This is a genomic window from Streptomyces rubellomurinus (assembly GCF_000961885.1).
In the GTDB taxonomy this organism is placed as follows: Bacteria; Actinomycetota; Actinomycetes; order Streptomycetales; family Streptomycetaceae; genus Kitasatospora; species Kitasatospora rubellomurina.
Genome location: NZ_JZKH01000004.1, coordinates 112,369 through 167,541, shown reverse-complemented (window position 1 = coordinate 167,541; position 55,173 = coordinate 112,369). Strand labels below are relative to the sequence as shown.

Sequence of the window (55,173 nt, the reverse complement as noted above, 5' to 3'; positions counted from 1 at the left end):
CGGGCGGGCATCACCGACATCACCGTCACCCCTGGTGGCCTGCCGCCCGACCTCACCGACCTGGCCGGCTGGGTCGCCTGCCTCGCCGACGCCCGCCCGCTGGAGCAGTACGCGGAACTCCTCGCGGCGGCGGGACTGAGAACCGGGCTGGCCGAACGGCACGACGACGCGCTGCGGCGCATGGTCGAGCAGATCGACGCCCGCCTGCGCGTCCACCGGATGACCACCGCCGGCAAGGCCGGCTCGCCGTTGACCGGGGCGGACATCCACCGGGCCCTGGCCCTGACCGCCCAGGCCCAACGCGCGGTCGCGGCCGGCGCCGCCGGTTACGCCCTGCTCATCGCCGACAAGCCGAAGGAGGCACCGGCACCATGACCACCTCCGGGATCGTGCTCTACTGGCGGCCCGGCTGCCCCTACTGCACCTGGCTGCGGCGCGGCCTGCGCGCCAAGCACCTGACCTTCACCGAGACCGACATCTGGTCGAGCCCCGAGGCCGCGGCCTTCGTACGCTCCGTCGCCGACGGCAACGAAACCGTCCCGACCGTGACCGTCAACCGACACGCGATGGTCAACCCCAGCGCCACCGAAGTACTCTCCGCGGTCGCCGAACACGCACCAGCACTGCTGCCCGCCCCGCGCCCCAAGTCCTGGTGGCGCCGCCTGCGGCGCTCGCGCACCAGCCGGCCCGAGGACGGGCAGCATCAGCCGTGACCTGGGATGACTATCTGGACAGCTTCCACCGGCTCCGTCCCGGCATCACCGAATCCGTTCTCCACCGCGCCCGCGACGCCGAAGGGGCGAACCCGTACCAGTGGCTGGCCGCCGTCACGCCCACCGGCGGCCGGATCCTCGACCTCGCCTGCGGCAGCGCGCCCACGCACGCCTTCCTCCCGTCAGCTGCCAAGTGCATCAGCCTGGACCGCTCCACCGCGGAACTGGCCGCAGCCCACGCTGCCGGTGTCGCGCCTGTGGTCCGTGCGGACGCGACCGCCCTGCCGCTGGCCACAGACAGCATCGACACGGTCATCTGCTCGATGGCTCTGATGCTCCTCACCCCACTGCACCGAGCACTCGCCGAGATCCACCGGGTCCTGCGGCCCGGCGGCCTGCTCATCGCCACCCTCCCCACCACCGGCCCGCTGCGTCTGCGTGACCTCGCCACGGCCGGTCCCCTACTCCTGGCCCTTGGGCAGCGACTGCGCTACCCGAACGACCAGGCCCTGGCGCACCTGCCTGCCGTCCTCGCCTCGGCGGGATTCGACCTACGCTCCGACGAACGCAGACGTTTCACCTTCACACTGGCGTCGCCGTCTGACGCGCGGCTGCTCCTGGACTCGCTCTACCTGCCTGGGCTCACCCCCGCCGCCCACCACCGCGCACTGTCCGTCCTGCGGGCCGCGGCAGCCGTCGACACCCCTTTCCCGATCCCGCTGAGGCGGATCACCGCCCGGGCCCGGTGACCTCACTGGCTAGCCAGGATGCGGCAGATGTCGTCCTCAGTGCAGGTACCCGGGTCGGTCGCCGCTGCCGTCTCGGCGAGCCGCAGCAGCTCGGCCCTGGTACGGGTCAGCTCCGCGATGCGCTCCTCCACCGCCCGCAGATGTTCCGCGATCAGCACGGCCACGTGCTCGCACGGCGCCTGGCCCTCGTCGCGGACCCGCAGCACCTCCCGGATCTCGCCCAGCGTCAGCCCGGCCGCCTGAGCATCGCGAACGAAGGCCAGCCGGTCGGCGGCCCGGGGCGGGTAGTCACGGTAGCCAGCGGAGGTGCGCGGCGGGGCAGACAGCAGGCCGACCTGCTCGTAGAACCGGACCGCCTTCGTCGACACCCCGGCACCAGCGGCGAGCACCCCGATGCGCACACCTCCACCCTACGACTTGACCTTCCAGTGCGATGGAAGGTCTACCGTCCGAAAGAAGACCAACGACCAAGAAGGAGGCGGACGCCATGGAGCTCACCATCCTCGCTGTCCCCGACTGCCCGAACGCCCCGCTCCTGCGCGAGCGCCTCGCCGAGGCACTCGCCAGGCAGCACGCCCCCGCCGTCACCTCCCATGTGGTGACCGACGCCGAACAGGCCGAGCGCCTGGGCATGCACGGCTCACCGACTCTCCTGATCAACGGGTCCGACCCCTTCACCGAGCCCGGCCAGCCCGCCAGCCTGTCGTGCCGGCTGTTCCGGGACATGGACGGCGCGGTCTCCGGAGCACCCTCGGTCGACCAGCTGCGGCGAGCTTTGAGCGGCGGATGACGGTACGTCAGGGTCGCAGTGCGCGCCTGACGGCGAGGAGCGCCTGCAGAGCCGCTGCCGGGCGCAGAGCCGCCGGACGGGGCCGGTCGAACATGCGTCCATGGGCCAGGCTCCCAGCCGCGACGACGGCGACCGGGGCCGCCCAGGCCCCCATTGCCGCCACCGAGACCGCGCGGCTCGGCTCGCTGCGAACCGTCAGCCAGGTCCAGAAGGCCGCGTCGGCCAACGAGTCGGCGTAGTCCCCGAACGGCGTGACTGTGCCGAGGCGTCTGGCCACAGCGCCGTCCGCCAGATCACTGGCGGCGGCGACCAGCCCGATCCACCGGCCCAGCGCGGCGCCGACCACCGGAAGGTTGGCGCGTACGAGTGTGAGGGCATTCGCTGCCCCCAACGACCGGCGGTCCTCCAGCAGACCAAGGTGGCTCGCAGCCAGGGCCCAACTCGTAGCCACCCACCAGCGGCCCCGGCCCCGGCCGGCAGCGAGCAGAGCACCGTGCAGCAGCGAGATCTCCGCCAACGCCCTCGGCCGCCGGGCGGCCTCCTGCCACGACCGCTCCGCGGCCAGCACGAGAAACCGCGTCCAAGCGGCCGGACGCCAGCCGCCGCCGCGCAACAGCGCCAGCAGCGCGTCTGTGGCAGCCCTGCTCCCGGCCGCCTCCAGGACCGCCCTGCGGTCCGCAACCTGTGGCTCCACGCCCTACTCCTCAGCGGCGACAGCGGGTGCGCCGTCCTCCAAGCGCCGGCAGATGCTCGCGTACCTCTCGGGCCCCCACTCGGGCGAAGCGGCCAGTTCGGCCTCCACCCAAGCGTAGATACTCCTACCCAGTTCCTCATCGTACGTGTCCATGCGACTACCCCCTGGCAATAGACCAGGTCAGGACTACCTGGTTGTGTTAAGTCATTGGCACCACCCGATGGGGCGTCAGAAGCGGAATCCACAGCAGGTCGCCAGCTGCCTCGAAAGGGGAGGCCCTGGTCCTCTCCGCGCAGGCGCGCGGGCTCCGAGCGCAACCCGGACGGGTGATCCGATCCCTTCCTTTTGGTAATCACGCTGCTACTGTGCGCAGTCGCGTGCGGGAAGTGGGTCCCAGGGGCAACCGCGGCGACGCGGTCGTGGACCCCCGCGTGCGCCGTGCCCTGGTCGAAGCGCTGGCTTGCCGGACTCCCCGGCCCGACCGGGAGCTGCCTCGGCCCGTGCGCGTCGGCAGCGTCGGCCTGGATCTGGATTTCGGCGGCGTCACGGCTCTACGAAAGGCACCTGACGGCAGTTTCGTGGTGGAGGCCGATGGCGAACTGAGCGGCTTCTCGTTGCGGATGAAGCCTGTGAAACCGACTGTCGAACAGTTCGTCAACCCGACTCGCGTCGGCCCGTTGTCCACCTACTGCGTGCCGCGCATGGACGTGGCGGGAACGTTCCGCAGCGGCGGGACATCCGTTGCCGTCCGGGGGCAAGGCTGGTACGAGCGGGCGTTCGGCGACGTGCAGGTGGGCACATCGGCGCCTGCGTGCGGAGCCGACCTTCGCCGGACTCACCTCGGGCTGACGCTGGACAACGGCTGGGACATCGCGACCGACTGCTTCACCGAGACCGACCTCACCAGCGGGCGATCGGCCCTCAGCCATCAAGCCCTGATGCTGTGTTCACCGAGCGGCGAACGCTTCGAAGCCCCTTTCGACCTGCGGGGCACTGACCCCTGGACGTCGTTGGCCACGCTCAACACCTACGACACCGCCTACGATCTGGACATCCCCGAGTACGACACCCACCTGCGGGTCAGAGCGTGGTTCCCCGAGCAGGAGATCAGGTCGCTGATCTTCGTCTCCGGGATTCTGCAGGCACAGGTGAGCGTTGACGGCACCATGGCCGGACGCCCGGTGCGCGGTCACGGGATCGCCGAGGTGCTCCCCGCGAACCGGATCGGCGACTTCGAGCGGTACGTCACCCGCGTCCGGAACGTCACCCGCACGGAGATCGACCGGCTCTACCCCAGCAGGCCCCTCCGCAGTGACCTCGTCTCCCTGGCCGGGTCCGAGGACCGGCCCGAGCGGCTCGACGAACTCGTGACCGACGACCTGCACGCGTGCCTGGTGGAGCCGATCCGCCACGCCACGGCGGGCCTCGGCAGGAGCTGGCGGTCGTACGTGGCGGCCGCAGCGATCGAACTGTTCGGCGTCAGCAGTGAACCCTACCGATCCCTACTCGGCGCCGTGGAGATCCTGCACACCGGAAACCTGGTCATCGACGACGTCGAGGACCGCTCCGCAGTCCGCCGGGGGCGGCCCGCCGTCCACACCGTGTTCGGCGAGCCGGTTGCCGTCAACGCCGGAACCAGCGCCTACTTCGTCCTCCACCGCGTACTGCGCGAAATCCTGCCGGACGACGACCGGCTGCGGCTGCGCGTCTACGACCTCTACCTGCAGGTCCTGCGGGCAGGCCACGCCGGCCAAGCCATCGACATCGCCGGCCACCGCACAGCCATGGACCATGCCGTGGCCAGCGGCGACGCCGAGCCGCTGCTGCGCCGGATCCGAACCGCCCACCGCCTCAAGACCGGCGTGCCCGTACGGGGACTGGGCCAGATCGGCGCGGTGATCGCGCGGGCCGACGAGCATCAGATCAGCGCTCTGGGGGACTACTGCGAGGCGATCGGCCTCGCCTACCAGATCAGCGACGACGTGATGGACCTGCAAGGCGTGACGGCGCCGAACGACGCGGAGGGACGCACGCCGACCAAGCACACGGCCGAAGACCTCCGGGCAGGGAAAGCCACGATGCCGCTCGCCCACGCCGTCGGGCTGCTGCCCAGGGCCCGCATGCGCGACCTGTGGCACACGGTGCGCGACGGCGGAGTCGACGCTGCCACCGCCCGCCGGATCGCCCACACCCTCAAGGACTGCGGAGCCGTCCACGCATGCGTCGAAGAGGCCCGCCAGGAGATCGACACGGCCTGGAAACCCCTCCAGGACCTCGTGCCGTGCAGCTACCACTCGATCATGTTCGCGGCCCTCGGCTCCTACGCCGCTCGTCGCGAACACGAATGACACACCGCCCACCGACAAGCACCTCGCCCCCTCCCATCCCCGGAACCCTTGATGCCCGCACCAGTCCTCCGCGTCACCGACGTCCACAAGTCCTACGGCCGCCACCACGTGCTGCGCGGAGTCGACCTGGCCCTCGCCCCGGGCTGCCTGGCCGGCATCGTCGGCGAGAACGGGGCCGGCAAGTCCACCCTGCTGCGCATCCTCGCCGGTCTGCTCACCCCCGACCGCGGAAGCGTCACCTACCCGGTCGGCCTGGGTTACTGTCCGCAGCACACGGTCCTCAACCCCGCGTTGACGGTCGACCAGCACCTGCGCCTCTTCCAGATCTCCTACGACCTTCCCGATCTGGCGCAGGCCCACGAACTGCTGGACATCCTGAACTTCTCCGACTACCGCCGACACCGCGTGGCCACTCTCAGCGGCGGCACACAACAGAAACTCAACCTCACCCTCGCGCTCATGCACGACCCCCCGCTGCTCCTGCTCGACGAGCCGTACCAGGGCTTCGACTGGGAGACCTACGAGCGCTTCTGGGACCTTGCGGCGATTCTGCGCGACCGAGGGCGCTCCGTCCTCGTGGTCTCCCACCTGGCCTTCGACATCGCCCGTTTCGACCGGCTCTGGCACCTGGAGGCAGGCCAACTCTCCCACCGCGCGGGGCAACCGGTCATCGCGGGCTCCGGCACCACGGCGGCGGGCTGACATGCGGAGCGCCTGGACCCGCTACCGCATCGCCACCGGCTACGCCCTCGTCGAACACCTGCGCAACCGGCTCGCACTGGCCCTGGTCGTGTTCTTCATCCCGATCTGGATCACCCTGGTCTACCTGGTCATCACCAACGCCCCGGTCCCGTTCCTGCTGCGGGCCTCCGACCAGGTCATCACCGTCGACGGCAACCACATCAGCAAGATCTCCGGAGCCGTCAACGCGGTCACCCTGATCGTCGGCTTCATGATGTTCATCGCCACCTACCGATCCGCGCACTTCGACCAGCGCGTGGCCATGGCCGGCTACCCGCGCGCCCACGTCCTCGCGGCGAAGCTCAGTTCCCTGCTCCTCGCGGCGGCGCTCATCTGCGCCTACGCCGTCGCCGTCATCTGCTGCTACTGGGTACCCGATCAGCCCGTCATGCTGTGGCTGTCACTGTTCGGGGCGGCCCTCGCCTTCGGCGGGCTCGGCGTGATGCTGGGCGTCGCACTGCGCGGGGAACTGGAGGGCATGTTCCTGATCATCATGCTCAGCCTCATCGACATGGGCCTGCAGAACCCCGTCGCCAACCCGGCCTCCGGCAACGGCATCGTCCGCTTCCTCCCCTCCTACGGTGCCATGCAAGCCGGCGTCACCTCCGGCTTCCTCCCCACCGCACCCGGACTCCACCTGCTCCTGGGCCCGATGTGGCTGCTGGGCAGCGCCCTCGTGGCCTCCGCGACGTTCCGGCTGCGCACACGCGACCGTAGACACACGAGACACACGATCCTTCCGCGGCCGAGCGCTCGGGGCAGCGTTCAGGAGGACGGAGAATCGGCCGGCGCGGGCCCGGAGGAGGCGGCGCGCCGGGGAGGGGGAGGCGGGTCGGGTCAGACGAGGGCGTAGGCCTCGGCCTGGCGGTCGATGAGGTGAGGGGTGATGCCGGCGAGGACCAGTCGCTGGTAGGGCACGCTGTCGCGGTGGGCGGCCAGGGCGTTCTCGTCCTCGTACTCGGCGAAGACGACGAAGGCGCCCTGGTCGCGCAGGGAGCGGACCACCCGGTAGGAGAGCACGCCGGGCTCGGTGAGCGCGGCCTCGGTGACGGCGGGGAGCAGATCGGCGACGTGCTGCTCGGCGCCGGTGTCGGCGAGCCAGTCGGTGATCACGACGAGGGACACGACGGGTCCTTCCGGGTGGTGCGGGACGGTCCTGGAGAGGGGGCGGTTCAGGCGGGGGGTCAGGGGATGGTGACGACGATCTTGCCGCGGGTGTGGCCGGCGGCGTTGAGGCGCTGGGCGTCGGCCGTCTGCTCCAGGGGGAACGTCGCCGCGACCTCGACGGTGAGCAGGCCGCTCTCGGCGAGGTCGGTCAGGGCGGTGAGGTCGGCGGCGTCGGGGCGCACGAAGACGTAGCGACCGCCGAGGCCGAGGACGGCGCCGTCCGCGACGGAGGCGAGGCGGCCGCCTTCCGCGAGCAGGGCCGGCGAGATCCCGAGGGCTTCGCCGCCCACCAGGTCGAGTACGGCGTCGACGCCCTCCGGCGCCAGCGCGCGGACGCGCTCGGCCAGGCCGTCGCCGTAGGCCACCGGCTCGGCGCCGAGACCGCGCAGGTAGTCGTGGTTGCGGTCGCTGGCGGTGCCGATCACCCGGGCGCCGAGGGCGACGGCGATCTGGACGGCGAGCGAGCCGACCCCGCCGGCGGCCGCGTGGACCAGGACCGTCTCGCCCGGCTTGAGCTCCAGGGCGCCGGTCAGCGCCTGGTAGGCGGTGAGGCCCGCCAGCGGCAGGCCGGCGGCCTCGGCGAAGTCGAGGTTGGCGGGCTTGCGGGCGAGGGTGCGCACGGGCGCGGCGACGTACTCGGCGAAGGTGCCGCGGCGGACCATGTCCTCGCGGACGTAGCCGATCACCTCGTCGCCCGGCGTGAACTCGGTCACGCCGACGCCGACCCGCTCCACGACACCGGCGACGTCCCAGCCCGGGATCACGGGGAAGACCACGTCCATCATGCCGTCGAGGTAACCGGCCTGGATCTTCCAGTCGACCGGGTTGACCGACGCCGCCGCCACGCGGACCAGGACGGAGTCCGGGCCGAGCTTGGGCTCGGGCACGTCCCCGTACTCCAGGACGTCCGGTCCGCCGTAGCTGCGGTAGGTGATGGCCTTCATGGGTGGTGCTCCTCGCAAGAAGTGTTGACTCACTCGATGGTTCATCCCATTAAGTAATGCCGAAACGATAGGACTGAACAGTTGAGAGTGTCAAGTAATTCGGCACTCCCCGCAGTGTCCGCACACCGACCCGGCCGTCCTCGTCGTCGGGACGGCGGCAGGAAGGCCGGCTCAGAGGGCTCAGAGGGCGGCGCGAAGCGCGGGCAGCAGGGCGCTCCCGGCCCAGTCGAGGAACGCCGGCTGGCTGTCGCCGCCGACCTGGACGAGCGCCACCTCGTCGAACCCGGCGTCCGCGAAGGGCCGTACCGCCTCGACGAAGTCCTCCACCCGGTCACCGCACGGGATCGCCTCGGCGACGTCATCGGGCCGGACGAATCGGCTGGCAGCGGCGAAGCCGGCGGTCCCGGGCAGCTCGGCGTTGACCTTCCAGCCGCCCCCGAACCAGCGGAACTGCTCGTGGGCCCGGCGTACCGCCGCGTCCCGGTCGGTGTCCCAGCACACCGGCAGCTGGCCCACCGCCGGCTTCCCGGCCCCGCCGTGCTCCGCGAAGCCCGCGATGAGCGCGGGGTCCGGTTCCACGGCGATCACCAGGTCGGCCAGCCGGCCCGCCAGCTCGCACGAGTCCGGCCCCGAGACCGCGATGCCGATCGGTGGCGGCCGGTCCGGCAGGTCCCACAGTCGGGCGCCGTCGACGTCGAAGTAGCGGCCCCGGCGGGTGACGTAGCCGCCGTCGAACAGGGCGCGGATGATCTGCACGGCCTCGGCGAGCATCGCCTGACGGACCGTCACCGCAGGCCAACCCCGGCCGACGACATGCTCGTTGAGGTTCTCGCCGCTGCCGAGCCCGAGCCGGAAACGGCCCTCGGACAGCAGCTGCACCGTCGCGGCCTTCTGCGCCACCACCACCGGGTGGTAGCGGAACGTCGGGCAGGTCACGTAGGTCATCAGCGGGATCCGGGAGGTGGCGTGCGCGGCTGCGCCGAGCACGGCCCAGGCGTACGGGGCGTGGCCCTGCTCGTCCAGCCACGGGAAGGAGTGGTCGGAGATCACCGAGAAGTCGAAACCGGCCTGCTCCGCGAGCACCACGTCCTCGACCAGCCCGCGGGGGTCGCGCTGCTCGGTCATCATCGTGTATCCGATCTTCACCATGCCCCGCGTCTGCCCCGGTCGTGGCGCCCTGCACACCGAGAGGCCCGATTCCCGCGACTGCGCGCGGACCGTGCCGGCCGGGGCGGCGCGGTTTCCGCCCGTGCGCGCGGGACATACGCCCAGCGACAATCGTTGGTCCCGGGAGCACGGTTCCATGACGCACAACGGATTTCCACGCGGTGACGCACGGCTGCGGGGCGACCCCGGCCGGGTCCTCAGATTCGGGGTCGAGGAGGAGTTCCTGCTGGTCGATCCGGCCACCCGGTCCACCGCTGCGCGCGCGCAGCTCGTGGTGCCCCGGGCGGCCCGGACCCTCGGAGACCGGGCGCAGTACGAGTTCCTGGCCACCCAGGTCGAGACGTGCACCCGGCCCGTCACGAGTGCCTCGGCCCTGCACGCGGAGCTGGTCGCCGCACGCCGGACCATGGTGGCGGCGGCCGAGAGCGCCGGGTGCCGCCTGGTCGCCAGCGGCCTCGCCGTCCTGCCCAGCCGCCATCCGCTGCCGGTCACGCCGACCGACCGCTACCGGCGCGTCGCCGCCCACGTGCACCGGACCGCCGACCAGCGCGGCGGTGAGATCTGCGGCTGCCACGTCCACCTCGGCGACCTCGACCGCGTCGAGGCCCTGGCGATCAGCGCGCACCTGAGCCCCTGGCTGCCCGCCCTGCAGGCGCTGTGCGTCAACTCGCCCTTCTGCGAAGGACTGGACCGCGGCGCCGCGAGCCTGCGCGCCGGCCGCTACCTGGCCTGGCCGACCTGCGGACCCGCGCCCGCGCTCGACGCGGAGGGCTACGAGCGAACCGTGAACAGGCTGCTCGCCCAGCGCGTGATCCTCGACCGCAAGATGCTGTACTGGTACGCACGGCCCTCCGAACACCTGCCCACCCTGGAGGTGCGGATCGCCGACACCAACGCGGACGTGAGGACCCCGCTCCTGCTCGCCGTCCTGCTGCGGGCCCTCGCGCACACGTTCCTCGCCGCGCACCACCGTGGCGCACCGCCACCGCGGATGCCTGCCGCCGTCCTGCGCGAAGCCCACCGGCAGGCCGCGCTCGGCGGACTCACCAGCGTCGGCACACACCCGTCCACCGGCCGGCGCCTGCCGATGGCCCTGCTGGTCACCGAGCTGATGGACCTGGCCACGCCCGCCCTGGAACGATCCGGCGACCTCGTCCTCGCGAGCCTGCTTCTCAAGGAGCGGATGACCGCCGGCACGGGCGCCGACCGGCAGCGGGCCGTCCTCGCCCGCCGCCGCTCGCTGGCCGACGTCGTCGACGACCTCGCCCACCTCACCGCCGACGCCGGCACCCTCGCCACCGCGGCCCCCGTCACCGGCGACTTCTCCCGGCCGGCGGGCGCCGCCGTCGCTTCCCCACGAGGCGCGGGCTCGGGCCTGTCCGTGCTCAGCCCCGCGCCACGGGCGGGATGATCCGGTTCACCCGGGCGGCCGGCTGACCGGGCGCGGACGGCGAACGGCGGTGCCGGCGTGTCCGGTACCGCCGTCCTGTTCCGCCGTCCTGTTCCGCCGTCCGGTACCGCCGTCCGGTGCCCCCGTTTCCCGCCACGGGCTGCGGGCAGACGCGCCGGCATGGACCAGTCCCAGGCACCGGTACTCGAAGCCCTCGCGGCCTTCCACGCCAACCCCCTGACCGTGTTCACCCCACCCGGCCACAAGCAGGGCCGCGGCGCCGACCCCCGCGTCATCCAGGCGCTGGGCGCGGACGTCTTCCGCTCCGACGTGCTGGCCACCGGCGGGCTGGACGACCGGACCGACACCCGCGGCATCCTCCGGCACGCCCAGGAACTGATGGCCGAGGCGGTCGGCGCCGATCACACCTTCTTCTCCACCTGCGGCAGCTCCCTGTCCGTCAAGGCCGCGATGCTCGCGGTCGCCGGGCCGCACCAGAAGCTGCTGGTGGGCCGGGACGCGCACAAGTCGGTCATCGCCGGGCTCATCCTGGCCGGCATCCGCCCGGTGTGGGTCGAGCCCCAGTGGGACGCCGACCTGCACCTGGCCCACCCGCCGTCCGCCGAGTCCGTCCGCGCCGCCCTGCACGAGCACCCCGACGCCCGCGGCGCCCTGGTCACCTCCCCCACCCCGTACGGGACGTGCGCCGACCTCGAGGCGATCGCCGAGGCCTGCCACGCCGCCGGAAAGCCCTTGATCGTGGACGAGGCGTGGGGCGCGCACCTGCCCTTCCACCCCCGCCTGCCCCGCTGGGCGATGGACGCCGGCGCCGACGTGTGCGTCACCTCCGTCCACAAGATGGGCTCCGGCCTGGAGCAGAGCTCCGTCTTCCACCTCCAGGGCGACCTCGTCGACCGGACCGCCCTGAAGCAGCGCGAGGACCTGCTCGGCACCACCAGCCCCTCCACCCTGGTCTACGCCGCCCTCGACGGCTGGCGCCGCCAGATGGTCCAGCACGGCCGCGCCCTCTACGACCACGCACTCGACCTCGCCGACACCGTCCGCGAGCGCGTCCAGGAGCTCGACGGACTGCACGTCCACGGCCGCGACGACTTCTGCTCGCCCGGACACGCGGCCGACCTCGACCCGCTCCAGGTCATCGTCGACATCACGGACCTGGGCACCACCGGCTACCGAGCCGGCGACTGGCTGCGCTCCCACCACCATCTCGCCCTCCACCTGTGCGACCACCGCAGGGTCAGCGCCCAACTCACCCACGCCGACGACACGACCACCACCGACGCCCTGCTGAACGGACTGCGGGAGCTGACCGTGATCGCGCCCGATCTGCGGCCGGCGCCCCGCGTCCACCTGCCGAGCCCCGAGCGGCTGCGGCTGGAGCAGGCCCTGCTGCCGCGCGACGCGTTCTTCGGACCCACCGAACAGGTCCCCGTCGAGAAGGCGGCCGGACGGACCGTCGCCGAGATGCTCACCCCCTACCCGCCCGGCATCCCCGCCGCCCTGCCCGGCGAGCGCCTGAACCAGGACGTCCTCGACTACCTGCGCAGCGGCATCGAGGCGGGCATGCTCGTTCCCGACAGCGCCGACCCAGCGCTCGACACGATCCGCGTCAGCGTCGAATAGGGCGAGCGCAGTGTCACACCGGACCAGCCAGGACAAGCGCGGCGAGCAGGCCGCTCCCGCTCGGCGATCCGTTCTGGTCCGGCAGATCACCGCGGCGCTGGCCGCCTCCGGGCACACCGTGGCCGTCGCCGAATCGCTGACCGCCGGGCGTCTCGCGGCGGCCCTGGCAGACGCCCCGGGTGCGGGTGAGACGTTCCTGGGGGGCGTCGTCGCCTACGCCACTGACGTGAAGGCGCGCGTGCTGCACGTCGACGCCGCCCTCCTCGCGCGTGCCGGAGCGGTGGACCCGCAGGTCGCCGCGCAGATGGCCCGGGGAGCTCGCGCCGTCACCGGCGCGACCTACGGCCTGGCCACCACCGGTGTCGCCGGCCCAGCCCCTCAGGACGGGCAACCCGTGGGCACCGTCTACGTCGCCGTCGCCCATCCGCACGGCTGCCGCACGACCGAACCGACAGCCCCCTCCACCCGGCCGGACGACATCCGGGACGCCGCGGTCACGGCCGCGCTGCAGCTCCTCCACGACCAGCTGCGACCAGGCCCGTGACGCAGCTCGTGCGCCGCACCGCCGGCATGCCCGCCTCTCCGGGGCCGCCGCCGCCCGCAGCCACCGCAGGGGCGGCGTGCTCCACCGGCTCACCGTTCTCGGCGAGCGGGCCGCGCACCGCAACAACGAACCGACCGCCCAGTGGCGCTGAGCCCCTTGCCCGGTGCCACGGACCCGGAGGAGGAACGATGAAAGCAGTCACCTGGCAGGGCCGCCGCACAGTCGAGGTACGGAGCGTGCCCGACCCGCGGATCGAGGAACCGACGGACATCCTCGTGGAGATCACCACCACCGGCCTGTGCGGCTCCGACCTGCACCTGTACGAGGTCCTCGGCGCCTTCCTCGACGAAGGCGACATCCTCGGTCACGAGGCCATGGGCATCGTGCGCGAGACCGGACCGGGCGTCCACGCGCTCACGCCCGGCGACCGGGTCATCGTGCCGTTCAACATCTCCTGCGGCACCTGCTTCATGTGCGTCCGAGGGCTGCAGTCCCAATGCGAAACCACCCAGGTCCACGCCTACGGCACCGGCGCGGCCCTGTTCGGCTACACCAAGCTCTACGGACAGGTCCCGGGCGGGCAGGCCGAACTCCTGCGGGTACCCTTCGGCAACACCCTGCCGGTCGCCGTCCCGCACGGGCCCCCCGACGACCGCTTCGTCCTGCTCACCGACGTCCTTCCGACCGCCTGGCAGGCCGTCGAGTACGCCGGCGTCCCGCCGGGCGGCAGCGTGGCGGTGCTCGGCCTCGGCCCCATCGGCGACATGTGCACCCGCATCGCCGCTCACCGGGGCGCCGGCACCGTGATCGGGATCGACCTCGTGCCCGAACGGCTGGACCGTGCGAAGCGGCGCGGGGTCGACGTGCTCGACCTCGGCCGGCTCGGCAGCCGGGTGGTCGAGGCGGCCCGCGAGCTGACCGGCGGCCGGGGCCCGTGCGCGGTGATCGACGCGGTCGGCATGGAGGCCCACGGTTCCCCGGCCGCCACCGCGGCCCAGCGGATGACCTCGCTGCTGCCCGACGCCCTCGCCGCCCGGCTGATGTCCCGGGTCGGCCTGGACCGCCTGCACGCCCTGCACCTGGCCGTCGACATGGTCCGGCGCGGCGGAACGCTGTCCGTCTCGGGCGTGTACGGCGGCATGACCGACCCGCTGCCGCTGCTGACCATGTTCGACAAGCAGCTCACCGTCCGGATGGGCCAGGCCAACGTCCTGCGCTGGATGTCCGACCTGCTGCCGCTGGTCACTGACGGCGACCCGCTCGGCGTCGAGCAGTTCGCCACCCACCACGTCCCACTCGCCGAGGCGCCGGCCGCCTACGAGATGTTCCAGGCCAAGCAGGACGGCGCCGTCAAGGTGCTGTTCCGGCCCTGAATCGTCGCGGTGTTTCCGGGCCCACGCACGCCGGCTGCGCTCACCTCCGCTCGTCGAGCGCGGTGGCCAGATCCGCGCGGCCCCGGATGCCGAGCTTGCGGTAGCAGTGCGTGAGGTGGGTCTCCACCGTGCGCACGGCGATGTGGAGCAGCGCGGCGATCTCCCCGTTGCCGTGCCCGGAAGCAGCCATCCGTGCGACGCGCAGTTCGCCGGCGGTGAGCGCGCCGCCCCCGGTGTGCTCGGGCCGCGGCGGCCTGGCGCCGTATTCGTCCAGGGTCCGGCTCACCGTTGCGCGTGGCCGCGCGGCCCTCAGCCGCTCGGCCGCCTGCGCGGCCTCCCGGAGCACCGTACGGGCACGCTGGTACCGGCCGGCGCCGTGCAGCGCCTTCCCCAGCGAGACGAGCGCGGGGACCAGCTCGGGCAGCGGCTGCGCAGAGCCGCGCAGCACGTCCACCGCCTGCTCGGCGAGTTCCAGACCGCGCCGGCCGCCGAGGGACACCGCCAGGGCCCGCATGGCCCTGCCCGTGGTCCGGGGCGTTCCCCACACCTGGGCGAGTCGAAGTTCCTCCGCCGCGAGCGGCACGGCCAGTTCGGGCGCTCCCAGAGCCACGTGGCAGTCGGCGGCGGCGGACCGCCACGGCGTCACCACCGGGCTCTCCACCTCGCGCGCGGACTGCCGCCGTCCGCACTCCAGGAGGCTGCGCAGGGCTCCGCGCGGATCACCGGAGGCCGCGAGCAGCAGGCCTCGCGCGTAGAGGAATTCGTTCCACTCCCAGGACTCGTACGGTCCGCCGGCTCCGAGCGCATCGGCGAGGCACCGGGCCTCGGTCAACCGCCCGGTTTCGGTCAGGGCGATGAGGGCCTGGGCGTGCAGGTGGACGGTGCCCGGCCGCGGCCGGATGCCGTCCGTCCGGGGTGCCCGCAGCAGTTCGGTGTCCGTGAGCAGCGTGGCGTCCGTGAGCAGCGCGTCGTACCGGCCGCGCAGCACCTGACCGCGTGCCCGGACGTCCGCCAGGCGCTGGTGACCGGGGTGCAGCAGCCGCGGCTGTCCGGCGGCGAGCCCCCGGGCCACCAGCCGGTCGGCCTCCTGCCACTGGTCCGCGCACTGGGCCAGGCCGGCGGCGGACGCCAGCAGGTACGGTTCGAGCAGCGGATCCAGCGGGACGGCCGTCCACGACCGGACCCGTTCCATGACCTGGTCGGCCGACAACAGCCCGGCCGCCGCGGCGTGTTCGGTGAGCAGGGCGTGTACGGTCGGGGCGACGCCGTCCGGCGATCGCTCCTCGGCGCTCTTGAGTTCCGCCACCACCCGCAGCCAACTGTCGCTGTCGTGCGCGGCGATCAGCGCCGTCGCCGCCTGCAGAGCGTGCGCCGGTTCCGTCGAGTCCGCGCAACTGCCCGACAGCTCCCGTAGGACGTCCAGGGCGGCGTGCACCTCGCCACGGCCGGCCAGTGCCGTGCCGAGGGCGGTGGCGACCCGCACCTTCCCTCCGGGACTCCGCTCCAGGCGCAGCGCCTGGGCCAGGTGCCGGGCCCCGCCGGCCCGTCCGGCCCGTGCTTCCAGGCAGCCGAGTTCGCCGAGTACCGCGCTGCGGCGGTCGGCGGGCAGTGGTTCCTCCAGTGCCCGCCGCAGGCAGGCCTCGGCCTCCTCCGGCCGCGCGGCGCGGACGGCGAAGCCGGCCGAGGCGATCAGCGCGTCGGCGGCCCAGGTCGCGCCCACGGCGGGGATCACCAGCAGGTGGCGGGCCACCGCGTCCTCCGGATCGCCGCGGTGGTGCAGGAGTTCCGCGACGCGGCGGCGCACCGCCACGCGCTGGTGCCGGTCGCCGGACGCTCGGACCGCGTCGCGCAGCAGGGGATGGCGGAAGGTCCACCGGCCGTCCGACCCGCCGTCCCCGAGCATGCCCTGGCGGGCCAGCTCGGCGGTCCAGCCGGGGAGCCGAGCGGGGTCCACGCCGGTCGTCTCCGCCACGAGGGCCAAGGCGCCCTCCTCGTCCTGCAGTTCGGCCAGGGCCCGGGCCGCTGCGGCCGTCCGCGGACCGGCGCTCCGCAGCCACCGGGCCACCGCGCCGGTATAGCCACCCGGGTACAAGTCCGTGCACGCCGAGGGCAGTTGGGTGAGGGCGGCACCGGCGGTGGTCTCCCGCAGGTCGGCCAGCAGTGCCCGTAGCAGCAGGGGATTGCCGCCGGTCGCCCGGAAGCAGTCCTGGGCCAGCCCGTGTGCGGCGCCGTCCCCGAGAGCCGCGCGAACCAGCGCGGCGCAGGTCGGCGGACTGAGCGGCCTCAGCGTGCACGTCTCCGCCGCGGACTGCCCGAGGACATCGGCGAAGCCGGGAGCCTGCGGGGAAAGGTCGTACTGCCACCGCTCGGTGACCACCAGCAGGACGGGGAGCCGCTCCAGCCGACGTGCCACCTGGGCGAGCCAGCGGCGGGAGGGCGGGTCCGCGAGGTGGACGTCGTCGACGGCCAGGAGGACCGGTCCGGCCGCGGCCTTCGACCGCAGCAGCCGCCACAGGCGTGAGGGCAGGTCGATGCCGTGCAGCGAGCCGTCCCACTGTTCGATGCCGGTGAGGGGCACGAGTGGCGTCGGCTGCCCCTGGAGCGCGGTCTCGAAGAGCTGGAGCGCCACGCCGAACGGGACGTTCGACTCCTGCTCGGAACTCCGGGCGTTGAGCACGACCGTCCCGTGCGACCGTTCCTCGCGGACCACCGCGTCGAGGAGCGCGGTGCGGCCGGTGCCGGTCCCGCCTCGGATCACCGCCGTTCCGCCGGTGCCCGTGCCGGTCTGGACGAGCAGGTCCCGGAGGAGGGCCAGGGAGTCCTCGCGCTCCCGCAGACCGCCGGAACACCCGGCGCGGGCGAGGGCGAGGTCGTGGACGGTGGCGCTGGTCATCTCGGTTCTCCTGGGCGGTCCGGGTTGTCCTGGGCGGTCCGGGTTGTCCTGGGCGGTCCGGGTTTTGTCCTTGGCCGCGGCGCGTGCGGCACCGGGGCATGCTGGGCGGTGACCCCCGGCCGGGCCACCGCACCACCGTCGCGCCCGCCTCGGACGGTGACAACCGGATCCCCGGCGCGATGTCCCGAATCATGCGATCCCTGGCCGTCCGACCTGCTCGGCTAGGGTGGCGGCCGTGACGACGACTGCCCGCCGCGTGGTGATCATCGGCTATGACCAGGTGGAACTGCTCGACCTCGCCTGTGTCACCGACACCCTGGAGGCCACCAACCGGCTCGCTGCGGAGCCCCTGTACGACGTGACCGTGGCGTCCCTGCACGGCCGGCCCGTGCGCGCGTCGAGCGGGCCCTCGATGATCAGCCAGGCCGCCCTCGAACGTGTTCGGGGCCCGCTGGACACCCTGCTGGTGTCCGGCGGCCACGGCCACGCCCGGGCCGCCGGCGATCCCGAACTCATCGGCCAAATACGGCGGTTGGCAGCCCGCAGTCGCCGGGTCGCCTCGGTGTGCACGGGTGCCACCCTGCTCGCCGCAGCGGGCCTGCTGGACGGGCGCCGGGTGACCACCCACTGGGCCTACGCCGACGAGTTGGCCCACCGGTACCCGGCGGTCACCGTGGACCCGCGTCCGCTCTACATCGTGGACGGCGACGTCTGCACCTCCGCCGGCGTGACCAGCGCCCTCGATCTCACCCTCGCCCTCGTGGAGGCCGACCACGGCCCCGACCTGGCGCGAACGGTGGCCCGCTGGCTGGTCACCTACATGCAACGCCCCGGGAACCAGGCGCAGTTGTCCGTCTACATCAAGGACTCGCCACCCGAGCACCGGGTCCTGCGGCAGATCGTCCTGCACATCACCGGCAACCTCGACTCCGACCTCGGCACCGCCGCCCTCGCCGCGCGGGCCGGCGTCAGCGAGCGCCACCTCTCCCGGCTCTTCCTCACCCGACTCGGCGACTCCCCGGCCCGCTTCGTCCGCACCGCCCGCAGCGAGGCCGCCGCCCGCCTGCTGGAGTCCACCGCCCTTCCGCTGACCGCCGTCGCCCGCCGCTGCGGCTTCGGCTCCACCGAGACCATGCGCCAGGCCTTCCAGGCCCGCTACGGCACCACCCCTTCCGCCCACCGCGCGGCCCTGAACCGGCCGAACGCGGTCATCGAGGCGGCGACCCCCGCCCTGCCGTGACCGCCGACGTCCGTTGATCGGACCGCTGCGGACCGGGCGTGCGGGGGGCCGGTGCCCGGGCGTACGGGGGGGCGGTGCCCGGGCGTGCGGGAGGGTCGGTACCCGGACGGGCGGGGGCCGGTGCCCGGCGGCCGACCGGTGGGGTTCCCGACCGGTCGGCCGCCGGGGAGACGGTCAGAGCGGCAGGCCCTGCCAGCCGCCGAAGCCGGTGGGCGTGGTGCCCGTGCGGCAGTACACTCGGCCGTCCGTCCCGATGGCGAACACGTGCAGGACACCCCCACCGTCGACGAGCGCGGTCGGGTAGTCGAGGACGGTGCCGCCGAGGTCCTGCCAGGGGCCGTAGCCGGAGTTCGGGGCCGTCTGCGCGGTGGTGCTCACGCCGCCGCCGCCGTTGCGCTCGAACAGGACGACCTGTCCGCCGAGGTTGGCCGCCGCCGGCTCGCCCACTCCGGCGTGACCGCCGAGGTTGGCCTGGGACTGGCTCCACGGTCCGCCGAGCCCGCTCTGGTAGCTGACCAGCATCGCGCCGGTGCCGGCCTCGCGGTAGGCGAGTTCGATGCGGCCGTCCTGGTCGAGCACGGCCTTGGGCGGGCTGGCCGGCTGGGCGCCCGGGACCGGGCCGGGGCCGGCGATGGCGCCGTTCGGAGCGGTCTGCCACCAGTTGACGATCCCGGTGCGGGTGCTGGCGAACACCTCGATCCTCCCGGTCCCGTTGCGGATCGCGGTGACCGGGTCCTGGAGGTCGGTGCCGCCGAGGTCCTGCCAGGCGTCCGTCCAGACGCCGCCCGGGGTGGTCTGCCAGATCGTGCTGAGCCCGCCGCCGCCGTTCTTGACGAAGATCTCCAGCCGCCCGTCCTAGGAGGCGGCCACCGCGGGCACGCCGACCTGGTCGGCGTTGCCCAGCCCGGCGTTGGGGTTGCCGTGGTCGGCCCAGCTGTTCCACCACCAGCCGTTGGGCGTGCCCTGCGGCAGGGAGATGATGTGGTGGTCGGTCAGGCGACGGGCGAAGATCTCCATCCGGCCGTCCGCGTTGGTGCCGACGGCTATGCCCGGCGCCAGCCGCCCGCCCGGGTCGGCCATCCGCGCCGGACCGCCCCAGGTGCCGTCCGCCTGGCGCCAGTAGGTGTACAGGGCGCCGGCCCGGACGACGAAGACCTGCGGTCGGCCGTCCTGGTTGAGTCCGGCCCAGGAGGTGCCGCGGGACCAGCGGTAGTACATCCGGGAGTACCAGGCGGTCTCCCAGCCGCCCCCGTGGTCGTGGCTGGCGTACTCGGAGACGAACAGGCCCTTGACGCCGGCCGTCGCCGGGTCGAGGTTCGCCGGGGAGTCGGTGATGTTGTAGTCCCGGTAGTTCACCTGGATCAGCGCACCGCCGTACTGACTCGCCGCCTGGCCGGCGAACTTCGCGGCGGTGACGTGATCCGAGTGGTCGCCCGCGTACCGGCTGTCCGGGAGTTCGTCCTGGGCCCGGAGCACGGTCGGCTGGTACGTCACCATCAACTGCCGCAGCACCTCGACGACGTCCGCGGCCGTGTAGGTCGACGGTCCGGACAGCAGGCTGCCCTTCGGGACGATCGTGGTGCCGGTGCCGCCGTCCAGGAGGCCGGCGAGGCCCATGTCGTGCAGGTTGAGGAAGATCAGGTGCACCGGCCGGTCCTTGAGGACGTACCGTTCGACCTGCTTGCCCGCGACCCAGCACACCTCGGCCGTCCAGTGCCCGACCTCGTCGGTCGACGGGTCGGTGTCGCCGACCCCGGTCATCCGCGAGTAGGCGTTGATGGCGCCCATCTGCCGGTTCCAGGTGCGCACCGAGTCGCCGGCGGGGCCGTCGCAGGAGGACCCGGCGCAGTCGCCGGTGATGTTCCCTGCGGTGACGAACACCGTGACGGACGGAGTGCCGTTGGCGAGCGCGTTGGACAGGTCCGGGTTCATGAACAGGATGTCGTCGTCCTCGTGCGCGACGACCTGCATGAACAGCGGCCCGGAGCCGGCGGCCACGGGCGCACCCACGGCCGCGGACGCGCGGGTCGCGGCCCCCTTGGCCAGCAGAGGTGCGGCGAGGGCTGTGAGTGCGACGGAGGTGAGGAGTTGCCGTCGTCCGATTGCCATGTCATTCCCCCCAAATTCGAGATCGGCGAGCCTGTGATCACGCCAGGCAGGAGATTAGCGCATTAACGGGCAGGCAATGCGCTGGGCCTCACCTTTGCAATCTGCCGGCAGGAAGGCGAATTGACGTGAGGTCAAACAGCTCTGCCCGACTCCTGCTCATCGGCGCGGCCGCGTTCCCGCCGGACTGGACCACTAGGGGTGGCGCCTGCGCCCACTACGTGCCGAATTCAGTCGCGGCATGCTGCCTATCGGGCACCGCGGTGCGGGCACGTGACGGGAAAAAAGTCTCCCTCGGTCGACGGCATTTCTTCGACCCGGGCGACCGGGCCCGATAAGGCAAGATGCCAGCCTGCCCACAGCCCGAAAACGCCGAGGACTCGCACAAGCCACCGTTCGGGGCGCCCATGTCGCATGCGGGCAGCTCACGACCGGCACTCAGGCGCCTCAGGATCTACATTCCACCGCCGCAGCCGCCCCCACAGCCACCGCCCCCGCACCCGCCGCCACCGCACCCAGCCCCTCCACACGCACCGCCCACGCCACCACCGTCGTGGCCCCCCTCGGAAGCGCGGGCGGCGCGACGGGCACGGGCGGCGGCGACCGCCGCTTCGCGCACAGCCTGCGCTCGCGCCTGCGACGCGGCCAGCGCCAGCCGGAGTTCGTGCTCCGGCGGCAGGGCGTTCAGCCCTCCGAACGCCACGCTTCCCCAGGTGTCCCGCCAGCGGGCCTGGGCACGGGCTCGCGCCAGCACCCGGTCGCCGAGCGCGGTGGTGTGGCGGCGGTGCGGCCTGTGCCGGCGTACGAACAGCACGACCGCACAGCACAGAGCTTCGAAGGCCAACGCCGCCGGCAGGCCGTTTCCCCCGTCCGCGACCATCCAGCACACGGCCACCACGCCGGCCGTCATCGACAGCCCCAGCACCAGCCGCAGCCGGGCAGCAGCCGTCGCCGCGCGCAGGTACAGGTTGCCGTCCTGCAGCAGGCCTCGGCGCGTGAGCCGGCACCGCAACGCCGCGACAGCCGAGCCCGCCTCCACCTCAGCCACCACGTGCAGCAGGTCGCGTGTGCGGACCTGCCCCACCGAGGCCACCACCGCAGCCTCGAAGTCGCCCTTCAGCTTCCGGCGGGTGACGGTCACATCACCTGAGCGGGACGCGACCAGGTCACCACGTTCGTGCATCAGCAGGAGCGCGGTCTCACCCACGTGCCGGGCCAGGCACGCCAGTTCGTACAGCCGCTCAACACTCTCCCCTTCTCCCGCCTCCCGCTCCGCCAGGTACAGCTCCCGCACGGCTGCACGATGGCCGAGCCCAGCCACGAGAAGGGCCAGTCCCGATGCGAAGAAGAGCCCCACGAATAGCCCCACCAGACCCCCCTTCGCCGCCGGTCAGGCCAGTGTGGGGCGGGACACCGCACGCAACAACCTTTCTGTTGGTCAAAACAGACGATCAGCCACTTCGAGCCGAACCGACTCCGCCACGACCCGCCGCACCCGGAACCGCAGCAACGCACAGGCGCACCAACCGGCAACCCGCACAACCCTGTTGCCTGTTTCCCCTCCGGGAACTCACGAAAGCGCGACCACGCCCGCCGTGCACGCGATCCCGCCGTTGGGGCGGCGCACCACACCTGGCAGTTGAGGCCCAGTCGCACCGATACGTTCGACTGCCCGTTCGCTCTACGCGCCGCGCCAACCAGGCCCGCGGACCGGCACCGCGCTGTCATCGGGGCCATGCTGGAGGCCGTCGGCGGCGCGCGGAGGAAGGCGGAACGGGCCGGTCCCCGAGAGGTCCGGCCCGTTCCGCATTTTCAGTGCCCCGTGGATCAGAAGTCAGATGGAATGGACCACCGGCCCGAGTGTTCGAAAACCTCACAACCGTCGTGTTCAAATCGAACGGCCCCATCGAACTCGGATTTTCCATTCGCGCAGGCACCGTAGTCGAGCCCAAGCTTGCCGGCCATGGGGAACCAGTAGCGACAAAAGCCGCACTGTTCACCGTACCATTCTGCCCGATATTCCGGTTTACTTGAGTCGCGATTGCGTCGACCAATCCATCGGTCGTGGATCACGTCCAGTTCCTCCGGGTCTTCCGCGGAGCGCTTGTCACTCACTTCCCACCTCCAAGGACTCGAAGGACGCTGTTCAGGCTTCTGGCCTTCCGGTCATTTCCTGTAGGTCGAGTCTTCTAGGGCTGCCCGTAAACAGCGGCACGGCCTCATGTCCGGCGATGCGCCGGCTGTCAGACAAAGAGGAGATCGACCTGGCGATCTGCGCAGAAGTACAGGACGACGCGGAGCCGGCGAGCGTCGTCGAGGTGCTGGTCGGCCAGAGGGTCCCGGTCGTCCTCCTGCCACTGGAGGATGATCTCTTCGAGCCGCGGCAGCATCGCTGCGCACTGGTCAGGCGTGAGATTCGGGCCGCCTGTCTCCGGGTGGCCCAGCAGCGGCGCGAGGGTGGTGGCAGCGGTGCTCCAGGGGGGATCCCCGCCGAAGCCGTGCATCGTCGAGGGATCAATGCCCTCGGTGCGTGCCAGGCGCTCGCGGAAATCAGCGAACCTCGTGTAGGACCAGCAGACGTCCGGGCTGTCGTTGTTGCCGTCGCCTGGGAACAGCACGAGTCCCATGTCCGCCTCCGCTCTCGAGGGCAACAGGATCGGCTGCTCCGGGGGCCTCTGGCAACTGAAATCGTCTTCGCCGTGCCTTGCGTGATCACGGCTTCGGAGCCGTCCTGGATCGCCCACGCGGGCCGGGACGGAGACCCGAATGTTGGTCACGGAAGGCGGACGTTCGGCTGTCCCGGCTGTCGAGGGCGCGCCGGTCGATCGGCCCGACTTCGGCTCGCTTACAGGGAGATGCCGCAGTACAGGCCGCACTGGCCCGCGTCACGGGCGAGGTCGGCCAGGCGCTCCAGGAAGTCGGCTATCAGTTCCGCGTCGTGGCCCGCGCCGTCCTCGGTGAGCGTCCACGCGGACGCGGCCTCCTCCAGCCGGCTGCTGCCGGCCAGCGCGAGCGCGTCACGGAGGGTGTCGGTGAGCGAGACGAGCCAGTGGCCCTCGTGGTGCGGATCGCTCAGCAACTCGCAGAAGCGCGGGGCGGCTTCCACCTGCTCCTCGGGGACTCCCGTCAGGGCTGCCTCGATCGCACCGAGGAGCGCGAAGGGGTCAACGCCCTTGAGGCCGACCGTACCGAACCGGTCGTCGACCCGGCCGTCCTCGAAGATGCCCAGTGCCTGTGCGTCGTCAGCGGCCGCGTAGTAGTCGTAGAGGTTTCCCATGGCTTGATCGTGCCAGTCACCCCTGACAGCCGGTACGAACACGTGAGCTCAACTCAGCCGCGATGGCGTGGTGCCCCTATCAACCGAGGCGTCGGCGGCCTGTCATACAGTCCTCAGCTGTGACGACGACCCTGATGACGTACGCGGGCACCACCGCGCCCACCGCACTGGTCACCCGCACCGGCGGGGTGCCGCTGGCCCCGGCCGGGACTTCGTGGCCTCAGTGCTCCACGTGCGACGGGCCGATGCAGTTCCTGGCGCAGGTGCTCCTCGACGATCTCGGCCGCCACACCGGCCAGGGCGCCGCAGAGGGACGGGACGTGCTCGCCCTGTTCATGTGCCAGAACGACCCGGGCATGTGCGAGGAGTGGGATCCGCAGGCGGGCGGCAACCGCGCACTGCTGTTCCCCACGGCCGCACTCCAGCCGATCCCGGTGCCCACGCTGGACGAGGACGAGGACGAGGACGACGACCGAGAGCCGATCCTGCTCGGCGCGGTGAGCGCCATCGCGTACGAGGAGCCGTCCACGGCAGCGGATTACGGCCAGGCCTGCAAGGACTGGGCGAGCCGGCCGGGCCGGACCCAGCTGGACGTCCTCGGCCAGCTGGGCGGGCGGCCCGCGTGGCTGCAGAACGACGAGACCCCTGCCTGCCCGGCCTGCGCAGGGGAGATGCCGCTCGTCGTCCAACTCGAGGAAGGGCGGGACCACGCCACCGCGATGAACTTCGGCGGTCGCGGCGAGGCCTACGCCTTCGCCTGCGAGCCCTGCGCACAAGCCGTCTTCCTGTGGCAGTGCTGACGGCAGGAACCTGGCCGCGGGCCCTGCCGTTGTCGGCGCTGCCGCCCATGGTTCTCCGGTGGGCTCACGCCGCGATGGGGGCCGGGACGCGGAGGGGTGCCAGGGCGGTGCTCCAGGCGATGACCTGGTCGAGCATCGTGTTCAGGGCGGGCAGGTTGTAGTCACCGGGCTTGAAGACGTGGTAGTTCTCGAACTCGGTGACCAGGGACAGCGCGACCTGTTGGCGCACGTCGGCCATCTGGAGCTCGCCGGCGACCAGGCGCAGTTGTTCGACGGCGCGGACGCCACCGACGCCGCCGTAGGACACGTAGCCGACCGCCTTGTTTCTCCACTCGGCGTAGAGGAAGTCAAGCGCGTTCTTCAGCACGGCGGGGATGCCGTGGTTGTACTCCGGCGTCACGATGACGAACCCGTCGAACGAGGCGATCCGGGCCGCCCACTGCCGGGTGTGCTCGTTCTGGTACTGGCCGAGCGACGGCGGCAGGGGTTCGTCGAGGTGCGGCAGCGGGTGGTCGCGGAGGTCGATGAGTTCGAACTCGGCGTCGGTGCGGCGCGAGGCGATGTCGAGCACCCACGTGGCGACCTGTTCGCCGTTGCGGTGGGGGCGGGTGCTGCCGAGGATGATGCCGATCTTGAGCATGACGGGCCTGGCCTTCCTCGTTCGCGGTGCCCGGCGTGAGTGGCACCTGCGGGGTTGCGCTGCCCGGCAGATCGTCTGCTGAGCAGACAATCTCGCCAACAGCAGACCGGCGCCTATCATTCCTGATATGGGAGGAATTCCCGATTCGGGCAGCGAGACCCAGACTGCGCCGGCCACGGGGTGCGCCGACCTCGCGGAGGACTTCGGCTTCTCGCTGATGGCGGTGGCGCACGCCTACCGGACGGCCGTCTCTCCGGTGCTCGCGGGCGTCGCCCGTGGCGCCCGCGGATTCCAGACGCTCGCGGCCGTGGTCGACGGCGACGGGCCGAACCAGATCGCGTTGGCCGGCTACCTGCGGATCGACCGCACGGTGATGACCTACCTGCTCGACGACCTGGTGGCGGCGGGCCTCGTGGAGCGTCGACTCGACCCCGCCGACCGCCGTCGGCGCAGGATCGTCGCGACCCGACAGGGCATCGAGACCCTCCGTGACCTGCGGCGGCAGGTGCGGGCTGCGGAGGACGAGCTGCTCTCCGGCATCGACCAGGACGAGCGCGAGGTGCTCCGGGCCCAGCTCGCCCGGCTCGCCCGCGCCGTCGCCGGGGGCGAGCCGGGCGGCCCGCCCTGCGACATCGGCGCCGACTCAGCCAACTCAGAAGAATCAGCCGACCTGTCCGACTCCTGCGACGTCACCGTCAGCCCAGGGCGCGGTCCAGGTTGAACGCGGCGCTGATCAGCGAGAGATGCGTGAAGGCCTGCGGGAAGTTGCCGAGCTGTTCGCCGGTCCGGCCGATCTCCTCGGCGAACAGGCCGACGTGGTTGGCGTAGGTGAGCATCTTCTCGAAGGCCAGCCGGGCCTCCTCCAGCCGGCCGGCCCGGGCGAGCGCCTCGACGTACCAGAAGGAGCAGATCGAGAAGGTGCCCTCGGAGCCCCGGAGCCCGTCCGGACTGGACTCCGGGTCGTAGCGGTAGACCAGCGAGTCGGAGACCAGGTCCGAGGTGAGCACGTCCAGGGTGGCGAGCCACTTGGGGTCGGTGGGCGAGATGAACTTGGCCATCGGCATCATCAGCAAGGACGCGTCGAGGACCTTGTCGTCGAGCCCCTGGACGAACGCGCCGCGTTCCTCCGACCAGCCGCGGGACATGATCTGCCGGTAGATCGCGTCGCGGGCCTGCCGCCAGCGGGGCAGGTCGGCGGGGAGGCCACGCCGGTTCGCGATCCGGATCGCCCGTTCCAGCGCGACCCAGCACATCAGCCGCGAGTACACGAAGTCGCGTCGGCCCCCGCGGGTCTCCCAGATTCCCTCGTCGGGCTGGTCCCAGTGGTCGCAGAGCCAGTCCGCCACCGCGCCGACCGCGTCCCAGCCGGCGCTGCTGATCGGCTGGCCCCACTTGTCGTAGAGGTAGACGGCGTCGATCAGGGCTCCGTAGATGTCCAGTTGGAGCTGGCCGGTGGCGGCGTTGCCGACCCGGACCGGTGCGGAGCCGAGATGGCCCTCCAGGTGCGGCAGCTCGTACTCGGGCAGCTCGCTGCGCCCGTCGATGCCGTACATGATCTGCAGCGGGCCGCCCGCACCGGTGCCGCTCATGATGCCGCGCTCGCCGAGGAACCCCATGAACGCCTCGGCCTCCGAGGTGAACCCGAGGCGCAGGAGGGCGTAGACGCAGAAGGCGGCGTCACGGACCCACACGTACCGGTAGTCCCAGTTGCGCTCGCCGCCGATCCGCTCGGGCAGGCTGGTGGTCGGTGCGGCGATGATCGCACCGGTCGGGGCGTAGGTGAGGAGCTTCAGCAGGAGCGCGGAGCGGTTCACCATCTCCCGCCACCGCCCGTGGTAGCGCGAACCGGCGAGCCAGTGGCGCCAGAACCGGACGGTCGCCTCGGCCTGCTCCTGCGCCTCGGCGCGCGGACACGGCCGGGCCGGGACGCCGTCACCGATCCGGTCGAGGGCGAACACGTGGGACTCGCCCTCCAGCAGCTTGACGTGCGACCACACGTCCACGCCCGCGCGCTCCAGGGGCGCGGTGGAGGTCAGGGCGAGCGAGAGCGACGGGGAGCGGAAGACGGCCCGTTGGCCTTCGAGGTGCACGGTGTGCTCCTCGGCGCCGTATCCGAAGCGCGGGGCGATCCGCGCCCGGAACGGGATCACGCCGCGGACGCAGAGCACCCGCCGGATCAGCCGGTGGCGGTCCGCCTCGCGGGACTCGTCGACGACGGGCATGAAGTCCTGGATCTCCGCCACCCCGTCCGCGGCGAAGAACCGGGTGATCAGGACGTTGGTGTCGGGGAAGTAGAACTGCCTGGTGCGGGCCGGCACGTCCGCGCACAGTTCGAAGCAGCCGCCCCGATCCGCGTCGAGGATGGACGCGAACACGCTGGGCGCGTCGAAGCGCGGGCAGCAGTACCAGTCGATGGTCCCGTCGGTGGCGACGAGCGCGGCGGTACGGAGATCACCGATGACGCCGTGCTCGGAGATCGGCAGGTACCGGGAACCGTCCAGCTGCCCGAATCCGCCGCTGCCGTTCTGCGCCATGGCGGCCTCCTCACCCAGGGGTACGGGGCGTCGAGCCGAACCTCTTCATGCTATGCCGGAGGCCGCTGTCAGGCGGGCGGTGCGCAGTCGGGGCCGGCGGGACGGCCGTCTGCCGCCGGGTCCGGCCTCCGTCTGCACGCCCGGAGGACCGTGGTCATCATGGAACTGCGGCCGACCGGCAGGAGGGATGCGCGATGGAGATGTTCCCGCCGATTCCGCTCGCCGAGTGGCGAGGCACCAAGGAGACGCTGCACCGCTTCACCCAGGTGGTCGGCAAGATCCGCCTCGCGGCGAGCGTGCGGCGCAACCACTGGTGGAACGTCGCCTTCCATCTCACCGGGCGCGGGATCACCACTCGGCCCATGGGACAGGTCGACGGCAACCCGGTCTTCACCATCGACTTCGACTTCGTCGACCACCGGCTGGTCGTCGCGATGGCGGACGGCAGGACGGAGTCGTTCCCGCTCCTCGGCCAGTCCGTCGCCTCGTTCTACCGGCAGACCCTGGAGACCCTGGCAGGGCTGGGCGTCCGGGTGGAGCTCCCGCTCCCCCGGCCCTACCGGCTGGCCGACTCCGGCGACTCCGGCCGGCCGTTCGCGGAGGACTTCGAGCACGCGACCTACGATCCCGTCTGGGCGAACCGCTCCTGGCAGGTACTCGGCCAGGTCGGGCTGGTGCTGGAGGAGTTCGCGGCACGGTTCTCGGGCAAGGTCAGCCCCGTCCACCTCTTCTGGCACTCACTCGACATCGCCCACACCCGGTTCTCCGGACGCGCCGTCGACCAGCCGGCGCAGACGGACCCGGTGACCCGCGAGGCGTACTCCCGGGAGCTGATCAGCTTCGGGTTCTGGTTCGGGGACGCCAACCTGGGCGAACCGGCCTTCTACTCCTACACGGCTCCCGAGCCCGCACACCTGGCCGAGGACCCGCTCACACCCGCATCCGCACGGTGGGTCGAGCTGGGCAACAGCCACCTGGCGGTACTGCGCTACGACGCGGCCCGCACGGAGGCCGATCCGCGGGCGGCCGTACTCGCCTTCTACGAGAGCGCGTACCGCGCCGGAGCCGCCCGGGCCGGCTGGGACGTCGGCCGACTCGCCTGCCCGGGTGGCATCACGGACCCGCGGCTGTCGGCCCCGCCGCTCTGACCGCGTCAGTGCAGGTGCAGCTGCCAGTCGGCAGGGACCTTGCCCCACGGGCCGGGCACCGGCTGCGAGGCCGGGTGCGCGGCGGGCGCCGCCAGTTCCGGCCCCTCGTAGTACTCCTCGGTCTCGACGTTCCACAGCCACGCCTCACCCGGCTCGAAGCTGGCCAGGAACGGATGCCCCGCCTCTCGGGCATGCCTCGTGCCGTGTCGTGAGGGTGAGGAGTCGCAGCAGCCGATGTGCCCGCACTCGGCGCATCGCCGCAGGTGGAACCACCACCCCGGCCCGTCCCCCGCCAGACACTCCACGCACCCGTCCCCGCTCGGCCGCGCGGAGGGATCGATCCCGCGGATCGGGCTGTCAGCCATCGCACACGCCTCCCGATGAAGGCTCCGCCGGGCGCCGGTTCGGCACGTCGGACGCCGAAGCCATCGGACTCTCTCTCCGCATCCCAACCAGCCGGCTCGCACGGAGATTCCGTCACGAGCAGCAGCGGGCGGTCACGTCGTACGGAGTCGAGACGTCCCGGCGGGCGGGAGGTGATGCCGCCCGACGTGATCACGCGGGCCTGCGGTGACCTTGAAGGTACCGACCGTCTGTGCGTGACTGGAGGGAGCAACAGTGGCCTGGCCGACATCGAGGTGCCCCGGATGGGATTCATCGGCACAGTGGGGCTGGTCCTCCACCCCGAGCGAACCTGCGCGCCCATCGTGGAGGCCGTGGTCCGCTGGAGCCGGGCCCGGGGGACGAAGGTCGTGGGGCTGGCGGCGGAGGTCGCGCGGATCGGCTGCGACGCCATCCCGGTCGAGGCCGAGGAGATGACCACGAGCGCCGACCTGATGATCAGCCTCGGCGGGGACGGCACCATGCTGCGCGCCATGCGGCTCGCGACGGGAGGCCACGCACCGGTCCTCGGCGTCAACGTCGGACGCCTCGGCTTCCTCGCCGAGGTCGACATACCGGAACTCCCCGGCGCCCTGGACGCCATCGACGCCCACCGTTTCACCGTGGAGGCCCGCTCCGGCGTGCACGCCCGCTTCGGGGACGCCCAGGAGACGGCACTCAACGACGTCGTGCTCCTGCGCAGCCCGGGGCACAAGTCCGCGGCGGTCGCCGTACGGGTCCAGGGCGAGCCCTTCGTGGCCTACACCGCCGACGCGGTCGTCGTCGCCACGCCGACCGGCTCCACCGCGTACAGCTTCTCGGCCGGCGGCCCGATCGTCTCCCCCAACGCGGAGGGTCTGCTGGTCACCCCCGTGGCGCCCCATGCCGCCTTCAACCGCTCCGTGTTCCTCTCCAGCGGCGAGCGACTTGAGCTGGAGGTCCTGCCGCACAGCGGCGACCTCGCCGTCGAGGCGGACGGTCGCCTGGTCGGCCGCGTCGCACCGGGCGGCGTCGTCGAGGTGACCATGCTGCCCGCCGCGGCCCACGTCGTACGACTCGGCCGGACCACGTTCTACCAGCGCGCCCAGCGCAAGCTCCGGCTCACCGGCTCGGCGGAACACGGCTGACCCCCCGGTCCCGTGGGGCAATCCGCCTGCGGCCCCCGTGGGCTACGCAAGATTCAGCACCAGGTCCCGGACCGCACCGGGCCGGGAGAGGAACGGGTGGTGGCCGGCGTCGAGTTCGACGACCTTGCCGGCCCGGCGGGCGAACTCGCGCTGGAGGCGCGGCGGGGTGCCGCGGTCCTGAGCGCAGACGAGGTACGTGGAGGGCACCTGCTGCCATGCGGCCGCCCCGACCGGCTGCCCGGTCACCTGCAGGCTCTGCCGGGCGAGGTGGTCCGCCGCCCGCGCCTGGACCTCGGGGTCGCAGTCCTGCAGGAACGTGTCCACCAGCAGCTCGGGGCGAACCCCGAAGGTGCCGGCGTCGGAGTCGATGTCGAGGAACGGGGCGGGGCCGCCGTCCCCGAACTCCGACAGGCTCTGCCCGACCTCGGGCAGGTAGCTGGAAACCAGCAGCAGGTGGCGTACCGACCCGACGCCGGCGGCGGCTTCCGCGGTGATGATGCCGCCGTAGCTGTGGGCGACCACAACGGTCGGCTCGTCGCCGGTCTGCAGCACCCCCCGCACCGCCGCGACGTCCTCGGAGAGCCCCGGACCGCCGACGCCGCCGGGCCGGCCCGCCTCGCCACAGCTCGGCAGCGCCGGGGCCACGCTCAGCACCCCCCGCTCCCGCAGCAGCTCTGCGGTGCGGTGCCACCACCACGCCCCGTCCCGCACGCACGCCCCGTGCACGAACACGACCCTCATCGCCGTCTCCACGTCCGCCTCGGCCGCCTTTCGACCAACGGTAGACGTGGCCGCCGTGACGGGAGGGAGCCGAAAATCGGCGAGCACCCCCTGCCCCGGGCCGCCGGGGGGCGGGATGGTCCGGATGCGGCTCGCCCGTCCGGGTGGTCGACTCGATACAGGGGCAGACGCACCGGTGCCCACGTGGTGAGGGAGGACCGCCATGCCGAAGGTGTCCAAGGAGACGGCGTCCAGGGTCGAGGAGTACGGGCCGGTGGTCGACCGCCGCGAGGAGATGGACGGCTACACGGTCGAGTTCGTCTCCTTCGGTGCCGACGCCGATCTCGACGGCCCGCTGCAGTCGTTGCCCGGCGGGGCGTGCCGGTGCCCGCACTGGGGCTACGTCCTCGCCGGGCGCACGCGCTTCGCGTTCGCCGACCACGAGGAACGTACGAGACCGGCGACGCGTTCTACGTGCCGCCGGGGCACCGCCCGTACGTGGACGCGGGCACGGAGCTCCTGCAGTTCAGCCCGACCGACCAACTCGCGGAGACCGAGCGGGCGGTGGCCGAGTGGATGCGCCGGCAGCAGGAGGGAGCCCCGTAGGGCGACGGCGGCGCGGCCCCGTCCGCACGCTCTCGGGGTGCGGGCCGGCGTCGACCGGCCGACACCCGTACGCCGCCCGCCCGCTGCGGCAGTCCCCGGGTTCCCGGGTCAGCGGGCCGGGAACGGGGTTGCCCAGGGTTCCTCGTCCAGGAGGAGTCCGTTGGCCAGGTAGCTGATGGTCCGGTACCAGCCGGCCAGGACGAGGAACTCCAGGAGCTGGGCTTCCTCGTAGTGTTCGCGCAGGTCGTTCCAGGCGGTCGGTGAGAGCCGGGCGGCGTCGTGGAGCTCGTCGACCGCGCGCAGCAGCGCCGCGTGCCGGGGCTGCCATGAGGCCCGGGCCGTGGGGTCGGCGTCGGTGGTCGCCCGGACCTGCTCGGAGGTGAGCCCGACCTGCTGGGAGAAGGCCGCGGCGTGAACGCCCCATTCGTACGCACAACCGGCGCGGGCGGTCGTGCGGGCGATGACGATCTCGCGATCGATGTCGGGGAGGAGTCCGTGGGCCAGCAGGCCGGCGCCCAGGGCGAACATGCGTGACGCCAGGTCCGGGTTCCGGTGCAACACCCGGAACAGTGCCAGTGGTTCGTGTTCGACACCGGGCGGCATCCATCGCCGGAGGGCCTGCTCGACCGGTGCGGGGTAGGGCGGGTCGAGCGGTTCGATGCGGGGCATACCGTCACTCCTCCTCTGGTGTCCGGTTCCTGTGCGGGGCGGGACCACTGCCCATCCCCGCAGGACGGCCGGCGGGCTCGGTGCGTACTTCAGCGGACGAACGTTCAGCTGACGGATGATCAGTGGGCGAACGTTCAGTGGGCGAACGTTCAGCGGACGAAGCCGGTGACGACGTCGGTGAGTTCGACCTGCGGTTCGCCGTCCAGGAGCTCCGGGAAGCGCGCCAGCAGACCGGTCACGTAGGGGGCGGCGAAATGGGCGTCGCACGCCGCGCGGTCCGCGTACCGCTCCGCGACCAGGAACCGGCCGCCCTGCCGGCGGCCGACCGTGTAGGCCATCGCCCCCGGCTCCTCCCGGGAGCGCGCCGCGACCTCACGCAGGGCTTCCTCGAGAGTGTCTTCCTGCCCGGGCTTGGCCTGCAGGATCGCCACCACCATGGTCATCGCACTTCCCTTTCTCCGAGTCGGTGCCCAGCCTGGCCGGGATCGCGCAGCGGCTGATAGTAGAAATGCGACAGTCCCCGGCCCAGCAGTGCGGTCGGGCGCTGGTCGGTGAAGTGCCGGAACTCCCGGATGAAGTGGTTCTGGTCGTAGAAGCCCGCGCCCAACGCGGCCGGCAGATAACGGCGTTGGTCCTCCAGCAGCAGGGCGCGGGTGAGCTTCTGGAACCTGGCCAGGCGCTGGAACCCTTTCGGGCCCGCCCCGACCGCCGGCGGGAAGGCCCGCTGCAGCCGTCTGGCGCCGACCCCGAGCCGCTCGGCCAGTGCGTCCATCCGCAGGTCGCCGGGGCTGCGGTACACCAGGCGCACCGCGGCGTCCATCCACGCGTCGGCCCGGTGGTGGCCGTCGAGCAGCCCGGTGAGGAAGCGGTCGAGGACGTCCGTGCGAGCGCCCGGATCGGCGGCCAGGCGCACCTCGTCGGTCATCCGCCGGCCCGCCGGGCCCCACAGGTCGGCGGCGCTCACCACCTGGTCGGCCACGTCGTCGATGCCCGGGCCGAGGAAGTGGCGCAGGGCACCGGCCCGGAACCGGACGGCCACGAAGCCGACTGCCGCGCGCGAGGTCAGTGACCAGCGCGTCTGCCGCAGGCAGACCAGGTGCGCGGCGGGCAGCGGCCGCGGCGGCAGTCCGTCCGCCGGGCACGGCTCGACCCCGCCCGTGTAGTGGATCCACAGTTCGGCGCCCGTTCCGGGCAGCAGCAGCGGAAGGTCGCCGGCCTCCCCCTCGCACCACCAGTACCGCTCGACGAAGGCCCGCAGAGCCGGCTCCGGTGACGCGTGCGCGATTCGCATGGTTCCCCCCGTTGCGCCGGTGCTATCGGCCGGCGCTGCCCGGCATGAGGCGGGATTCCCAGGCCCAGGCGGTGATCTCGCTGCGGTTGCGGGCTCCGAGCTTGTGCTGGATCGCGGCGAGGTGGCCCTTCACGGTGCTGACGGAGATGAAGAGGGCGGCGGCGATCTCCTGGTTGGTGCTGCCCCGGGCGACAGCGCGGATGACCTCGGTTTCCCGGTCGGTGAGCGGGGTGTCGGGCCGGCGGGCGGACGGGGTTCCGACTGCGGCGAGGTCGCGGAGCAGGCGCCGGGTGATCGACGGGGAGATCAGGGCGTCCCCGACGCTGGCGGCCCGCACGGCGGCGGTGAAGAGGGTGGGGTCGCCGTCCTTGAGGACGAAGCCGAGGGCTCCGGCCTGGAGGGCGCCGTGGACGTACTCGTCGAGTCCGAAGGTGGTGACGATGACGACCCGCAGCGGGTCGGCGATGCCCGGGCCGGCGAGTGCGCGGGTGACGTCGATGCCGTCGAGGAGGGGCATGCGGATGTCGACGAGGCAGACGTCGGGCCGCAGTCGGCGGGCCAGGGCGACGGCCTCGGCGCCGTCGCGTGCTTCCGCGACGACGGTGATGTCGGGCTCGTCCTCCAGGATGAGGCGCAGGCTGGTCCGGATCATGGCCTGGTCGTCGGCGAGCAGGACGCTGATGCTCATCGACGGTCTCCGGCTCGCAGGGGCAGGCTGGCCCGTACCGTCCAGCCGGTGCCGGGCCGCGGGCCGGCGTCGAGCGTACCGCCCAGCGCCTCGACGCGCTCGCGCATGCCGACCAGGCCGTAGCCGCCGCGCGGGGAGGGGCGGTTCGAGGGGTGCGACGGAGCGTCGTCGCCGACCTCGACCGTGAGGTCCGGACGGCCCTGGTCGATGGTGACGGTGACGGCGCGAGCGCCGTGGGCGTGGCGGACGATGTTGGTCAGGGATTCCTGGACGACCCGGTACACGGTGGTGGTCACCACGGGCGGCCAGCTCGTCGGCCCGGTGGGCAGCCGGAGGTCGACGGCCGGTCCGTGCTCCTCGAAGCGGCGGACCAGGTCGACGAGTTGCTCCGGCCCGGCGGTGACGGCGGCGCCGTCCTCCGCGTCGCGGAGCAGGGCGACCACCCGTCGCATCGCGTCCATGGCGTCGGTGCCCGAGCGCTCGATGTCCGCCAGGGCGGAGGCGAGGTGGTCGGGCTGCTTGCGGAGCATGATCCGGGCGGCGTGGGTGTGCATCACGATGCCGGCGACGTGGTGGGCGACGACGTCGTGCAACTCCCGGGCCAGGGCCAGGCGTTCGTCTCGCCGTACCGCCTCGACGGTGGCCCGGCGGCGATGCTCCAGGAAGCGCAGGGCGAGCCCCGTACCGAGGCCGACCGACCAGCCCTTGACGCCGGCGTGGAACGAGCCGACGGCAGTCGAGGTGGAGGCGAGCCGGCCGAGTGCCGTGACCGCGAGTCCGGCGGCGGCGACCGCCACGGCTCGCCGGGGCGGCAGCGCCCGCACCGCCGAGCCGGCGAGGACGGCCAGCGCCAAGGACGCGGCGACGCCGGGCTGATCGGTCAGGAACCCCCTGCTGGAGGCGAGGACGGCGGCAGCCGCGGCGGCCAGGCCGACTGACGCGGCGACCAGCCGGTCGCGCCCCCGGAGCAGCGCCGCGAGGCACACCACCGCGCTGAGGCCGAAGTCGAGCAGCCAGTCCCGGCGCCCCGCGTCGGCACGCAGGTAGGCCGTCGCTGCCAGCACCGCCGCGAAGGCGAGCCCGAGCAGGACATCGGTTCGTCCGGCGGCCCGTGCGCCCAGTGCGGCAAGCCGTTCCCTGATCCTCACGGCGCTCAGACTACGGAACCGGGGCACGGCCGGTGTACCGGCCGAAAGGACCGTTCCGATCCGCCCGTTCCGTACTTTCGGCCGGTACGGCCCGCGGTCGGCGTGAGCAGGCTTGACGGCATGCAACGAGACCTCGACACACCCCGCGGCGAGGCGGGGCCCGTACGAGCCGGCAGGTGGACGTGAACCGGCCCACCTGGGACCGCCTCCGGCTGGAGCTGCGGATCATCGGCATCGCCGCGCCGGTGACGGCGCTGGCGGCAACACTGGGCGGCGCGATCCTGGTGATCGTCATGCGTGCCACCGGGGCCGCCGCGGAGCACCTCGACCTCGCCGCGGGCGCCGTCCTGGCGGGCTTCGCCCCGCTCGGCACCGCCGTCGCGGCCTCCTCGATCGTGGGGCGTGATCCCGGCGCCGAGCTGGTCATGACCAGCACGGTCTACCGCCGGGTGCTGTTCCTGCGGGTCGGCCTGGTGGTGGTCCCGGCGGCCCTGGTCACGCTGGTGGACGCCGTCGTGTTCCGCGCCCTGGACGCATGGCCCGAGGGGCAGGGCACCGGCGGCTACGTCCTGGTGTGGGCCCCGCCGATGCTCTGGCTGGTCGCCCTGGCGATGCTCATCGCCATCGGCCTGCGCAGCCCGGGCGCCGCCACCGGCCTGATCGGGGGCATCTGGCTGGCCCAGGACCTGATGAAGCGCGCCGTCCTGGACCACCCGGTGCTGCGGGCGCAGTACCTGTTCCTGGGCGTCGACGCCAAGGTCCCGGCGCACGAATGGACCGTCAACCGCATCGCCCTGCCCGCCGTCGGCGTCGCCGCCGTGATCGCGGCCGGCCTGCTGCTGGGGCGTCCCGAACGATTCGTGGGGAGCGAGACCGCATGACCACCGTCCTTCAGCGCACCACCCCGCCGACCGCAGCTCGCGGCTGGTGGGCGAAGACCGTCGCGGCCGCCCGCTACGAGTACCTGATGCAGGTGCGCCGCCCGGCGGTCTGGGTGGTCGTGCTCGGGCTGATCGCGCTGCGCTGCGCGTCGCCCTTCCCGCCGGGTTTCACCAGCTCGACGGACCTGCCCTTCCTGGTCGCGGACTGGGCGGGCAACTTCGTCATGCTGTGCCCGATCGGCGTCGGCGCCGTCCTCGCCGACCGCGCCCGGCGGGAGTCCCGGCTGGAGCTGAACGACCTCCTGGCCTCGACGCCCACCGGCATCGGCCCGCGCCTGTGGGGCAAGGCCATCGGCGCCGGCGCGGCGACCATCACACCGGTCGCCGTCGCCTGGGTGGGCCTGCTCGGCTATCTGACCGCCCGGCACGGAGCCGGGGTGATCCCGGTCGGCCTCGCGGCGTTCGCCGCCATCGTCCTGCCCGGGCTGGTCTTCATCTCGGCCTGCTCGGTCACCGTCCCGTACCTGACCGGGCCCGTGCTCTACCGGATCGGCGTGTTCGGCTACTGGATCTGGGGCAACATGGTCGGCCCGCGCTTCGGAATCCCCACCCCCGCCGGCACGCCCTTCGAAGCCATCGGCGAGTACCCGGCCGGCGCCTGGTTCCACGGCACCCTGTTCGACGCCAGGCAGCGGGGAATCACCCCGACCGGCGGCGAGGCCGTCCTCAGCATCGCCTTCCTGCTGCTCATGGCGCTCGCCACCCTCATGATCACCCAGCTCGTGCTCACACGGAGGAACCCGTCATGACCGCGCCCGACGTGACCATCACCGATCTGACCGTCACTTTCCGGCGCGGCGAGGTCCGCGCCCTCGACGGCATCAGCCTGCGCCTGCCCGTCGGCATGGTCGGTCTGCTCGGCCCCAACGGAGCAGGCAAGACCACCTTCATGCGGGTCCTGACCGGAGTCCTGCTGCCGAACTCGGGCAGCGTCGCGGTGGACGGCACCGAGCTCACCTCGCGCGGCCGGCGCCAGGAGGTCAGGGCCACCACCGGCTACCTCCCCCAGGAGCTCGGCCTGTACCCCGACTTGACGGCCCGCCAGTTCCTCGACTACATGGCGCTGCTCAAGGGCATCACCGACCGGCGCGCCCGCCGCGCCCGCGTCGAGGAGGTCCTCGAACTGGTCTCGCTAGGCGATGTCGCCCACCGGAAGGTGAAGGGCTACTCGGGCGGCATGAAGCGCCGCGTGGGCATCGCCCAGGCCATCCTGAACGACCCCCGGCTGCTGATCGTCGACGAACCCACCGTGGGGCTGGACCCCGAGGAGCGGCTGCGGTTCCGCGCCCTGCTCGCCAGGCTGGCCGGCGACCGGACGGTGCTGCTCTCCACCCACATCGTCGACGACGTCGTGCAGACCTGCCCGAACGTCGTGGTGATCGAGCGCGGTCAGGTCGCCTTCCAGGGCGCCATCGGCGACCTCGCCACCCGCGCCGAGGGCATGGTGTGGCACCTCACCCAGCCGGCCACCGCCCCGCCCCCCGGCCTCCCCACCGTCAACGTCACCCCCGGCTCGACCGGCACCACGTACCGGGTCATCAGCCCCACCAGCCCCGCCCCGGACGCGGAGCGCGTCAGCGCCACCGTCGAGGACGGCTACATCGCCCTGATGCACGGCACCGCCCCGGAGCGGACCCAGCCCGGCCCCGACCTCCGCGTCGGCTGACCCCAGCCCCGTCGACACCCGAGGACCAGACGATGCCCCAGCAGCCACTCACCACCGCCCTGGCCGCCGCCGACACCACCGGCTTCCACCCCGGCTTCCCCTTCTTCGCGGAGTGGGCCCTCATCCTCGGCGCCGCCATCGGCGTCCCCCTCTACCTCGTCCGCCTACTGCGCGACCGCCGCAGGAGCCGCTGAGTGCGGCTCGCCCGCCCCCGCCGAGCGGGCGGGGGCGGGCGAGCCGGGGCCGGGGGGTGTTACTGCGGGGTGACGTAGGCGCCGGAGATTCCGCCGTCGACGAGGAAGGTGTTGGCGGTCATGAACGACGAGTCGTCGGAGGCGAGGAAGGCCACCGCGGCGGCGATCTCCTCGGGCTCGGCGAAGCGGCCGAGCGGGATGTGGACCAGGCGGCGGGCGGCGCGCTCCGGGTCCTTGGCGAAGAGCTCCTGGAGCAGCGGGGTGTTGACCGGCCCGGGGCAGAGCGCGTTGACGCGGATGCCCTCGCGGGCGAACTGCACGCCCAGCTCGCGGGACATGGCCAGCACGCCGCCCTTGGAGGCGCTGTAGGAGATCTGCGAGGTGGCCGCGCCCATCACGGCGACGAAGGAGGCGGTGTTGATGATCGAGCCCTTGCCCTGGCGCTGCATGTGCGGGATCGCGTACTTGCAGCACAGGTAGACGCTGGTGAGGTTGACCTCCTGGACGCGCTTCCAGGCGTCCAGGCCGGTGGTGAGGATGGAGTCGTCGTCCGGCGGGGAGATGCCCGCGTTGTTGAAGGCGATGTCGAGCCGGCCGTACTCGTCGACGGCCCGCTGGAAGAGGTCGCGCACCCCGTCCTCGTCGGTGACGTCGACCTGGACGAACAGGCCGCCGACCTCGTTCGCGGCCTTCTCGCCGCTCTCGGGGTCGAGGTCGGCGCAGACCACCTTCGCTCCCTCGGCGGCGAAGCGGCGGGCGGTCGCCAGGCCGATGCCGCTGCCCGCGCCGGTGATGACGGCCACCCGGCCGTCGAGTCGCTGGGTCATGCTGATCATTCCTCCGTGGAGATGAAGACGTTCTTGGTCTGGGTGAAGGCGTCGAGGGCGTCCGGGCCGAGCTCGCGGCCGAGGCCGGACTGCTTGAAGCCGCCGAACGGCGTGGTGTAGCGCACCGAGGAGTGCGAGTTGACGGACAGGTTGCCGGCGTCGACGCCGCGCGAGACCCGCAGGGCGCGCCCGACGTCCCTGGTCCAGATCGAGCCGGACAGGCCGTACTCCGTGGCGTTGGCGATGCGCAGGGCGTCCTGTTCGTCGCGGAACGGGACGACCGTGACGACCGGTCCGAAGATCTCCTCGGTGAAGGCCGGGTCGTCGTCCCGCACGGGCGCGAGCACGGTCGGCGGGTACCAGAAGCCGGGCCCGTCCGGGGCGCTGCCGCGGAAGGCGACCGCGGCCCCGTCCGGGACGTAGGAGGAGACCCGCGCCCGGTGGGCGGCAGAGATCAGCGGGCCCATCTCGGTCTTCTCGTCGGCCGGGTCGCCGACCCGCACGCCGCGGACGGCGGGCTCCAGCAGCGCCATGAAGTCCTCGAACACCGACGCCTCGACGAGGATCCGGGAGCGGGCGCAGCAGTCCTGGCCGGCGTTGTCGAAGACGGCGTAGGGGGCCGTCGCGGCGGCCTTGGCGAGGTCCGCGTCGGCGAAGACGATGTTGGCGCTCTTGCCCCCGAGTTCGAGGGTGACGGGTTTCACCTGGGCCGCGCAGCTCGCCATGATCTCCTTGCCGACCCGGGTCGAGCCGGTGAACACCACCTTGCGCACGTCGGGGTGGGTGACGAAGCGCTGTCCGACGACCGGGCCGCGTCCGGGCAGGATCTGCAGCACCCCTTCGGGGATCCCGGCCCGGAGGGCGAGTTCGCCGAGGCGCAGGGCGGTGAGCGGGGTGAGTTCGGCCGGTTTCACGATGACGGTGTTGCCGGCGGCCAGCGCCGGGGCGAGGGCCCAGGCGGCGATCGGCATCGGGAAGTTCCAGGGCACGATCACGCCGACGACGCCGATCGGCTCCTGGAAGGTGACGTCGATGCCGCCGGCGACGGGGATCTGCCGGCCGAACAGCCGCTCGGGCGCGGCGGCGTAGTACTCGATGACGTCCCGCGCGTTGCCCGCCTCCCAGCGCGCGTTGCCGATGGTGTGGCCGGCGTTGGCGACCTCCAGGGCGGCGAGGTGCTCCCGGTCGGCGTCGACGGCGGCGGCGAAGGCGCGCAGCAGCCGGGCCCGGTCGGCGGGCGCCACCCGGCGCCAGGTGTCGAACGCGGCGCGGGCGCGGGCGACGGCGGCGTCGGTTTCGGCGAGGCCGGCCAGTTCGACGGTGGTGATCACCTCCTCGGTGGCGGGGTTGACGACCTCGTGGAGGTCCGGTTCGGTCATGGGCTGGTCTCCCCTGGGGTGGCGGTGGTGCGGCTCGCGGTGGTGCGGCCGGCGGCGGTCAGGGCGTGGAAGAGGCGTATGTCGTCGGGGTCGGTCTCGGGGTGCCACTGGACACCCAACGCGAAGCGGCGGCCCGGCAGTTCGATCGCCTCGACGGTGCCGTCCGCGCTCCAGGCGGTGGCCCGCAGACCGGCGCCGAGCCGGTCGACGGCCTGGTGGTGGTAGCAGGAGACCTCGGTGGCCGCCCCGAGGACGGCGGCGAGCCGGCTGCCGTCCACCAGGCCGACCCGGTGGCGGACGAAGCGGGCGGGGACGATCTGGTGGCTCCCGTCCGGCAGGTGCTGGAGGAGGGTGCCGCCGAGTTCGACGTTGAGCAGCTGCATGCCGCGGCAGATGCCGAGCACCGGCAGGTCCCGCGCGAGGGCGGCGCCGAGGAGCCGGCTCTCCCAGTCGTCGCGGGTGTGGTGGGGCGGGCCGGTGCGCGGATCGGCGGGCGCCGCGTAGCGGGCCGGGTCGATGTCCGGTCCGCCGGCGAGGACGAGCCCGTCCAGGACGTCGAGCAGGTGTCCGACCCCGCCGGGTTGCGGTGGCAGCAGCACCGGGGTGCCGCCCGCGCGGACGACGGCGTCGACGTACGTCTGGGGCACCAGGGAGGCGCGCTGGTTCCAGACGGACCAGGCGGCGTCGTCCTGGTAGCCGGTGATGCCGATCAGCGGTGGTCGGCGGTCGTCGCCGGTCACAGCCGCTCGAATCCGCGGCGCCGTTCCCAGTCGGTCACCGCCCGCTGGTAGGAGGCGAGTTCGGTGCGTCCGGCGTGGGTGTAGTGCCGGACGACGTCCTTGCCGAAGGCCTCGGTGGCGACGGCGCTGCGCTCGAAGGCGTCGACGGCGTCGCGCAGGGTGGCGGGCACCCGGGGTGCGTTGGAGGTGTACGCGTTGCCGGTGAACTCCGGTTCGAGTTCGAGCTGTTGCTCGACGCCGTGCAGTCCGGCCGCGATCAGGGCGGCGACCGCGAGGTACGGGTTGACGTCGCCGCCGGGGACGCGGTTCTCGAAGCGCAGCGAGGGGCCGTGGCCGACCACGCGCAGGGCGCAGGTGCGGTTGTCGCGGCCCCAGGCGATGGCGGTGGGCGCGAAGCTGCCGGGCACGTAGCGCTTGTAGGAGTTGACGGTGGGTGCGAGCAGCAGGGCGAAGTCGGCCAGGCAGGCGAGCTGTCCGGCGAGGAAGTGCTCCATGGTGCGGGAGAAGCCGTGCGGCCGGTCGCCGGCGAAGACCGGGGCGCCGTGCTCGTCGCGCAGGCTCAGGTGGATGTGGCAGGAGTTGCCCTCGCGTTCGTCGTACTTCGCCATGAACGTGAGGCTGCAGCCCTCCTGGGCGGCGATCTCCTTGGCGCCGGTCTTGTAGACGGCGTGGTTGTCGCAGGTGGTGAGGGCGTCGGCGTACTTGAAGGCGATCTCGTGCTGGCCGAGGTTGCATTCGCCCTTGGCGGACTCGACGGTGAGGCCGGCGCCGGCCATGTCGTTGCGGAGCCTGCGCAGCAGGGGCTCGATCCGGCCGGTGCCGAGGATGGAGTAGTCGACGTTGTACTGGTTGGCCGGGGTGAGGCGGGTGTAGTCCTTGTCCCAGGCCTGTTCGTAGCTGTCCCGGAAGACGATGAACTCCAGCTCGGTGGCGGCGTGGGCCTGCCAGCCGTAGCCGGCGAGCCGGTCCAGCTGGCGTTGCAGGATCTGGCGCGGGGAGACGGAGACCGGGGTGCCGTCGTGGTGGGTGACGTCGCACTGGACCATGACGGTGGCGGGGTGCCAGGGGACGGCCCGCAGGGTGGCGAGGTCGGGGCGCAGCGTCAGGTCGCCGTAGCCGCCGTCCCAGGAGGAGACCTCGTACCCGTCGACGGTGTCCATGTCGACGTCGACGGCGAGCAGGTAGCCGCAGCCCTCCGCGGCGCCGGGGACGACGTCGGCGAGGAAGTACTCGGCGGCGACGCGTTTTCCCTGCAGGCGCCCCTGCATGTCGGTCATGGCGAGCACGACGGTGTCGACGGACCCGTCGGCGACGCGGTCCCGCAGTTCGTCGAGGGTGAGCCGGGGGCTGGTCATCGGACCTCCAGTTCGGTGTCGCGTGCGCCGGTTTCGGGTGGTGTGCCCTGGACGTGGGGCCCGGTGAACCAGTGCCGGGCGGAGGCCAGCCACCACAGTCCGGCGAAGCCGACGACGACGGCCACGGCGACGGGGGTGTAGTTGAAGCTCTCGGTGGTGATCGGGCTGGCGGTGGGGAGCATGAACAGGACGGTGATCACCGCGGTCCAGCCGACCGCGACGAGGCCGATCGGCCGGCTCCACCGGCCGAGGTGCCAGGGGCCGCGGGGGAAGTCCTCGCCCTGGCGCAGCCGCAGGTAGACCGGGATGACGTAGGAGATGTAGAGGCCGATGACGGAGATGGAGGTCACGGCGGTGTAGGTGGTGGTGTTCCAGAGCGCGGGCAGGCCGAGCAGCAGTGCGCCGCCGGTCGCCAGCCAGACCGCGTTGGTCGGGGTCTGGGTGCGCGGGTCGATGCGGTGCCACAGGCGGGAGCCGGGGAGCGCGCCGTCCCGGGAGAAGGCGTAGATCATGCGGGAGTTGGCGGTGACGGAGGCCATGCCGCAGAAGAACTGGGCGCCGATCACGATGAGCAGGAGGAACTCGGCGCCGCCGGCGCCGATCGCGTCGATGAAGATCTGTGCGGGCGGGACCTGGGTGTCGCTGTTGAGCGCGCCGTCGTAGTCGCGGATCGCGAAGGTGATGCCGAGCAGCAGGATCCAGCCGGCCACCAGGGAGACGGTGATGGCGTTGACGATGCCGCGCGGGCCGGAGCGGGCGGCGTCCTGGGTCTCCTCGGTCATGTGGGCGGAGGCGTCGTAGCCGGTGAGGGTGTACTGGGCCATCAGCAGGCCGAGCAGCGCGACGTAGAACTGGCTGTGGAAGCCGGTCTGGTTGACGAACTCGGTGAGGACGAAGGAGACGGAGGCGTGCCGGTCGGGGAGGAAGGCGAGCGCGCCGACGATGATCGCGACGCCGACCAGGTGCCACCACACGGACACGCTGTTGAGGACGGCGACCAGGCGCACCCCGAAGGTGTTGAGCAGGCCGTGCGCCAGCAGGATGACGGCGAAGATCTCCATGGTGTGCGCGGGGCTGGCCTCGACGCCGAAGCGGAGCGTGAGGAACGCGTTGGTGAAGAAGGCGGCGCCGTAGTCGACGCTGGCCGTCACCGCGACCTGGCCGAGGAAGTTGAACCAGCCGGTGAACCAGCTCCAGGCCGGGCCGCGGGTGCGGGTCAGCTTGGCGGACCAGTAGTAGAGCCCGCCGGCCGTCGGGTAGCTGGAACAGATCTCGGCCATCGCCAGCCCGACGCAGAGCGTCAGCAGGCCGACCACCGGCCAGCCCCAGACGATCAGGGCCGGGCCTCCGGTCTTCATCCCCGTTCCGTACAGGGTCAGGCAGCCGGAGAGGATCGACACGATGGAGAAGGAGACGGCGAAGTTGGAGAAGCCCGACATCGAGCGGGCCAGTTCCTGGGTGTAGCCCAGTTCGCGGAGCCGCTCCTCGTCGGCGGAAACGGGGGCGGAGACGGGGGTAGTGGGAGCGTCGGCGGAAACCGGAGCGGAAACGGGGGCGGTGTTCGCCGGAAACACTTCGGGGGCAGGGTGGTCGGGTGAGCGTGCGTCGGTCATGGGCACCCCTGGGGGTTGAGGGTGTGCCGGAGAGCACCGGGCCACGACGGCGTGGCGCGGCACCCCCGGCCGGTTCGACGGTCGGACGGCTCTTCGAGGACGGCACTTCGGGGACAGCACTTCGAGGACAGCTCTTCAATGGCCCGGAACCAGACCATTGGGGTGGGTGAGCAGCATCGTTCCGGCTGGATCGGGGCCGCGTCAAGAGCGAGAAGGGAACGAGTGCGGGAAACCCGTTCGTAGGTACGATTCCGGCGTGGACGAGGACGAACCGCTCGACCGAGCGCGGCTCGACTGGCAGGCCGGGGCGATCTTCCGCCCGGTCAGGACCGGCAACGCCTTCGAGGAGACCGTCGAGCGGCTGCTCCAGGCGATCAAGCTCGGCGTCTTCGGACTCGGCGACCGCCTGCCCGCCGAACGGGACCTCGCCGCCCGGCTCGGCGTCAGCCGGGAGACCCTGCGCGAGGCGCTCCGCACGCTGCAGCAGGCCGGCTGCGTCGAGCCCCGCCGCGGCCGCTACGGCGGCACCTTCGTCACCTACCGGATGCCCGCGCCGGACGTCGCCGACCTGCGCCGCGCCGCCCGCGACCTGGGCGGCGCGCTGGAGGACGCGCTGACCTACCGTCATGTCCTGGAGGTCGGCGCCGCCGAGGCGGCCGCCCGTCGCCCCCTCTCCCCCGACCAACGGGCCCACCTGGAAAGCCGGTTGACCGACCTGGAGCAGGCCCCGCAGGAGCAGTACCGCCAGCTCGACTCGCGCTTCCACCTCGCCATCGGCGAACTCACCGGCTCCCCCACCCTCGCCACGGCCATCGCCGAGGCCAGGATGCGCCTCAACGACCTCCTCAACGCCATCCCCATGCTGGACCGGAACATCGCGCACGCCGCCGACCAGCACCGCGCGATGGTCCGCGCCATCCTCGCCGGCGACGGCGACGCCGCCCGCCGCGCCACCGAGGAACACCTCGCCGCGACGGCCGCCCTGCTGCGGGGCTTCCTGGCCTGAGGGCCGTGGACCTCGCCGGCGGGCGCGGCCGGACGGATCACGAGGCGAAGGCGTCCTGGTACCCCGCGGTGGCGATGGGACGGCTGGCGATGAGCGCCTCGGGCAGGTCGAAGGCGTCCACGAGCGTGCGGCCGTGTCCGGCCAGGCGTGCGATTGATCGTTCCTGCAGTTCCGGAAGCACCCCGGCCTGTTCCGCCGTGAGGACGCCGGCGGCGAGCAGGGTCGTCGCGTGCGTGGCGATCCGGTCCAGGGTGAACAGGCGGTGCAGGTCGAGCAGCACGGCCCGGGTGCGGGGCTCGGTGGCGGCGTCCGTCCAGGCCAGCAGGGCTGCTGCGGCGTCGCACTCGGCCCGGGCCGTGACGGCGGCGAGGGCGTCCGGGGCGGCGGAGTTCCAGCGGCGCACGCCGTCCCTGACGGGCACCTCGCGCAGCCGGATCCTGGCGCGGGCCAGCCGCAGGTGCCCGGCCGTCCGCAACAGGGCCTGCCGGGCCGCCGGGTCGGCCAGGTCGGCGGGTCGGCCCGGGCGGGTCCCGTCGTCACCGCCTCGTCCGGGCTCGTCCGCCGCGCCGTCCGCCCCTGCCTCCAGGAGCAGTTCCGCCCCCGCCTTGGCCCACAGTGCGAGGTTGTCGCCCTCGGCGGTGATGGTGCCCTCGATGTCGGCGGCGGCCTCGATGATCCCGTTGACCGGCAGCAGCCCCTGGGCGCCGCAACGCTCCCGGGCCTCGATGATGAGGTCGCGGGCCTGCCAGGTCGTCCACCCCTTGGCGATGGCGACCTGCCGCTCGGCGGCATCCCGGTCCGCCGGGTCGGCCGTGTCGTGCCCGGTCCACCGGGTCACGACCGCACGGTGCAGCGCGGTCATCGCGTAGACGGTGGCAAGGCCGGCGAGCAGCGGACCGTGGTGGGTGCGCAGGCTCCACAGCGGGCGACGCTGCTCCGGCCGGACACCCGAGATCTCCCGGTGGTGGGCGTAACGGACCGCGATGGCCAGGACCGACCGGGCGGCGCCGGTGGCGCTGGCGCTCATGCAGAGCTTGCCGGCGGTGACCCGGCCGATCGCGGTGAGGAAGCGCTTCCTGCGGCTGCCGTAGGCGCTGGTGAACGTCCCGTCGTCGGCGAGTCGGCCGTGCGCGCCGGTGAGCAGGGCGTCGTGGGGCAGGGTCACGCGGTCGAAGGAGGTGAGGCAGTGGTCGACCGGGCTTCCGGGCCGCACCGGCAGAGCGCGGACGGTGACGCCGGGAAGCGGTCCGGTCGCGTCGACGAGGGGGGTGTGGAACAGGAAGACGCCGTGGTCGCGCCCGTCGACGCGCAGGCGCGCGGCGACGACGGCGGACTTGGGGCCCCCGGCCGCGCTGGTGTTGGGCATGAACTTCTGGGCACCGGGGTTGGGCGTGTGCAGGGTGAAGGTGCGGTCGGTGCGGTCGTAGTCGGCGACGGTCTCCAGCGCGGTGGCGTCGTTGCCGTGGCCGAGTTCGGTGCAGAGGAAGGTGCCGACGCGGTCCATCCGGAGGTACCCGTCGAGCGGGCTCTTGGGGTTGGGGTCGTGGTCGAGCAGGCTGCCGAGGAAGAGGTTGTAGTGGATCCCGGTGAGCACGGTCAGTGCTCCGTCGACGGTGCTGGTCCACTCGTGCAGTGCCGCCAGCCGGGCCGGGTCGGCGGCCAGCGCAGCGGCGTCCAGACGCCCGTTGAGCAGCCGCAACCGCCGGTAGGCGTCGGCGATCCGCTCGGTGCCGCTGTCCCCGGTCCGCGGGTGCAGGGCCGGGTCGGCGGCCAACGCCCGCCAGGCGCGGTGCCCTGAGCCTTCGTCCGCGGCGAAGAGCAGCCGGGTCAGCTCGGCCCTCACGGAACGGCCAGCGGGCGCGGCCGCGGGCGCGGGCGACGGGGCGTCAGAGAGCGGACGTAAGGTCAACGGGGAAGGGCAGTACGTGGATTCGCGCCGGGCCAGGCCGCTGGGAGTCGTCGTCATGTCCTGCCTAAGAGACCGACCTCGCCCTTGGTCACGGCCATGTGAGTGAGATCACCGGCGCACCGGTGATCTTCCCCCGAGCCCACTCGCCGACCGTGCGCTCGCTCCGGTACGCACGGCTGTGCGTTCCGAAGCGAGCGGACTGCTACCGGCTACCGGCTACCGGCTACCGGGAGAAGTAGACCTTGACGCTGACGGCCGGGCCGTGCGCGTACTTCCGCACGGCCGCCTTCGCCTCTCCCGACACGGGCACGGCAGCGGTGCCCCCGGCCGGGACCGCGGTCAGCCCGCCGATCGGGACCGCCTCGACCACCTGCTGGGACTTGCCGGGCTGCGGCTCGTCGTAGACCAGGTACACGACGCGGACCGACACCGCCGTGGTGTTCGGGTTGTTCAGCACGACCTGCTCGAAGGCGTCGAACTTGCTCATCGGCCGACCGGCGGCGTCCGCCGGCTCGGCCTCGACGAGGGAGACGTCGGCCGGCAGGTCCGCCGGGGCGGACTCCTTGACCGTCACCCGGACATCGGCGACCTGGTCGGCGCCGGCTCCGCTGAAGGCGAGGACGTCGAAGCCCCCGCCGGGTTGGACGACGAGGCTGCCGCGGTCGCTCCCGTACGCGGTCGTGACCCGTACGTCCGGCAGGTCCTTCCCGCTGCCGTCCACGGCCGTGATCGCCAGGGTGGGCGCCACGCTCGTCCGCCCGCGGTTGCCGATGGACAGCGTCTGGTCGATGAACTCCTGCTTGCCCAGCGCGTGGTAGCGGAAGGACAGCGGTGCGGCCGTGGGACTCGCCGCGACCGGTGCGGCAGCTGACGGCGCCGCACTGCTCGTGGAACCGGCAGGCGGGGACGCCGCTGCGGCCGGAGCCGGAGAGGTACCACCTGAACTGCAGCCGGCGAGCGCGACGGTGCTGAGCACGAGGCCCGCGATCGTCACGCCCCGCCGGTGTCGAACGAAGGATCGATCCATGCTGGGCATTGCGGGAGACTAGCGCAGGTGGGGGGCACCGCGGGACCACGGGCCTGGCAGCTCTGCTCGCCCGCCGGCGGCCGTCAGTCCTCTCCCGTTCCTCCGGCGACGAGCCGGGAGGCGAGGTCCTCCGCCAGGCGCGCGGCCCGGCCGCGGCCGCGGCGGCGGCGGGCGAGGGCCAGGCCCAGGTGGCGGCGCGGGCCGGGCTCGGCCAGCGGGAGGGCGACCAGGTCCGGGTGCCGGGAAAGGCCGATCTCGGGGATCAGCGCGATGCCGATCCCGGCGCGGACCAGTGACTGGGCGAACTCGTAGTCCGTCGCGGTGCAGCAGATCCGCAGCTCGACGCCGGCCAGCTCGGCGTGGTGGGCGAGTTGGTCGGCGGACTTGCGGCAGCCCAGGATCCAGCGCTGGTCGGCGAGTTCGGCCAGGTGCGGCGCCTCGGGGCGCTCCCGGTGGCGGGCGGCGGCGGGGTGGCGGCGCGGCAGCACGACCCGCAGCGGGTCCTCGCCGAGCGCCGTCCAGTCGAGCCCGGAGCGGTCGCCGGGCCGGGCGGGCGGCGGGCCGGCGAAGTGGTAGGCGAGGGCGAGGTCGGCGCGCCCCTCGCGGACGGCGGGCAGGCTCTCCTCCGGTTCCGCCTCCAGGACGGTCAGTTCGACCTCCGGGTGGTCGGCGGCGAAGCCGGCGAGGACCGACGGCAGCAGCCGTCGTCCGCCGCTGGCGAAGGTGGCGACGGTCAGGGCGGTCCGCTCGGCGGTCAGCCGGGCGATGCGCTGCTGGGTGTCGGCGAGTTCGGCGGCGATCGCGTCGGCGGCCTCCACCAGCAGCCGGCCCGCGTCGGTGAGCGTGACCCCTCGGGTGGAGCGCTCCACCACCGGCGCGCCGAGGCCGCGTTCCAGCGCGGCGACCTGCTGGGAGACGGCCGAGGGGGTGCAGTGCAGGGCCTGGGCCGCCTGGTTGAAGCTGCCGCGGCGGGAGACCTCCCGCAGGACCGCCAGTCGCTGGACGTCGATCAACAGTTCTCCTAATGACGGGTGCGCCATCCCCACACTACTGCTGACGACCGATCCGCGGCAGGCTGGTCCCACCGAAAGCAACGAGAGAGGACCGAGGACATGGACGTGGACGTGTGCGTGATCGGCGGAAGCCGCTACTTCGGCAGGCGGCTGATCGAGGAACTCCGTGACGCGGGCGCCACGGTGACCGTCGTCAACCGCGGCTCGACCCCCGCCCCGCCCGGCGTGACTCACCTGCGCGCCGACCGGAACGACGAGGGCGCCCTGCGCGCCGCGCTCGCCGACCGGCGCTTCGACGCCGTCATCGACCAGGTCTGCTACACCCCCGTCCAGGCGGCCGTCGCCGCCCGGGTGTTCGCCGACCGCACCCCGCGCTACCTGCTCACCTCCACCGTGGAGGTCTACGCCCACCTCGGCCGGCCCGGCGGCCCGCCGCTCACCGAGGCGGCGCTCGACCTGGCGGCCGAGCCGGTGGACCTGCAACTCCCCTGGCACGACCAGCAGTTCGCGTCGGATCACTACGCCGAGGGCAAGCGCCAGGCGGAGGCGCTGCTCACCCGGCAGGCCCCCTTCGACGTCGTCACCGTCCGGACGGCGCACGTCCTCGGCGGCGCCGACTTCACCGGCCGGCTGGCCCACTACGTGGAGCGGATCGGACGCGGCCTGCCGGTGGCCGTCCACGCCTCGCCGCAGCGCGCGTCCTTCGTCCACGAGGCGGAGATCGCCCGCTTCCTGGCCTGGGCCGCGACGGCCGACTTCCTCGGCCCGGTCAACGCGGCCTCCCGAGGAGCCCTGGACGTACGGGAGTTGTGCGCGGCCGTGGGCCGGGTGACCGGCACCGAGCCCCGGCTGGTCGGCGGCGGGGCCGAGCCGACCTCACCGTTCTCCTTCGACCGCTGCTACGCGATGGACACCGGCCGGGCGGCGCGCCTGGGCTTCCGCTTCTCCGCCGTCAGCGACTGGCTGCCCCGGGTCGTCGAGGAGGCCGTCGAGAAAGCCGCCGAGGAGGCCGCCGCGGCGATCAGCCGTCAGCGAGTGCCAGCTTGAGACCGAAGCCGACGAGCACCGTACCGGTGACCGCGTCGATGGCCCGCCGCACCGAGGCGCGGTTCAGCCACCGCCGGACGAGCTGGGTGCCGAAGATCAGCGCGCTGAACCAGACCAGGCCCTCCAGGTCGTGCACGGCCGCCAGGACGACCCCCATCAGCAGGTGCGGGGCACCGATGGGGATGAACTGGGGCAGCATTGCCATGTAGAAGACGCCGTTCTTCGGGTTGAGCAGGCTGGTGCCCAGCCCGCGCGCCCAGGACCGCAGCCAGGTCGCGTCCGCACCCGCGGCGTCCGCCGTGCCCGCCGCGTCCCCCGACGCGGCTCGGCCGCGCTCCTTGAGCGTCTTGCGGACCATGCCGACCCCCAGCCACACCAGGTACCCGGCGCCGGCCACGCGCAGCGCGTCGTACAGCAGGTGGGAGGCGGTGAGCACCGCCGTGGCGCCGACCGCGGCGGCCACCCCCCACACCAGCACGCCGCACAGGATCCCGAGCGCCGTCGCGAAGGCCCGGCGCCTGCCGAGGGTGATCGCGGAGCGCAGGACGAGCGCGGTGTCCAGGCCGGGCATGACGGTCAGCATGCCGGCCACGACGGCGAAGGATGCGATGGCGGAGGTCACGGTCATGCGGCCATCCTGGTGCCACGGCCGCGATCACGTCCAACGAGGTCCGCTTCAGGACCCATCAGCGGCACTGATGCCGCTGCTCCCGGTGGCGGCCCCCGGGCGCTCCCGTCCGCGCGCGGCGGGAGAGCCGGCGGGCCACCACGGACCGGCACCTTCCCCCTCGCCCGGGCCGCCCCCGCGCAGCAGGACGGCCAGCAGCTCCGCGAGGGTGGGCCCGGCGTCCGCCGGGTGGCGCAGCTGTTTGCCCGCGATCACCTCGTAGTGGTTCACCCGTCCCCGGCGCTCGTGGGTGAGGTAGCCGGCCTCCTCGAGGTCGGCGATGATCCGCTGCACCGCCCGCTCGGTGAGCAGGCAGCCGACGGCGATGTCCCGCACCCTGATGCCGGGGTCACGGGCGATCTGCACCAGGACCCGGGCGTGGTTGGTGAGGAAGGTCCATCCCGGGCTCGCGGGACGGCCGGGTACGGGCGCGACCCCCGATCGGTCCGGCGTCCCCGTGGGGGGCCCGGGGACGGTGTGGTCGGCGTACGCGGTCATCGCGTGACCTCCGGGTCGGGGCTGCCGAGCAGCTGCGGAGCGAGTGTCTTCACCATGGTGGTCGTCCAGCGCAGGTGCCGCAGCGTCTGCGGGCGGCACGCCGTGGCGAGGGCGAGCAACGGCTCGTCCCGGACGGCCCGCGCGGCCTGGGCGGGCGTCTCCCGGCGCAGCGCGTTCCCGGCGGCGGCGAGGTGGAGGTCGCGAAGGTCCTCCAGCAGGTCCGGCCCCGCACCGGCGCCCGGGGCCGTCGTGGGGGACGGCACCGTCGCCGTCGAGGGGGCCGGCACCGGCCAGGGCGCGCCGGGGCCGTACGGGGTGCGGTCACCCCAGGAATCGGCGATCCGGTCCACTCGTTCCCGCACGTCCTCGCACCTCCGAGCCGTCCTCGTCCGTGGTCACCGCTCCTGGCGGCCCCGCCGGCCGGGGGCCGACCGGGGTCGGCCACCGTGGGTCATCGCGCGGTTGCCCGGGATCGCCGGGGCGAAACCCGGGCTACCGCGCCCCGGACGCTCCCCGTCCGGTCGGCCTTCCGGAGGCGCGGGTGACCGGTCAGTGCGGTCCGCCCGGGGTCAGGAAGGCCCGCAGCCGTTCCATCAGCGGGCGCTCGGGCGGGGGCAGCCGGTCGGCGGGGCGTTCGGTCGGCGGCTGGTGGTGGGGCCGACCGGAGGAGCGCCGCTCGGTCTCGCGGGCGCGGACCGCCAGGTCGCGCAGTTCCGCCTCGGTGGTGACGGCCCGCACGGCCGGGAAGAGCCGGCTCTCCTCCTCGCCCGCGTGCCCGGTGACCTCCTCGATCAGCCGGGCCACCAGGCGGTCGAAGCGGGGCGAGTCGACCCGGGTCGGCCGGAGTTCGGTGAGCAGGGCCTCCACTCCTCGGTGGTCGGCGAGTTCGCGTTCCACCACGGCAGGCCCGTCCGCCAGGCGGTCGCGGGCGAGCGGGTAGAGGTGCTGTTCCTCGGCGCGGGTGTGGCGCACCAGCTGGTCGGTCACCAGATCGACCAGCTCCTTGCGCTGCGGGTCCCCGCTGGGGAGGCCGCTGAGTTCGCTGAAGTGGACCAGGACGGCCTGGTGCTCGGCGGTGAGCTGGTCCAGAAGGTCTTCGTCGTGCCGCACGGGACTTCCTTCCTGAGGTTCCTGGGGTTCCTGGGCGTTCCTGGGCTTCCTGGGCGTGCCTCCTGCCGCGGGCGGGGGTGGGTCAGCCCTCCAGCACGTCGGCGATGCGGTGCAGCACGCCGCCCGAGGTCGGGTGGCGCGGCGCGGTCTCGCGTACGGCCTGCATCCGCTCGCCCAGTTCCCGCAGCTCGGTGCGGCCGAGCGCGGCCCGCACCTTGGGGAACCAGTCGTTCTCCTCCCGCTCGATGTGCCGCTCGACGGCGTCGATCAGGACGGCGGTCTTGGCGTCGTAGCCGTCGTCGCCCGGATCCATCCGGCTCAGCTCCTCGCAGAGCAGGTCGGCGACGTGGTGCTCCTGTTCGGCCTGGTCCATCTCCTCGGCGAGGCCGGGCAGTTCCTGGCGGATCCTGGGGTAGACCAGTTCGTCCTCCAGGTAGGTGTGGACGGTCAGCGACTCGACGATCCGTTGGACCGTCCTGCGCCGTGCGCTGTCGTCGCCGCCGTCACCGCCGTTGCCGTCGCCGGCGCCGCCGGCGCCGCCGGCGCTGTCGAGACCGCGGTACTCGCGGAACAGGCGGCGGACCTCCTTGTGGTCCTCCCGCAGCAGGACAATGGCATCGTTCGACATCGCTGGTCTCCTCGGTCTCCTCGGTCTCCTCCTCGCGGCTCCCCCGCCGGTCGGGCGTGTCCCCGGGCGGGCACGGGCCAAACCCGGCCGCCGCCGGGATCGCCGCCGGGCCCGGGACGACCGGCCACGGGACGACCGGCACGGGACGGCCCGCACGGCACGACACGACCGGGCACCGCTCCCCCGGCGACCGACCGGCCGATCCGGATCCGCCCGCCGCGCGCCGTTTGCCGTCCTCGGCGGCGGCAACCCGCAGGGGCATGGACCACCTCGGAGAACTCGTACTGACCGTCCCGAAGCCCCGCCCGGACATCGAGGACCAGGGCCCGCCCGGGCCGTGGCTGTTCCTCCGCCCGGACGGACCGGCGGTCGGCCCGGCGACGGCCGAGCGCCCGGCGGGTGCCGTGCTGTTCGGTCGCGACGGCACGCTCCTGCAGAACGTCGCCTACAACGGCGACCCCGCGATGGTCCGTCCGATGGCCGGGGTCCGGGCCGCGCTGGCGGTACTGCGCGGGGCCGGGTTCGCCATCGGCGTGCTGAGCAACCAGCCCGGCGTGGCCCGCGGGCTCCTCGGCCGCGGACAGGTCGAGGCCGTCCAGGCCCGGGCCGAGGCGCTGCTGGGCGCGGTCGACGTGTGGGCGGTGTGTCCGCACGGATCGCACGACGGCTGCGCCTGCCGGATGCCCGCCCCGGGGCTGGTGACCGCCGCCTGCCGGGCGCTCGGTCTGCCGCCCGCGCGCGTCACGGTGATCGGCTGCGAGGACGCCGTGATCGCCGCCGCGCTCGCGGTCGGCGCCCACGCGATCCGGGTCCCGGAGCCGGGCCGGCCGACGGCCGGGCCGTGCCCGCCGTGCACGCCCACGGCCTGTTCGGCCGCCGACGACCCGGCCGAGGCGGCCTACCTCCTGCTGCGGCACTGACCCCCCTCCCGGCGGCCCCCACGTCCGGCCGTACGGCCCGAACTCCAGGACGGAGAAGGCGAGATGAGCAACGCCCCCGAATCCCCCGGGCAGCGCGCCCGCACCCCGCTGGTCACCGGGACCCCGCCCCCCGAGCCGCCGCCCGAACCGCCGCCCCGACCGACCGGGACGCCCGAGCCGCCCGAGCCCGCCGCCGACCGGGACGCCAAGGACGTCGCGCTGGACGCCGCCCGGGCCGCCGACCCGGACGGCCCGCTCACCACCGACCAGGGCGTCCGCGTCGACAGCACCGACGACTCGCTCGCCGTCCGCGACCGCGGCCCCACCCTGCTGGAGGACTTCCACCTGCGCGAGAAGCTCACCCACTTCGACCACGAGCGCATCCCCGAGCGGGTCGTGCACGCCCGCGGCGCCGGCGCCTACGGCTTCTTCGAACCGTACGAGTCGCTGGCCGAGTTCACCTGCGCCGACTTCCTCCAGGAGGCGGGCCGGCGCACGCCCGTCTTCGTCCGCTTCTCGACCGTGCAGGGCCCGCGCGGCTCCGCCGACACCGTGCGGGACGTCCGCGGTTTCGCCACCAAGTTCTACACCGGGCACGGCAACTACGACCTGGTCGGGAACAACATGCCGGTGTTCTTCATCCAGGACGCGGTCAAGTTCCCCGACTTCGTCCACGCGGTGAAGCCGGAGCCGGCGAACGAGATCCCCACCGGCGCCTCCGCCCACGACACCTTCTGGGACTTCTGCTCGCTCCAGCCCGAGACCACCCACATGCTGATGTGGGTGATGTCCGACCGGGCCATCCCGCGCAGCTACCGGATGATGCAGGGCTTCGGCGTGCACACCTTCCGCCTGGTGAACGCGCGGGGGCGCGCCACCTTCGTCAAGTTCCACTGGAAGCCGGTGCTCGGCGTCTACTCCCAGGTGTGGGACGAGGCCCAGCTCACCGCCGGGCGCGATCCCGACTTCCACCGCCGGGACCTGTGGGAGGCGATCGCGGCGGGCGACTTCCCCGAGTACGAACTCGGCGTCCAGCTCATCGCGGAACAGGACGAGTTCGCCTTCCCCTTCGACCTGCTGGACCCGACCAAGCTGGTGCCG

The 55,173-nt window shown here is 72.9% G+C and carries 58 protein-coding genes (2 of these 58 cut by a window edge); 24 read left to right on the top strand and 34 right to left on the bottom strand.

Translation table 11 applies throughout. The features are described from left to right. The 3 genes in view from VM95_RS03930 to VM95_RS03920 are tightly spaced (each overlapping or abutting the next) and all read left to right on the top strand, a layout consistent with a single transcriptional unit that may run on beyond the window. A protein-coding gene (locus VM95_RS03930) for a class I SAM-dependent methyltransferase (RefSeq protein ID WP_045692557.1) crosses the window boundary here: on the top strand, window positions 1-375 show its end. Its footprint begins 447 nt before the window's first position; the window shows 375 of its 822 coding nt (coding positions 448-822); its start codon lies beyond the left edge, outside the window; its stop codon occupies window positions 373-375. Next, window positions 372-713 carry a glutaredoxin domain-containing protein gene (locus tag VM95_RS03925; protein ID WP_045692556.1) on the top strand — a complete coding sequence of 114 codons (342 nt, stop codon included), beginning with the start codon at window positions 372-374 and terminating at the stop codon, window positions 711-713. Before VM95_RS03930 ends, VM95_RS03925 begins: the two co-directional genes overlap by 4 nt. Then, window positions 710-1,462 carry a class I SAM-dependent methyltransferase gene (locus VM95_RS03920; RefSeq protein WP_045692555.1) on the top strand — a complete coding sequence of 251 codons (753 nt, stop codon included), beginning with the start codon at window positions 710-712 and terminating at the stop codon, window positions 1,460-1,462. The genes VM95_RS03925 and VM95_RS03920 overlap by 4 nt, the downstream gene beginning before the upstream one ends. Window positions 1,463-1,464: 2 nt before the next feature. Here the strand turns inward: VM95_RS03920 and VM95_RS03915 are convergent, their stop codons facing one another. Beyond that, window positions 1,465-1,863, bottom strand: a complete 399-nt coding sequence (locus VM95_RS03915; protein WP_045692554.1) for a heavy metal-responsive transcriptional regulator — start codon at window positions 1,861-1,863, stop codon at window positions 1,465-1,467. An 86-nt stretch (window positions 1,864-1,949) separates the two neighbouring features. Between VM95_RS03915 and VM95_RS03910 the strand changes: the two genes are divergently transcribed. Further along, complete coding sequence (locus VM95_RS03910; RefSeq protein WP_045692553.1) at window positions 1,950-2,252, top strand: DsbA family protein; 303 nt, start codon at window positions 1,950-1,952, stop codon at window positions 2,250-2,252. 7 nt (window positions 2,253-2,259) lie between these two features. Here VM95_RS03910 and VM95_RS03905 read toward each other — a convergent pair whose 3' ends face one another. Next, window positions 2,260-2,946, bottom strand: coding sequence for a CDP-alcohol phosphatidyltransferase family protein (locus tag VM95_RS03905; protein ID WP_052707127.1), 687 nt, complete (start codon window positions 2,944-2,946; stop codon window positions 2,260-2,262). A 500-nt stretch (window positions 2,947-3,446) separates the two neighbouring features. On the opposite strand from VM95_RS03905, the gene VM95_RS03900 reads away from it, so the two are divergent. The 3 genes from VM95_RS03900 to VM95_RS03890 are packed head-to-tail and all read left to right on the top strand — an operon-like array spanning window position 3,447 to window position 6,888. Beyond that, entirely contained in the window at window positions 3,447-5,294 is a 1,848-nt protein-coding gene (locus VM95_RS03900) for a polyprenyl synthetase family protein (protein ID WP_078859574.1), read from the top strand. Between the two features lie 51 nt (window positions 5,295-5,345). Beyond that, on the top strand, window positions 5,346-5,996 hold the full coding sequence (locus VM95_RS03895) for an ABC transporter ATP-binding protein (RefSeq protein ID WP_045692552.1): 651 nt from the start codon (window positions 5,346-5,348) through the stop codon (window positions 5,994-5,996). Between the two features lies 1 nt (window position 5,997). After that, the gene (locus tag VM95_RS03890; RefSeq protein ID WP_208615396.1) at window positions 5,998-6,888 is read left to right on the top strand and encodes an ABC transporter permease; all 891 of its coding nucleotides are present in this window, start codon (window positions 5,998-6,000) and stop codon (window positions 6,886-6,888) included. Here VM95_RS03890 and VM95_RS03885 read toward each other — a convergent pair. The 3 genes from VM95_RS03885 to VM95_RS03875 form a co-directional block, all read right to left on the bottom strand. Beyond that, a complete protein-coding gene (locus tag VM95_RS03885; RefSeq protein WP_052707125.1) occupies window positions 6,873-7,160 on the bottom strand; it encodes an antibiotic biosynthesis monooxygenase family protein in 288 nt (95 codons plus the stop codon). The two genes, VM95_RS03890 and VM95_RS03885, sit on opposite strands and share 16 nt — an antisense overlap. Before the next feature lie 59 nt (window positions 7,161-7,219). Continuing rightward, window positions 7,220-8,146 carry an NADP-dependent oxidoreductase gene (locus tag VM95_RS03880; protein WP_045692551.1) on the bottom strand — a complete coding sequence of 309 codons (927 nt, stop codon included), beginning with the start codon at window positions 8,144-8,146 and terminating at the stop codon, window positions 7,220-7,222. Between the two features lie 180 nt (window positions 8,147-8,326). Beyond that, window positions 8,327-9,295 (bottom strand): LLM class F420-dependent oxidoreductase, encoded by a 969-nt coding sequence (locus tag VM95_RS03875; protein ID WP_045692550.1) that lies wholly within the window; start codon window positions 9,293-9,295, stop codon window positions 8,327-8,329. Between the two features lie 154 nt (window positions 9,296-9,449). On the opposite strand from VM95_RS03875, the gene VM95_RS03870 reads away from it, so the two are divergent. The 4 genes from VM95_RS03870 (at window position 9,450) to VM95_RS03855 (ending at window position 14,264) form a co-directional block, all read left to right on the top strand. Next, window positions 9,450-10,724, top strand: a complete 1,275-nt coding sequence (locus tag VM95_RS03870; RefSeq protein ID WP_052707124.1) for a carboxylate-amine ligase — start codon at window positions 9,450-9,452, stop codon at window positions 10,722-10,724. 159 nt (window positions 10,725-10,883) lie between these two features. Beyond that, window positions 10,884-12,347: an aminotransferase class I/II-fold pyridoxal phosphate-dependent enzyme gene (locus VM95_RS03865; protein WP_045692549.1), complete on the top strand. Its 1,464-nt coding sequence runs from the start codon at window positions 10,884-10,886 to the stop codon at window positions 12,345-12,347. Between the two features lie 73 nt (window positions 12,348-12,420). Then, window positions 12,421-12,891, top strand: a complete 471-nt coding sequence (locus VM95_RS03860; protein ID WP_045692604.1) for a CinA family protein — start codon at window positions 12,421-12,423, stop codon at window positions 12,889-12,891. A gap of 188 nt (window positions 12,892-13,079) precedes the next feature. After that, entirely contained in the window at window positions 13,080-14,264 is a 1,185-nt protein-coding gene (locus tag VM95_RS03855) for an alcohol dehydrogenase catalytic domain-containing protein (RefSeq protein WP_045692548.1), read from the top strand. A 40-nt stretch (window positions 14,265-14,304) separates the two neighbouring features. Here the strand turns inward: VM95_RS03855 and VM95_RS03850 are convergent, their stop codons facing one another. After that, window positions 14,305-17,157, bottom strand: coding sequence for an AAA family ATPase (locus VM95_RS03850; RefSeq protein WP_078859571.1), 2,853 nt, complete (start codon window positions 17,155-17,157; stop codon window positions 14,305-14,307). Between the two features lie 235 nt (window positions 17,158-17,392). On the opposite strand from VM95_RS03850, the gene VM95_RS03845 reads away from it, so the two are divergent. Next, window positions 17,393-18,397, top strand: coding sequence for a GlxA family transcriptional regulator (locus tag VM95_RS03845; RefSeq protein WP_208615395.1), 1,005 nt, complete (start codon window positions 17,393-17,395; stop codon window positions 18,395-18,397). Window positions 18,398-18,571: 174 nt separating this feature from the next. On the opposite strand, the gene VM95_RS03840 is transcribed toward VM95_RS03845, so the two are convergent. From VM95_RS03840 to VM95_RS03815, 6 genes are all read right to left on the bottom strand, one after another. Then, the gene (locus tag VM95_RS03840) at window positions 18,572-19,243 is read right to left on the bottom strand and encodes a DUF8189 domain-containing protein (protein WP_482258705.1); all 672 of its coding nucleotides are present in this window, start codon (window positions 19,241-19,243) and stop codon (window positions 18,572-18,574) included. A 9-nt stretch (window positions 19,244-19,252) separates the two neighbouring features. After that, window positions 19,253-20,506, bottom strand: coding sequence for a PIG-L family deacetylase (locus VM95_RS03830; protein ID WP_078859570.1), 1,254 nt, complete (start codon window positions 20,504-20,506; stop codon window positions 19,253-19,255). 451 nt (window positions 20,507-20,957) lie between these two features. Continuing rightward, the gene (locus VM95_RS03825) at window positions 20,958-21,797 is read right to left on the bottom strand and encodes a hypothetical protein (RefSeq protein ID WP_157881986.1); all 840 of its coding nucleotides are present in this window, start codon (window positions 21,795-21,797) and stop codon (window positions 20,958-20,960) included. 533 nt (window positions 21,798-22,330) lie between these two features. Next, a complete protein-coding gene (locus VM95_RS39915; protein WP_107072842.1) occupies window positions 22,331-22,618 on the bottom strand; it encodes a DUF3027 domain-containing protein in 288 nt (95 codons plus the stop codon). Between the two features lie 128 nt (window positions 22,619-22,746). Next, a complete protein-coding gene (locus VM95_RS03820) occupies window positions 22,747-23,130 on the bottom strand; it encodes a hypothetical protein (protein ID WP_045692542.1) in 384 nt (127 codons plus the stop codon). Between the two features lie 218 nt (window positions 23,131-23,348). Next, a complete protein-coding gene (locus VM95_RS03815) occupies window positions 23,349-23,780 on the bottom strand; it encodes a hypothetical protein (RefSeq protein WP_045692541.1) in 432 nt (143 codons plus the stop codon). Between the two features lie 119 nt (window positions 23,781-23,899). Between VM95_RS03815 and VM95_RS03810 the strand changes: the two genes are divergently transcribed. Further along, entirely contained in the window at window positions 23,900-24,580 is a 681-nt protein-coding gene (locus VM95_RS03810) for a DUF1963 domain-containing protein (protein ID WP_244178614.1), read from the top strand. A 64-nt stretch (window positions 24,581-24,644) separates the two neighbouring features. On the opposite strand, the gene VM95_RS03805 is transcribed toward VM95_RS03810, so the two are convergent. Further along, window positions 24,645-25,220, bottom strand: a complete 576-nt coding sequence (locus VM95_RS03805) for an NADPH-dependent FMN reductase (RefSeq protein WP_045692539.1) — start codon at window positions 25,218-25,220, stop codon at window positions 24,645-24,647. Between the two features lie 127 nt (window positions 25,221-25,347). On the opposite strand from VM95_RS03805, the gene VM95_RS03800 reads away from it, so the two are divergent. Beyond that, entirely contained in the window at window positions 25,348-25,941 is a 594-nt protein-coding gene (locus VM95_RS03800; protein ID WP_063773444.1) for a MarR family winged helix-turn-helix transcriptional regulator, read from the top strand. Here the strand turns inward: VM95_RS03800 and VM95_RS03795 are convergent. Continuing rightward, complete coding sequence (locus VM95_RS03795; RefSeq protein WP_045692538.1) at window positions 25,916-27,754, bottom strand: glycoside hydrolase family 15 protein; 1,839 nt, start codon at window positions 27,752-27,754, stop codon at window positions 25,916-25,918. The genes VM95_RS03800 and VM95_RS03795 overlap by 26 nt on opposite strands. Window positions 27,755-27,948: 194 nt before the next feature. On the opposite strand from VM95_RS03795, the gene VM95_RS03790 reads away from it, so the two are divergent. Beyond that, window positions 27,949-28,902 carry a DUF5996 family protein gene (locus VM95_RS03790; protein WP_045692537.1) on the top strand — a complete coding sequence of 318 codons (954 nt, stop codon included), beginning with the start codon at window positions 27,949-27,951 and terminating at the stop codon, window positions 28,900-28,902. A 5-nt stretch (window positions 28,903-28,907) separates the two neighbouring features. Here VM95_RS03790 and VM95_RS03785 read toward each other — a convergent pair whose 3' ends face one another. Beyond that, window positions 28,908-29,267: a UBP-type zinc finger domain-containing protein gene (locus VM95_RS03785; RefSeq protein WP_045692536.1), complete on the bottom strand. Its 360-nt coding sequence runs from the start codon at window positions 29,265-29,267 to the stop codon at window positions 28,908-28,910. 234 nt (window positions 29,268-29,501) lie between these two features. Between VM95_RS03785 and VM95_RS03780 the strand changes: the two genes are divergently transcribed. Next, window positions 29,502-30,410, top strand: a complete 909-nt coding sequence (locus tag VM95_RS03780) for an NAD(+)/NADH kinase (protein WP_244178613.1) — start codon at window positions 29,502-29,504, stop codon at window positions 30,408-30,410. A gap of 42 nt (window positions 30,411-30,452) precedes the next feature. Here VM95_RS03780 and VM95_RS03775 read toward each other — a convergent pair whose 3' ends face one another. From VM95_RS03775 to VM95_RS03750, 6 genes are all read right to left on the bottom strand, one after another. Continuing rightward, window positions 30,453-31,151, bottom strand: coding sequence for an alpha/beta fold hydrolase (locus VM95_RS03775; RefSeq protein WP_045692535.1), 699 nt, complete (start codon window positions 31,149-31,151; stop codon window positions 30,453-30,455). A gap of 693 nt (window positions 31,152-31,844) precedes the next feature. Further along, window positions 31,845-32,405, bottom strand: a complete 561-nt coding sequence (locus tag VM95_RS03770) for a carboxymuconolactone decarboxylase family protein (RefSeq protein WP_045692534.1) — start codon at window positions 32,403-32,405, stop codon at window positions 31,845-31,847. 149 nt (window positions 32,406-32,554) lie between these two features. Continuing rightward, window positions 32,555-32,848, bottom strand: coding sequence for a putative quinol monooxygenase (locus VM95_RS03765; protein ID WP_045692533.1), 294 nt, complete (start codon window positions 32,846-32,848; stop codon window positions 32,555-32,557). Continuing rightward, window positions 32,845-33,696, bottom strand: coding sequence for a helix-turn-helix domain-containing protein (locus VM95_RS38495; RefSeq protein WP_052707122.1), 852 nt, complete (start codon window positions 33,694-33,696; stop codon window positions 32,845-32,847). Before VM95_RS38495 ends, VM95_RS03765 begins: the two co-directional genes overlap by 4 nt. A 22-nt stretch (window positions 33,697-33,718) precedes the next feature. Further along, window positions 33,719-34,384, bottom strand: a complete 666-nt coding sequence (locus VM95_RS03755; RefSeq protein ID WP_045692532.1) for a response regulator — start codon at window positions 34,382-34,384, stop codon at window positions 33,719-33,721. Continuing rightward, on the bottom strand, window positions 34,381-35,532 hold the full coding sequence (locus tag VM95_RS03750; protein WP_208615394.1) for a sensor histidine kinase: 1,152 nt from the start codon (window positions 35,530-35,532) through the stop codon (window positions 34,381-34,383). The genes VM95_RS03755 and VM95_RS03750 overlap by 4 nt, the downstream gene beginning before the upstream one ends. Window positions 35,533-35,708: 176 nt before the next feature. Between VM95_RS03750 and VM95_RS03745 the strand changes: the two genes are divergently transcribed. Genes VM95_RS03745 through VM95_RS42265 form a run of 4 tightly spaced genes read left to right on the top strand, consistent with a single transcriptional unit; the run spans window position 35,709 to window position 38,333 of the window. Then, on the top strand, window positions 35,709-36,413 hold the full coding sequence (locus VM95_RS03745; RefSeq protein ID WP_045692531.1) for a hypothetical protein: 705 nt from the start codon (window positions 35,709-35,711) through the stop codon (window positions 36,411-36,413). Continuing rightward, entirely contained in the window at window positions 36,410-37,222 is an 813-nt protein-coding gene (locus VM95_RS03740; RefSeq protein ID WP_045692530.1) for a hypothetical protein, read from the top strand. The genes VM95_RS03745 and VM95_RS03740 overlap by 4 nt, the downstream gene beginning before the upstream one ends. After that, window positions 37,219-38,139, top strand: a complete 921-nt coding sequence (locus VM95_RS03735) for an ABC transporter ATP-binding protein (RefSeq protein ID WP_045692529.1) — start codon at window positions 37,219-37,221, stop codon at window positions 38,137-38,139. The genes VM95_RS03740 and VM95_RS03735 overlap by 4 nt, the downstream gene beginning before the upstream one ends. Before the next feature lie 32 nt (window positions 38,140-38,171). Further along, window positions 38,172-38,333 (top strand): hypothetical protein, encoded by a 162-nt coding sequence (locus VM95_RS42265; protein WP_157881985.1) that lies wholly within the window; start codon window positions 38,172-38,174, stop codon window positions 38,331-38,333. Between the two features lie 59 nt (window positions 38,334-38,392). Here VM95_RS42265 and VM95_RS03730 read toward each other — a convergent pair whose 3' ends face one another. Genes VM95_RS03730 through VM95_RS03710 form a run of 5 tightly spaced genes read right to left on the bottom strand, consistent with a single transcriptional unit; the run spans window position 38,393 to window position 44,247 of the window. Further along, window positions 38,393-39,169 (bottom strand): 3-oxoacyl-ACP reductase, encoded by a 777-nt coding sequence (locus tag VM95_RS03730; RefSeq protein WP_244178612.1) that lies wholly within the window; start codon window positions 39,167-39,169, stop codon window positions 38,393-38,395. After that, a complete protein-coding gene (locus VM95_RS03725; RefSeq protein ID WP_045692528.1) occupies window positions 39,166-40,539 on the bottom strand; it encodes an aldehyde dehydrogenase family protein in 1,374 nt (457 codons plus the stop codon). Before VM95_RS03725 ends, VM95_RS03730 begins: the two co-directional genes overlap by 4 nt. Beyond that, window positions 40,536-41,279, bottom strand: coding sequence for a gamma-glutamyl-gamma-aminobutyrate hydrolase family protein (locus tag VM95_RS43555; RefSeq protein ID WP_045692527.1), 744 nt, complete (start codon window positions 41,277-41,279; stop codon window positions 40,536-40,538). The genes VM95_RS03725 and VM95_RS43555 overlap by 4 nt, the downstream gene beginning before the upstream one ends. Continuing rightward, entirely contained in the window at window positions 41,276-42,634 is a 1,359-nt protein-coding gene (locus VM95_RS43550) for a glutamine synthetase family protein (RefSeq protein ID WP_045692526.1), read from the bottom strand. Before VM95_RS43550 ends, VM95_RS43555 begins: the two co-directional genes overlap by 4 nt. Beyond that, window positions 42,631-44,247: an amino acid permease gene (locus tag VM95_RS03710; protein ID WP_078859568.1), complete on the bottom strand. Its 1,617-nt coding sequence runs from the start codon at window positions 44,245-44,247 to the stop codon at window positions 42,631-42,633. Before VM95_RS03710 ends, VM95_RS43550 begins: the two co-directional genes overlap by 4 nt. 256 nt (window positions 44,248-44,503) lie before the next feature. Between VM95_RS03710 and VM95_RS03705 the strand changes: the two genes are divergently transcribed. Then, window positions 44,504-45,253, top strand: a complete 750-nt coding sequence (locus VM95_RS03705; protein ID WP_045692524.1) for a FadR/GntR family transcriptional regulator — start codon at window positions 44,504-44,506, stop codon at window positions 45,251-45,253. A 37-nt stretch (window positions 45,254-45,290) separates the two neighbouring features. On the opposite strand, the gene VM95_RS45065 is transcribed toward VM95_RS03705, so the two are convergent. From VM95_RS45065 to VM95_RS03690, 3 genes are all read right to left on the bottom strand, one after another. Then, on the bottom strand, window positions 45,291-47,096 hold the full coding sequence (locus VM95_RS45065) for an acyl-CoA dehydrogenase family protein (RefSeq protein WP_279616810.1): 1,806 nt from the start codon (window positions 47,094-47,096) through the stop codon (window positions 45,291-45,293). Between the two features lie 289 nt (window positions 47,097-47,385). Further along, window positions 47,386-48,156, bottom strand: coding sequence for a hypothetical protein (locus tag VM95_RS03695; RefSeq protein ID WP_045692523.1), 771 nt, complete (start codon window positions 48,154-48,156; stop codon window positions 47,386-47,388). A gap of 116 nt (window positions 48,157-48,272) precedes the next feature. Continuing rightward, a complete protein-coding gene (locus VM95_RS03690) occupies window positions 48,273-49,202 on the bottom strand; it encodes a LysR family transcriptional regulator (RefSeq protein ID WP_045692522.1) in 930 nt (309 codons plus the stop codon). 99 nt (window positions 49,203-49,301) lie between these two features. Here VM95_RS03690 and VM95_RS03685 point away from each other — a divergent pair, with 99 nt between their 5' ends. Further along, window positions 49,302-50,249: an NAD-dependent epimerase/dehydratase family protein gene (locus VM95_RS03685; RefSeq protein WP_045692521.1), complete on the top strand. Its 948-nt coding sequence runs from the start codon at window positions 49,302-49,304 to the stop codon at window positions 50,247-50,249. On the opposite strand, the gene VM95_RS03680 is transcribed toward VM95_RS03685, so the two are convergent. The 5 genes from VM95_RS03680 to VM95_RS03660 all read right to left on the bottom strand — a co-directional run bounded on the left by VM95_RS03680 (window position 50,224) and on the right by VM95_RS03660 (window position 53,152). Beyond that, the gene (locus tag VM95_RS03680; protein ID WP_045692520.1) at window positions 50,224-50,877 is read right to left on the bottom strand and encodes a LysE family translocator; all 654 of its coding nucleotides are present in this window, start codon (window positions 50,875-50,877) and stop codon (window positions 50,224-50,226) included. The two genes, VM95_RS03685 and VM95_RS03680, sit on opposite strands and share 26 nt — an antisense overlap. A 48-nt stretch (window positions 50,878-50,925) precedes the next feature. Next, window positions 50,926-51,414, bottom strand: coding sequence for a helix-turn-helix transcriptional regulator (locus VM95_RS39900; protein WP_078859566.1), 489 nt, complete (start codon window positions 51,412-51,414; stop codon window positions 50,926-50,928). Then, window positions 51,411-51,776 (bottom strand): hypothetical protein, encoded by a 366-nt coding sequence (locus VM95_RS45415; protein ID WP_208615393.1) that lies wholly within the window; start codon window positions 51,774-51,776, stop codon window positions 51,411-51,413. The genes VM95_RS39900 and VM95_RS45415 overlap by 4 nt, the downstream gene beginning before the upstream one ends. Before the next feature lie 187 nt (window positions 51,777-51,963). Continuing rightward, entirely contained in the window at window positions 51,964-52,524 is a 561-nt protein-coding gene (locus tag VM95_RS03665) for a hemerythrin domain-containing protein (protein ID WP_045692519.1), read from the bottom strand. A gap of 82 nt (window positions 52,525-52,606) precedes the next feature. Then, the gene (locus tag VM95_RS03660) at window positions 52,607-53,152 is read right to left on the bottom strand and encodes a hemerythrin domain-containing protein (RefSeq protein WP_045692518.1); all 546 of its coding nucleotides are present in this window, start codon (window positions 53,150-53,152) and stop codon (window positions 52,607-52,609) included. Between the two features lie 260 nt (window positions 53,153-53,412). Here VM95_RS03660 and VM95_RS03655 point away from each other — a divergent pair, with 260 nt between their 5' ends. Next, window positions 53,413-54,072: an HAD-IIIA family hydrolase gene (locus VM95_RS03655; RefSeq protein ID WP_052707120.1), complete on the top strand. Its 660-nt coding sequence runs from the start codon at window positions 53,413-53,415 to the stop codon at window positions 54,070-54,072. 63 nt (window positions 54,073-54,135) lie between these two features. After that, window positions 54,136-55,173: the 5' portion of a catalase gene (locus tag VM95_RS03650; protein ID WP_078859565.1), read on the top strand. The gene runs 1,194 nt beyond the window's last position; only the first 1,038 of its 2,232 coding nucleotides appear in the window; it begins with the start codon at window positions 54,136-54,138; its stop codon lies off the right edge, out of view.

Coding starts and splice junctions, on each gene's coding strand:
- VM95_RS03910 (WP_045692553.1), top strand. CDS start 1,950: ATGGAGCTCACCATCCTCGCTGTCCCCGACTGCCCGAACGCCCCGCTC.
- VM95_RS03755 (WP_045692532.1), bottom strand. CDS start 34,384: ATGAGCATCAGCGTCCTGCTCGCCGACGACCAGGCCATGATCCGGACC.
- VM95_RS03830 (WP_078859570.1), bottom strand. CDS start 20,506: ATGGCAATCGGACGACGGCAACTCCTCACCTCCGTCGCACTCACAGCC.
- VM95_RS03765 (WP_045692533.1), bottom strand. CDS start 32,848: ATGACCATGGTGGTGGCGATCCTGCAGGCCAAGCCCGGGCAGGAAGAC.
- VM95_RS03895 (WP_045692552.1), top strand. CDS start 5,346: ATGCCCGCACCAGTCCTCCGCGTCACCGACGTCCACAAGTCCTACGGC.
- VM95_RS03795 (WP_045692538.1), bottom strand. CDS start 27,754: ATGGCGCAGAACGGCAGCGGCGGATTCGGGCAGCTGGACGGTTCCCGG.
- VM95_RS03685 (WP_045692521.1), top strand. CDS start 49,302: ATGGACGTGGACGTGTGCGTGATCGGCGGAAGCCGCTACTTCGGCAGG.
- VM95_RS03740 (WP_045692530.1), top strand. CDS start 36,410: ATGACCACCGTCCTTCAGCGCACCACCCCGCCGACCGCAGCTCGCGGC.
- VM95_RS03725 (WP_045692528.1), bottom strand. CDS start 40,539: ATGACCGAACCGGACCTCCACGAGGTCGTCAACCCCGCCACCGAGGAG.
- VM95_RS03855 (WP_045692548.1), top strand. CDS start 13,080: ATGAAAGCAGTCACCTGGCAGGGCCGCCGCACAGTCGAGGTACGGAGC.
- VM95_RS03790 (WP_045692537.1), top strand. CDS start 27,949: ATGGAGATGTTCCCGCCGATTCCGCTCGCCGAGTGGCGAGGCACCAAG.
- VM95_RS03770 (WP_045692534.1), bottom strand. CDS start 32,405: ATGCCCCGCATCGAACCGCTCGACCCGCCCTACCCCGCACCGGTCGAG.
- VM95_RS03865 (WP_045692549.1), top strand. CDS start 10,884: ATGGACCAGTCCCAGGCACCGGTACTCGAAGCCCTCGCGGCCTTCCAC.
- VM95_RS03775 (WP_045692535.1), bottom strand. CDS start 31,151: ATGAGGGTCGTGTTCGTGCACGGGGCGTGCGTGCGGGACGGGGCGTGG.
- VM95_RS03875 (WP_045692550.1), bottom strand. CDS start 9,295: ATGGTGAAGATCGGATACACGATGATGACCGAGCAGCGCGACCCCCGC.
- VM95_RS38495 (WP_052707122.1), bottom strand. CDS start 33,696: ATGCGAATCGCGCACGCGTCACCGGAGCCGGCTCTGCGGGCCTTCGTC.
- VM95_RS03680 (WP_045692520.1), bottom strand. CDS start 50,877: ATGACCGTGACCTCCGCCATCGCATCCTTCGCCGTCGTGGCCGGCATG.
- VM95_RS03815 (WP_045692541.1), bottom strand. CDS start 23,780: ATGGGAAACCTCTACGACTACTACGCGGCCGCTGACGACGCACAGGCA.
- VM95_RS43550 (WP_045692526.1), bottom strand. CDS start 42,634: ATGACCAGCCCCCGGCTCACCCTCGACGAACTGCGGGACCGCGTCGCC.
- VM95_RS03655 (WP_052707120.1), top strand. CDS start 53,413: ATGGACCACCTCGGAGAACTCGTACTGACCGTCCCGAAGCCCCGCCCG.
- VM95_RS03925 (WP_045692556.1), top strand. CDS start 372: ATGACCACCTCCGGGATCGTGCTCTACTGGCGGCCCGGCTGCCCCTAC.
- VM95_RS03820 (WP_045692542.1), bottom strand. CDS start 23,130: ATGGGACTCGTGCTGTTCCCAGGCGACGGCAACAACGACAGCCCGGAC.
- VM95_RS03730 (WP_244178612.1), bottom strand. CDS start 39,169: ATGATCAGCATGACCCAGCGACTCGACGGCCGGGTGGCCGTCATCACC.
- VM95_RS03710 (WP_078859568.1), bottom strand. CDS start 44,247: ATGACCGACGCACGCTCACCCGACCACCCTGCCCCCGAAGTGTTTCCG.
- VM95_RS03660 (WP_045692518.1), bottom strand. CDS start 53,152: ATGTCGAACGATGCCATTGTCCTGCTGCGGGAGGACCACAAGGAGGTC.
- VM95_RS03880 (WP_045692551.1), bottom strand. CDS start 8,146: ATGAAGGCCATCACCTACCGCAGCTACGGCGGACCGGACGTCCTGGAG.
- VM95_RS03850 (WP_078859571.1), bottom strand. CDS start 17,157: ATGACCAGCGCCACCGTCCACGACCTCGCCCTCGCCCGCGCCGGGTGT.
- VM95_RS03785 (WP_045692536.1), bottom strand. CDS start 29,267: ATGGCTGACAGCCCGATCCGCGGGATCGATCCCTCCGCGCGGCCGAGC.
- VM95_RS03800 (WP_063773444.1), top strand. CDS start 25,348: ATGGGAGGAATTCCCGATTCGGGCAGCGAGACCCAGACTGCGCCGGCC.
- VM95_RS03735 (WP_045692529.1), top strand. CDS start 37,219: ATGACCGCGCCCGACGTGACCATCACCGATCTGACCGTCACTTTCCGG.
- VM95_RS03890 (WP_208615396.1), top strand. CDS start 5,998: ATGCGGAGCGCCTGGACCCGCTACCGCATCGCCACCGGCTACGCCCTC.
- VM95_RS03870 (WP_052707124.1), top strand. CDS start 9,450: ATGACGCACAACGGATTTCCACGCGGTGACGCACGGCTGCGGGGCGAC.
- VM95_RS42265 (WP_157881985.1), top strand. CDS start 38,172: ATGCCCCAGCAGCCACTCACCACCGCCCTGGCCGCCGCCGACACCACC.
- VM95_RS03805 (WP_045692539.1), bottom strand. CDS start 25,220: ATGCTCAAGATCGGCATCATCCTCGGCAGCACCCGCCCCCACCGCAAC.
- VM95_RS39900 (WP_078859566.1), bottom strand. CDS start 51,414: ATGACCGCGTACGCCGACCACACCGTCCCCGGGCCCCCCACGGGGACG.